This is a genomic window from Pseudoalteromonas sp. G5_S1_14_S5, assembly GCF_054968605.1.
Genome location: NZ_JBQKUM010000032.1, coordinates 1 through 54,440, shown reverse-complemented (window position 1 = coordinate 54,440; position 54,440 = coordinate 1). Strand labels below are relative to the sequence as shown.

52 protein-coding genes and 1 pseudogene are annotated in these 54,440 nt (G+C 43.5%); 28 read left to right on the top strand and 25 right to left on the bottom strand.

Features of this window, described 5'->3' with window-relative positions; translation table 11 throughout:
• Positions 1-186 precede the first annotated feature (186 nt).
• From ACTRWI_RS11515 to ACTRWI_RS11505, 3 genes are all read right to left on the bottom strand, one after another.
• Entirely contained in the window at positions 187-1,911 is a 1,725-nt protein-coding gene (locus tag ACTRWI_RS11515; protein WP_499131487.1) for an ATP-binding protein, read from the bottom strand.
• Positions 1,911-3,095: an FIST signal transduction protein gene (locus ACTRWI_RS11510; protein WP_499131485.1), complete on the bottom strand. Its 1,185-nt coding sequence runs from the start codon at positions 3,093-3,095 to the stop codon at positions 1,911-1,913. The genes ACTRWI_RS11515 and ACTRWI_RS11510 overlap by 1 nt, the downstream gene beginning before the upstream one ends.
• Before the next feature lie 111 nt (positions 3,096-3,206).
• A complete protein-coding gene (locus ACTRWI_RS11505) occupies positions 3,207-3,572 on the bottom strand; it encodes a hypothetical protein (protein ID WP_499131484.1) in 366 nt (121 codons plus the stop codon).
• Positions 3,573-3,830: 258 nt separating this feature from the next.
• On the opposite strand from ACTRWI_RS11505, the gene ccoN reads away from it, so the two are divergent.
• From ccoN to uspE, 10 genes are all read left to right on the top strand, one after another.
• A complete protein-coding gene (gene ccoN, locus ACTRWI_RS11500; protein ID WP_499131481.1) occupies positions 3,831-5,258 on the top strand; it encodes a cytochrome-c oxidase, cbb3-type subunit I in 1,428 nt (475 codons plus the stop codon).
• A gap of 11 nt (positions 5,259-5,269) precedes the next feature.
• Entirely contained in the window at positions 5,270-5,890 is a 621-nt protein-coding gene (gene ccoO, locus ACTRWI_RS11495; RefSeq protein WP_499131479.1) for a cytochrome-c oxidase, cbb3-type subunit II, read from the top strand.
• 9 nt (positions 5,891-5,899) lie between these two features.
• Positions 5,900-6,076 (top strand): cbb3-type cytochrome oxidase subunit 3, encoded by a 177-nt coding sequence (locus ACTRWI_RS11490; RefSeq protein WP_499131478.1) that lies wholly within the window; start codon positions 5,900-5,902, stop codon positions 6,074-6,076.
• On the top strand, positions 6,076-7,050 hold the full coding sequence (gene ccoP / locus ACTRWI_RS11485; protein WP_499131476.1) for a cytochrome-c oxidase, cbb3-type subunit III: 975 nt from the start codon (positions 6,076-6,078) through the stop codon (positions 7,048-7,050). Before ACTRWI_RS11490 ends, ccoP begins: the two co-directional genes overlap by 1 nt.
• An 85-nt stretch (positions 7,051-7,135) precedes the next feature.
• The gene (locus ACTRWI_RS11480) at positions 7,136-7,615 is read left to right on the top strand and encodes a FixH family protein (protein ID WP_499131474.1); all 480 of its coding nucleotides are present in this window, start codon (positions 7,136-7,138) and stop codon (positions 7,613-7,615) included.
• 5 nt (positions 7,616-7,620) lie between these two features.
• Entirely contained in the window at positions 7,621-9,993 is a 2,373-nt protein-coding gene (locus tag ACTRWI_RS11475; protein WP_499131471.1) for a heavy metal translocating P-type ATPase, read from the top strand.
• Positions 9,993-10,229: a cbb3-type cytochrome oxidase assembly protein CcoS gene (gene ccoS, locus ACTRWI_RS11470; RefSeq protein WP_499131469.1), complete on the top strand. Its 237-nt coding sequence runs from the start codon at positions 9,993-9,995 to the stop codon at positions 10,227-10,229. Before ACTRWI_RS11475 ends, ccoS begins: the two co-directional genes overlap by 1 nt.
• Positions 10,219-10,893: a sulfite exporter TauE/SafE family protein gene (locus tag ACTRWI_RS11465; protein ID WP_499131465.1), complete on the top strand. Its 675-nt coding sequence runs from the start codon at positions 10,219-10,221 to the stop codon at positions 10,891-10,893. Before ccoS ends, ACTRWI_RS11465 begins: the two co-directional genes overlap by 11 nt.
• Positions 10,894-10,979: 86 nt before the next feature.
• Positions 10,980-11,726, top strand: coding sequence for a fumarate/nitrate reduction transcriptional regulator Fnr (gene fnr / locus ACTRWI_RS11460; protein WP_499131463.1), 747 nt, complete (start codon positions 10,980-10,982; stop codon positions 11,724-11,726).
• A 132-nt stretch (positions 11,727-11,858) separates the two neighbouring features.
• Positions 11,859-12,809 (top strand): universal stress protein UspE, encoded by a 951-nt coding sequence (uspE, locus tag ACTRWI_RS11455; protein WP_499131460.1) that lies wholly within the window; start codon positions 11,859-11,861, stop codon positions 12,807-12,809.
• Positions 12,810-12,930: 121 nt separating this feature from the next.
• Here uspE and ttcA read toward each other — a convergent pair whose 3' ends face one another.
• The 4 genes from ttcA to ACTRWI_RS11435 all read right to left on the bottom strand — a co-directional run bounded on the left by ttcA (position 12,931) and on the right by ACTRWI_RS11435 (position 16,553).
• The gene (gene ttcA / locus ACTRWI_RS11450) at positions 12,931-13,824 is read right to left on the bottom strand and encodes a tRNA 2-thiocytidine(32) synthetase TtcA (protein ID WP_499131458.1); all 894 of its coding nucleotides are present in this window, start codon (positions 13,822-13,824) and stop codon (positions 12,931-12,933) included.
• 296 nt (positions 13,825-14,120) lie between these two features.
• Positions 14,121-14,771 (bottom strand): DUF2987 domain-containing protein, encoded by a 651-nt coding sequence (locus ACTRWI_RS11445; protein WP_499131457.1) that lies wholly within the window; start codon positions 14,769-14,771, stop codon positions 14,121-14,123.
• A gap of 122 nt (positions 14,772-14,893) precedes the next feature.
• Positions 14,894-15,745, bottom strand: coding sequence for a glucosaminidase domain-containing protein (locus ACTRWI_RS11440; protein ID WP_499131455.1), 852 nt, complete (start codon positions 15,743-15,745; stop codon positions 14,894-14,896).
• Positions 15,738-16,553 (bottom strand): DUF2189 domain-containing protein, encoded by an 816-nt coding sequence (locus ACTRWI_RS11435; protein ID WP_499131454.1) that lies wholly within the window; start codon positions 16,551-16,553, stop codon positions 15,738-15,740. Before ACTRWI_RS11435 ends, ACTRWI_RS11440 begins: the two co-directional genes overlap by 8 nt.
• A gap of 329 nt (positions 16,554-16,882) precedes the next feature.
• Here ACTRWI_RS11435 and potA point away from each other — a divergent pair, with 329 nt between their 5' ends.
• From potA to ACTRWI_RS11405, 6 genes and pseudogenes are all read left to right on the top strand, one after another.
• Positions 16,883-17,998, top strand: a complete 1,116-nt coding sequence (potA, locus tag ACTRWI_RS11430; RefSeq protein ID WP_499131452.1) for a spermidine/putrescine ABC transporter ATP-binding protein PotA — start codon at positions 16,883-16,885, stop codon at positions 17,996-17,998.
• Entirely contained in the window at positions 17,982-18,839 is an 858-nt protein-coding gene (gene potB, locus ACTRWI_RS11425; protein ID WP_499131450.1) for a spermidine/putrescine ABC transporter permease PotB, read from the top strand. Before potA ends, potB begins: the two co-directional genes overlap by 17 nt.
• Complete coding sequence (gene potC / locus ACTRWI_RS11420) at positions 18,839-19,609, top strand: spermidine/putrescine ABC transporter permease PotC (RefSeq protein WP_004742279.1); 771 nt, start codon at positions 18,839-18,841, stop codon at positions 19,607-19,609. The genes potB and potC overlap by 1 nt, the downstream gene beginning before the upstream one ends.
• A 154-nt stretch (positions 19,610-19,763) precedes the next feature.
• Positions 19,764-20,282: pseudogene (locus ACTRWI_RS11415) on the top strand (extracellular solute-binding protein); the annotation flags it as partial.
• Positions 20,283-20,287: 5 nt separating this feature from the next.
• Complete coding sequence (locus ACTRWI_RS11410; protein WP_499131447.1) at positions 20,288-20,434, top strand: hypothetical protein; 147 nt, start codon at positions 20,288-20,290, stop codon at positions 20,432-20,434.
• Positions 20,435-20,614: 180 nt separating this feature from the next.
• Positions 20,615-21,652: an extracellular solute-binding protein gene (locus ACTRWI_RS11405; protein WP_499131446.1), complete on the top strand. Its 1,038-nt coding sequence runs from the start codon at positions 20,615-20,617 to the stop codon at positions 21,650-21,652.
• Between the two features lie 325 nt (positions 21,653-21,977).
• Here the strand turns inward: ACTRWI_RS11405 and cobB are convergent, their stop codons facing one another.
• The 10 genes from cobB to ACTRWI_RS11355 form a co-directional block, all read right to left on the bottom strand.
• Positions 21,978-22,694 carry a Sir2 family NAD+-dependent deacetylase gene (gene cobB / locus ACTRWI_RS11400; RefSeq protein ID WP_499131444.1) on the bottom strand — a complete coding sequence of 239 codons (717 nt, stop codon included), beginning with the start codon at positions 22,692-22,694 and terminating at the stop codon, positions 21,978-21,980.
• A 228-nt stretch (positions 22,695-22,922) separates the two neighbouring features.
• A complete protein-coding gene (locus tag ACTRWI_RS11395; RefSeq protein WP_499131442.1) occupies positions 22,923-23,339 on the bottom strand; it encodes a hypothetical protein in 417 nt (138 codons plus the stop codon).
• Complete coding sequence (locus ACTRWI_RS11390; RefSeq protein WP_499131441.1) at positions 23,323-24,396, bottom strand: formate dehydrogenase subunit gamma; 1,074 nt, start codon at positions 24,394-24,396, stop codon at positions 23,323-23,325. The genes ACTRWI_RS11395 and ACTRWI_RS11390 overlap by 17 nt, the downstream gene beginning before the upstream one ends.
• Positions 24,397-24,409: 13 nt before the next feature.
• A complete protein-coding gene (fdh3B, locus tag ACTRWI_RS11385; RefSeq protein ID WP_004742271.1) occupies positions 24,410-25,018 on the bottom strand; it encodes a formate dehydrogenase FDH3 subunit beta in 609 nt (202 codons plus the stop codon).
• An 11-nt stretch (positions 25,019-25,029) separates the two neighbouring features.
• Positions 25,030-27,885, bottom strand: coding sequence for a formate dehydrogenase subunit alpha (locus ACTRWI_RS11380; RefSeq protein ID WP_499131437.1), 2,856 nt, complete (start codon positions 27,883-27,885; stop codon positions 25,030-25,032).
• Positions 27,886-27,895: 10 nt separating this feature from the next.
• Entirely contained in the window at positions 27,896-28,096 is a 201-nt protein-coding gene (locus tag ACTRWI_RS11375) for a twin-arginine translocation signal domain-containing protein (RefSeq protein WP_499131435.1), read from the bottom strand.
• Between the two features lie 78 nt (positions 28,097-28,174).
• Positions 28,175-28,813 carry a TorD/DmsD family molecular chaperone gene (locus tag ACTRWI_RS11370; protein ID WP_499131432.1) on the bottom strand — a complete coding sequence of 213 codons (639 nt, stop codon included), beginning with the start codon at positions 28,811-28,813 and terminating at the stop codon, positions 28,175-28,177.
• A 9-nt stretch (positions 28,814-28,822) separates the two neighbouring features.
• The gene (locus ACTRWI_RS11365; RefSeq protein ID WP_499131430.1) at positions 28,823-30,490 is read right to left on the bottom strand and encodes a 4Fe-4S dicluster domain-containing protein; all 1,668 of its coding nucleotides are present in this window, start codon (positions 30,488-30,490) and stop codon (positions 28,823-28,825) included.
• Positions 30,491-30,791: 301 nt separating this feature from the next.
• Positions 30,792-31,439 (bottom strand): DUF3306 domain-containing protein, encoded by a 648-nt coding sequence (locus tag ACTRWI_RS11360; RefSeq protein ID WP_499131428.1) that lies wholly within the window; start codon positions 31,437-31,439, stop codon positions 30,792-30,794.
• Positions 31,429-31,890 carry a DUF3305 domain-containing protein gene (locus tag ACTRWI_RS11355; RefSeq protein WP_499131424.1) on the bottom strand — a complete coding sequence of 154 codons (462 nt, stop codon included), beginning with the start codon at positions 31,888-31,890 and terminating at the stop codon, positions 31,429-31,431. The genes ACTRWI_RS11360 and ACTRWI_RS11355 overlap by 11 nt, the downstream gene beginning before the upstream one ends.
• Positions 31,891-32,303: 413 nt before the next feature.
• Between ACTRWI_RS11355 and ACTRWI_RS11350 the strand changes: the two genes are divergently transcribed.
• On the top strand, positions 32,304-33,134 hold the full coding sequence (locus ACTRWI_RS11350) for a formate dehydrogenase accessory sulfurtransferase FdhD (protein WP_499131422.1): 831 nt from the start codon (positions 32,304-32,306) through the stop codon (positions 33,132-33,134).
• 240 nt (positions 33,135-33,374) lie between these two features.
• Positions 33,375-33,605: a hypothetical protein gene (locus ACTRWI_RS11345; protein WP_499131420.1), complete on the top strand. Its 231-nt coding sequence runs from the start codon at positions 33,375-33,377 to the stop codon at positions 33,603-33,605.
• 123 nt (positions 33,606-33,728) lie between these two features.
• On the opposite strand, the gene ACTRWI_RS11340 is transcribed toward ACTRWI_RS11345, so the two are convergent.
• The 4 genes from ACTRWI_RS11340 to ACTRWI_RS11325 all read right to left on the bottom strand — a co-directional run bounded on the left by ACTRWI_RS11340 (position 33,729) and on the right by ACTRWI_RS11325 (position 41,099).
• Complete coding sequence (locus ACTRWI_RS11340; protein WP_499131418.1) at positions 33,729-35,312, bottom strand: ABC-F family ATPase; 1,584 nt, start codon at positions 35,310-35,312, stop codon at positions 33,729-33,731.
• 431 nt (positions 35,313-35,743) lie between these two features.
• Positions 35,744-37,363 carry a methyl-accepting chemotaxis protein gene (locus tag ACTRWI_RS11335; RefSeq protein ID WP_499131415.1) on the bottom strand — a complete coding sequence of 540 codons (1,620 nt, stop codon included), beginning with the start codon at positions 37,361-37,363 and terminating at the stop codon, positions 35,744-35,746.
• 255 nt (positions 37,364-37,618) lie between these two features.
• Positions 37,619-39,646 carry a sensor histidine kinase gene (locus tag ACTRWI_RS11330; RefSeq protein WP_499131414.1) on the bottom strand — a complete coding sequence of 676 codons (2,028 nt, stop codon included), beginning with the start codon at positions 39,644-39,646 and terminating at the stop codon, positions 37,619-37,621.
• Positions 39,636-41,099 carry a sigma-54-dependent transcriptional regulator gene (locus tag ACTRWI_RS11325; protein ID WP_499131413.1) on the bottom strand — a complete coding sequence of 488 codons (1,464 nt, stop codon included), beginning with the start codon at positions 41,097-41,099 and terminating at the stop codon, positions 39,636-39,638. The genes ACTRWI_RS11330 and ACTRWI_RS11325 overlap by 11 nt, the downstream gene beginning before the upstream one ends.
• 303 nt (positions 41,100-41,402) lie before the next feature.
• Here ACTRWI_RS11325 and ACTRWI_RS11320 point away from each other — a divergent pair, with 303 nt between their 5' ends.
• The 6 genes from ACTRWI_RS11320 (at position 41,403) to ACTRWI_RS11295 (ending at position 46,715) form a co-directional block, all read left to right on the top strand.
• Entirely contained in the window at positions 41,403-42,209 is an 807-nt protein-coding gene (locus tag ACTRWI_RS11320; RefSeq protein WP_499131411.1) for an ABC transporter substrate-binding protein, read from the top strand.
• A gap of 213 nt (positions 42,210-42,422) precedes the next feature.
• Positions 42,423-43,121 carry an ABC transporter permease gene (locus ACTRWI_RS11315; RefSeq protein WP_499131410.1) on the top strand — a complete coding sequence of 233 codons (699 nt, stop codon included), beginning with the start codon at positions 42,423-42,425 and terminating at the stop codon, positions 43,119-43,121.
• A 10-nt stretch (positions 43,122-43,131) separates the two neighbouring features.
• A complete protein-coding gene (locus ACTRWI_RS11310) occupies positions 43,132-43,851 on the top strand; it encodes an energy-coupling factor ABC transporter ATP-binding protein (protein WP_499131409.1) in 720 nt (239 codons plus the stop codon).
• A complete protein-coding gene (gene mobA, locus ACTRWI_RS11305) occupies positions 43,829-44,413 on the top strand; it encodes a molybdenum cofactor guanylyltransferase MobA (RefSeq protein ID WP_499131407.1) in 585 nt (194 codons plus the stop codon). Before ACTRWI_RS11310 ends, mobA begins: the two co-directional genes overlap by 23 nt.
• Positions 44,413-46,230 carry a bifunctional molybdopterin-guanine dinucleotide biosynthesis adaptor protein MobB/molybdopterin molybdotransferase MoeA gene (locus tag ACTRWI_RS11300; protein WP_499131406.1) on the top strand — a complete coding sequence of 606 codons (1,818 nt, stop codon included), beginning with the start codon at positions 44,413-44,415 and terminating at the stop codon, positions 46,228-46,230. The genes mobA and ACTRWI_RS11300 overlap by 1 nt, the downstream gene beginning before the upstream one ends.
• A gap of 218 nt (positions 46,231-46,448) precedes the next feature.
• The gene (locus ACTRWI_RS11295; RefSeq protein WP_004742251.1) at positions 46,449-46,715 is read left to right on the top strand and encodes a DUF2960 family protein; all 267 of its coding nucleotides are present in this window, start codon (positions 46,449-46,451) and stop codon (positions 46,713-46,715) included.
• A gap of 132 nt (positions 46,716-46,847) precedes the next feature.
• Here the strand turns inward: ACTRWI_RS11295 and nagK are convergent, their stop codons facing one another.
• Both nagK and ACTRWI_RS11285 read right to left on the bottom strand, forming a co-directional pair.
• Positions 46,848-47,756 carry an N-acetylglucosamine kinase gene (gene nagK / locus ACTRWI_RS11290; RefSeq protein ID WP_499131405.1) on the bottom strand — a complete coding sequence of 303 codons (909 nt, stop codon included), beginning with the start codon at positions 47,754-47,756 and terminating at the stop codon, positions 46,848-46,850.
• Between the two features lie 163 nt (positions 47,757-47,919).
• Positions 47,920-48,660, bottom strand: a complete 741-nt coding sequence (locus ACTRWI_RS11285; RefSeq protein WP_499131403.1) for a tRNA-uridine aminocarboxypropyltransferase — start codon at positions 48,658-48,660, stop codon at positions 47,920-47,922.
• Positions 48,661-48,738: 78 nt separating this feature from the next.
• Here ACTRWI_RS11285 and ACTRWI_RS11280 point away from each other — a divergent pair, with 78 nt between their 5' ends.
• Complete coding sequence (locus ACTRWI_RS11280; RefSeq protein WP_499131402.1) at positions 48,739-49,548, top strand: sterol desaturase family protein; 810 nt, start codon at positions 48,739-48,741, stop codon at positions 49,546-49,548.
• Between the two features lie 112 nt (positions 49,549-49,660).
• On the opposite strand, the gene ACTRWI_RS11275 is transcribed toward ACTRWI_RS11280, so the two are convergent.
• Complete coding sequence (locus ACTRWI_RS11275; RefSeq protein WP_499131401.1) at positions 49,661-51,706, bottom strand: methyl-accepting chemotaxis protein; 2,046 nt, start codon at positions 51,704-51,706, stop codon at positions 49,661-49,663.
• A 104-nt stretch (positions 51,707-51,810) separates the two neighbouring features.
• Between ACTRWI_RS11275 and ACTRWI_RS11270 the strand changes: the two genes are divergently transcribed.
• Complete coding sequence (locus ACTRWI_RS11270; RefSeq protein WP_499131400.1) at positions 51,811-52,296, top strand: C40 family peptidase; 486 nt, start codon at positions 51,811-51,813, stop codon at positions 52,294-52,296.
• A 116-nt stretch (positions 52,297-52,412) separates the two neighbouring features.
• On the opposite strand, the gene ACTRWI_RS11265 is transcribed toward ACTRWI_RS11270, so the two are convergent.
• The gene (locus ACTRWI_RS11265; protein WP_008217871.1) at positions 52,413-52,757 is read right to left on the bottom strand and encodes a DUF3802 family protein; all 345 of its coding nucleotides are present in this window, start codon (positions 52,755-52,757) and stop codon (positions 52,413-52,415) included.
• A gap of 507 nt (positions 52,758-53,264) precedes the next feature.
• On the opposite strand from ACTRWI_RS11265, the gene ACTRWI_RS11260 reads away from it, so the two are divergent.
• Together ACTRWI_RS11260 and ACTRWI_RS11255 are read left to right on the top strand one after the other, a co-directional pair.
• Positions 53,265-54,131 (top strand): fructosamine kinase family protein, encoded by an 867-nt coding sequence (locus ACTRWI_RS11260; protein WP_499131397.1) that lies wholly within the window; start codon positions 53,265-53,267, stop codon positions 54,129-54,131.
• Between the two features lie 58 nt (positions 54,132-54,189).
• Entirely contained in the window at positions 54,190-54,393 is a 204-nt protein-coding gene (locus tag ACTRWI_RS11255; protein WP_008217868.1) for a CPXCG motif-containing cysteine-rich protein, read from the top strand.
• The last annotated feature ends 47 nt before the right edge of the window (positions 54,394-54,440 follow it).

Below are 54,440 nucleotides of genomic sequence, written 5' to 3'. Positions count from 1 at the left end.
TACATATCCCACTGCGTATTATGTATATTATGTTAAATATGGCCTGGTAATCACAAGGAAGGGCTCAATATCTGATGCCCTGCCTTCGTTTCTAGTTATCTTGTATCGTGTATTTAACCATAATGGTTATTTACCATAAAATACCTAATAAACATATTTCCTAATCTTCGATTAAGAATACGTTTATTAGATCTCAAGCATTAGTCTATCTATAGCTTCTGTTATTTCTTTTGTTCTTACTGGTTTGGTTACGAAATCATTCATACCAACATCTAAACATGAACATTTATCTTCAACTGATGTGTGTGCGGTCAGAGCCACGATTGGCGTTTGGATGTTTGCCTTTCTCATGTGTTTGGTTGTGGTTAAACCATCCATGATCGGCATTGAAACGTCCATCAGGATTATGTCTATGGAATCTTTGTTGTCTTGTATAAAGCCTATCGCTTCTTCACCGTTACTTGCGATAAAAACTTCGTGGCCTTGCCTTGTTAGAATTAACTTAATCACCATCTGGTTCGTTGGATTGTCTTCCACGACCAGTACCGAGTATCGACTTCTGAGCTTTCTTGAACAATCATCATCTTCCTGTTGGTTGCAGCTGTTCGTTACCCTGGTGAGTACAGGTAATTGAACCTCGAACTTAGAACCTTTCCCCGGCTTACTTTCTACTGATATTCGTCCACGCATTAACTCAACTAAGCGCTTGGTGATCGCTAAACCTAACCCCGTGCCGCCAAACCTTCGCGTTATTGTGCTATCTGCTTGCACAAATGGGCTGAACAACGACGATAGCTGCTGTGAGCTAATTCCAATTCCGGTGTCTTGAACGGTTATAAAGAACGAACTCTGCCGGTATTTGATGGAAACATGGACGTGTCCGTGCTGCGTAAACTTAATGGCATTTCCGATCAGGTTAAACAATATCTGCGCTAAACGACTTGGGTCTATATAGTGAAGTTCACCATCTGGGAAATCGCTAGACACTGTGAGCTTTAGACCTTTGTCGTCTGCAGCCTTTGTTTGTTCTGATAAAACAAAAGTTACAGTGTCTCTTACGTTGCTCCATTTTGGCGCTAGTGAGAAACAACCAGATTCAATTTTGGAAAAGTCCAATACATCGCTGATGATCGCTAACAGAAGCTCAGACGATGTGCTCATATTTAGCAATATAGACTGTTGTTCTTCTGTTAGCTGGGTCGACTTTAATGTGTCGATCAGCCCAATGATGGCGTTAAGTGGCGTTCTTAATTCGTGGCTCATCATCGCGAGAAATTCTGACTTAGCTTTGTTCGCTCTTTCCGCGTCTTTCCTTGATGTGACAAGCTCGGCGGTTCGTTCTCTAACAGTCGCTTCAAGCTTCTCCTTGTTTTCTATGTCGAAAACAGCACGCTCAATCAGTGGACGGAATCGGTTAAGAGTTACCTTAGTTTCAATGCTAAAATGTTTGGTATTCGAATGAATGAAAATGATGACTGACTGTGTTAGTCCGCTGTCGATACCAGTAATCAACACTGAGTTGATTTGGTCGAGAACAATGGGATGCAAAGTGTTAAATTCATCCAGAGATTTGGGTTCAAAAAGAATGGCACACTCACCATTTATGACTCGAGATAGCTTGCCATGATCGTTCCAGATCATATCTTCAAAGACTTTATTGTTGGTCAGTAGAGTTTTGAAATTACCTTCATTCCCTACTCTAGAGACCACGATAAAGTCGTCGAACTTAATGTACTTTTTCAACACAAACTCGAGACTAGAAAATATCTCAGAGATGCTATTTGCCTTACTGATTGCAGAGATAGTCGATAGAATTACCCTATTCTCTTCAGCCAGCTTTTTCTCACGGGCTTTTAATTTTTGTAGTTCAATACGTGCTTCTTGCAGCGCTTCTTGACCTTCAGAACCCATTACTTTTTTAACCTATAAAACGTTGCTGACGACACCATTAAATTACCGTGTGCATTCTCTCCACCTGAAAGCCTCCCTTGCTCACCAAATGTGAATGGACATATGTAAGGAAGTCCTTTAAGAGCTTGATTTATTTGGTCGCAAACCTCATCCATGTCTTGCTTTAGATTGAGCATTGGCCCTGCGCAAAAGATGTTAATCGCACCTAATTTTTCTTCCAGATCCATATCATTGTAGTAAGACGAATGAATTATATTAGCGGCACGGCTTATCAACTGCTGTTTGCAGCCTTGCATCAAATAAATGGTGTCGCCTTCATTGATATCCGTAAAGAGTTCGCTACCGTTACACTCTGTTTCTCGAATAGAGTGAGAGAGTTTGAAATACGGATAGTTGTAAGATGTACCGACTTTCCGGCCTAGTGGATAGACAGAAGATTTTTCAAAGATATAGCCGTCGTCACTGCCACCTAAATGGAAATTAGTCCATTCATTGTAAACCGTGGCAGCTGGTCTGTGGTCTATCTCAAGCAAGATTCTATTTCTTACTTTGGTTACAGTTCCAGAGTATCGTGTGGGTGTGTGTCCTGCACTGAATGACGAATAGATAGACTGAGAGGAGAAAAAGACGGTTAATGAAACGCCATTAATTGAGAGTGACTCTTCAGTAAATATGCTCCAGTTTCCAGACACCTGATTGTCGGCTGCGCTACCACCGATGATAGGTACTTCAGTGCCGAATTTACTGTCGATGGCTGCCATCACCTTCTCCTCGTTGCCGGGAGTAGAATGAAGCAAGATCAGGTCTGGAATTTCACCTTCACGGTTGGCGTTTTTTAGCGCTAAATCTATTGCGTCGAAGGTACTTTGCTCGATGGATTGACTGAAGTGCTTGATGCCGGTTCCGTAAGCATTGATACCAGAATCATAGATGATGAGCACACCTATTACAGGCCCTGAATGGAATCCAGTTTCAGTCATGATTCCATGGCATGTCGTGCATCCATGAATTGGAATATTAGGGAGAGCATCTACGAAGTATCTCTGCACAGCGAGCGTGGAGTACTCTTCTGTGCAGTAGCAGATGAGACAAGCGATGTCCTCGGGGTTTTCTACCCCAAGAAGCAGTTCATCTACGGCGATTTTATCATCTAGAGAATAAGAGACTTTTGATAGAAATTTCATAGAGTTCTGGAAACTTTATTAATGTTGTCTTTATAACACTTTAATGCACATGGTTTCACTGGTTTAGTCAATATTTCTATCAAAGAGCGAGGTGTTGCTCAGTTTTGAGTTTTATTCTTTAGAGAGATTTACTGTATACGTCATGACCTGTTGTGGAAATGTAACCGTTATTGAGGAAGTCTCATCATTGGTTTGTAAAAGCCAAAATGACGCCCCTTTCGATTCCAAAACTCCGTTACCATTATAGCTAATGATGAATTTACCAGTTTTAGATGTTTCAATCGAATACCCCTGACTATCGCCCGAAATCGAAACATTATTATTATCAATACCAAATTCACAAGGTTTTGAAACTATACAAGTTATTGTCTCGTTATTATCGTATGTCACTGTTCTCCAAGTAAATGCAGCTAATAAAACAACCAACATGACGATAATTTGAACAAGCCTGCCTTTTGTTAGCTTTTGTGCCGCCATTATAATCTTTACTCCTTGTTACAAAGTTCAAAGTTTTTAAATAAAAATCCAATTCCAGACCAAGCGTAAGGTTACTACTCTGTCATTGATTTGTTAATTCAAGTATAGTGTCGCGTTGAAAATGCCACTTTTTTTTAAAATCAGCAAGTGGAAATAAGGTCTTGAATAGGCTGTATTTCCTTTTCTAATTTGGGTGGCATTACGACGTGAGTCGTGTTGGAAGTAAAGTGTAGTAAATAAGAAATTGGAAGCATGCAAATGAGCCAAGAAAAGCAGCTTGAACAAAACTACAACTATACGGTCGTCCGTCAGTTTACCCTAGTTACAATTTTGTGGGGTATTGTCGGTATGGGCGTTGGTGTTTTGATTGCCGCTCAATTAGTTTGGCCACAGCTAAACTTTGATACGCCGTGGTTGACGTACAGTCGTTTACGTCCCCTGCATACTAATGCGGTTATTTTTGCGTTCGGTACAAGTGCGCTGTTTGCAACATCATATTATGTTGTGCAACGTACCTGTCAGACGCGTCTCTTTGGTGGCCCTCTCGTAGCCTTCACCTTTTGGGGTTGGCAAGCGATTATCCTGTCGGCTGCAATTACTCTACCGTTAGGTTTAACCTCTGGTAAAGAGTATGCAGAACTAGAATGGCCAATCGATATTGCTATTACTTTTGTGTGGGTAGCTTATGCAATCGTGTTCTTCGGAACTATGATTAAACGAAAAACATCACACATTTACGTAGCGAACTGGTTCTTCGGAGCCTTCATCATCACGGTTGCCGTGTTGCACATCGTTAACAGTCTAGCTGTTCCTGTATCTGCGTTTAAGTCGTACTCGATTTACTCAGGTGCAATTGATGCAATGGTGCAATGGTGGTACGGACACAATGCGGTAGGCTTCCTATTGACAGCTGGTTTCCTAGGTATGATGTACTACTTCGTTCCTAAACAAGCTGGTCGCCCTGTTTATTCTTATCGTTTGTCGATCGTTCACTTCTGGGCACTTGTGTCTCTGTATATCTGGGCTGGTCCTCACCACCTACACTACACCGCACTTCCAGACTGGACTCAGTCTCTAGGTATGGTTATGTCTTTGGTTCTGTTTGCTCCTTCTTGGGGTGGCATGATCAACGGTATCATGACTCTATCTGGTGCGTGGCATAAGCTTCGCTACGACCCTATCCTACGTTTCCTAATCGTTTCTCTATCATTTTACGGCATGTCGACTTTCGAAGGCCCAATGATGGCAATCAAAACGGTTAACGCGCTATCTCACTACACGGACTGGACTATCGGTCACGTTCACTCTGGTGCGTTAGGTTGGGTTGCAATGGTTTCTATCGGTTCGGTTTACCACTTAGTTCCTAAGCTATTTGGTCAAGAGCGTATGTACTCTGTATCTCTAATCAATGTTCACTTCTGGTTAGCAACGATTGGTACGGTTTTCTATATTGTTGCAATGTGGATCTCTGGTGTGATGCAAGGTCTGATGTGGCGTGCAGTTAACTCTGACGGTACATTAACTTACAGCTTCGTTGAATCTGTAGAAGCGTCTTACCCGTTCTACTTTGTACGTTTCCTAGGCGGTTTAATCTTCCTATCTGGTATGTTGTTACTGGCATACAACACGTACAAAACTGTTTCTGCACCTAAAGATAGCCTTAAAGCTATCCCTCAACCGGCTTAAGGAGATTTAGAATGAGCTCAAATTCAAATAATCGCCATGAGTTGGTAGAGAAAAACGTCGGCCTATTAGCGATCTTAATCGTTATTGCTATCAGTTTTGGTGCTTTAGTAGAAATCACTCCTCTTATCTTCCAAAAGCAGACAACGGAACCTGTAGAAAACCTACGCGTTTATTCTGCTCTGGAAATGGAAGGTCGTGATATCTACATTCGTGAAGGTTGTAACGTGTGTCACAGCCAAATGATTCGTCCTTTCCGCTCTGAGACTGAACGTTACGGCCACTACTCTGTAGCTGGCGAAAGTGTTTGGGAACACCCATTCCTATGGGGCTCAAAGCGTACAGGCCCTGATCTAGCTCGCGTAGGTGAACGTTACTCTGATGAATGGCACCGTGTCCACCTAATGGACCCTCGCGAACTTGTTCCTGAATCAAACATGCCTGGTTTCCCATGGCTTGCTGAAAATGTACTTGATGGCAAATTGACTCAACAGAAGCTAGAACTCTTCCGTAACCAATTTGGTGTTCCTTACACAGATAAACAAATTGCTAACGCTAAACAAGATGTTGAAGGAAAAACAGAGATGGATGCAATCATCGCTTATCTTCAATCGCTTGGCCACGCAATGAAATAAGGAATGATTATGGACATTATTACATTTCAAAGTATTTGGACTGTGATCGTTTTTGCTTGCTTTATCGGGATCGTTTGGTGGGCATATGGCAAGAATCGAAAATCACGTTTCGACGAAGACGCGAACCTAGTGTTTGCTGACGACGAGCCAGCAACAAGTTCTAAAAATGAAGGAGTGACAAGGTAATGAGTACATTCTGGAGTATTTGGGTTAGTGTTATTACTATTGGTACCCTAATTGGTTGTGCTGCCTTGCTTCGTTGGTGTTTTAGAGATAAAACTGGCGTAGAAGAAGGTCAAGATATGGGCCATGAATACGATGGTATTCGTGAGCTTAACAACCCACTACCAAAATGGTGGACATATCTTTTCATTAGTACGATTGCTTTCTCAGCGATTTATCTTGCTCTATACCCTGGCCTAGGTAATTTTAAAGGTCTTCTTGGGTGGACTAGCTCGGATCAAACTGTACGTAGCGTTGAAGAGTCTCGCTCTGCTATTGCTGCTGCGCAAGCAAACAAACAGTTAGATGCGTACGCGAAAGAGCTTGATGATGCAGACACCTACTTTGGTGCGGCATTCAGAAAGCTGGCTCACGACGAAAATGGTTTACGTTCAATCCCTGACATTGCATCAGATGCTGATGCTATCAAAGTGGGTCAACGTTTGTTCCTGCAAAACTGTTCTCAGTGTCACGGCTCTGATGCGCGTGGCCAGAAAGGTTTTCCAAATCTAACTGATGATGCATGGTTATATGGTGGTGAGCCTGAGGCTATCGTCACAACAATTATGCATGGTCGTGTTGGTCAAATGCCAGCTTGGAAGGACGCACTCGGCGAGCAAGGTGTAAAAGAAGTTGTAAGTTATACTCTTAGCCTATCTGGTCGTAGTGTAAATGCGAGAGAAGCTGCTGCTGGTAAAGCTCGCTTCGTAGTGTGTGCAGCATGTCACGGCACTGATGGTAAGGGTAACCCTGCTGTTGGCGCTCCTGACTTAACTGACCGAGATTGGTTATTTGGCGATTCTCGTGCAGACGTAACTGAAACAGTTATGTACGGTCGTTCTGGCGTAATGCCTGCTTGGAAAGACATTCTAGGTGAAGACAAAGTACAGCTCGTTGCATCTTACGTTTGGAGCCTAAGCAACACAGATAATAAGTAACATTTCAATAACAGCCTCTTTCTAAGAGGCTGTCTTTCCTTTATTTTATTACCTCTTCTTTTTATTCTTTTTTGAGATTTTTTTTATGGTAAAGCCTTGGTATAAACAGTTTTGGCCGTGGTTCTTAATCGCGTTGCCAGCTACAGTAGTTATTTGGACCATTATGACGGTTATTGTGTTTACACAGAACTCTGTAGACTTAGTGACTGAGGATTACTATAAAAAAGGAAAAGGCATTAATGTCGACATTTCAAAAGTAAATATCGCCAAAGAGCTGGGCCTATCAGCTTCACTTAATGAGAAAGGTAACTCTGTTATCATCACATTAGACAAAGGTAAACTTGAACACTTCCCTGCCATCAGCGCAATGTTCGTTCACAGAACGCTCCCAGACCGCGATTTCACTCAGCTACTAACTGCTGATGCGAGAGGTAACTACACACTGGCTCTGGACCAACACTTAGAAGGCCCGTGGTTCATTGAGCTGACTCCACATGACGAAGAATGGTTAGTTCAAGGTCGCATGAACTTCCCGATTGATACTCCTACTCAACTAACGAACTAAAACTTATGTGTGAATCCTGTTATCACTGCGGTGAGGATGTACCAGCGGAAACGGATTTTGAAGTCGAGATCTTAGGATCGCCTCGTAAGATGTGTTGTCCGGGTTGCGAGACGGTAGCTCAGACAATCGTTGATAGCGGTTTGGTTTCTTACTACCAATACCGCACCGCCCCTGCTGAGAAAGCGGATCTGGTGCCAGAGCAGCTTCTGGCACTCAGTCATTATGATAATGAAGATGTTCAATTGGAGTTTGTAAGAAACTCTGAGAACGTCTCTGAGGTGACATTGTCGCTTGAAGGTGTCTCATGTGCGGCTTGTGCATGGCTCATTGAGAAACAAGTCTCTTCAAAACAAGGGGTAGGTAGTATTCGTGTGAATACGACCACCAACCGCGCCCTACTTAGCTGGGATAACACGCAAATTAAACTGAGTGAATTATTGTCAGCAATCCATACTCTAGGTTATAAAGCCGCGCCTTTTGAAGCTGATCAACAAGAAGCTGCCTATCACCGATCGATGCAAAACTACCTATACCGCCTCGGTGTTGCTGGCTTGGCAACCATGCAGGTAATGATGCTTGCAGTGGCTTTATATCTTGAAGTTTTTGGCAACCTCGAACCAGAGTTTAAAAACTACTTCCGTTGGGTAAGCCTTATCTTTGCTACACCTGTATTGCTCTATTCTGCTTTGCCGTTCTACATCAATGCATGGCGCAGTATTAAAGGACGAACACTGGGTATGGATGTGCCTGTCTCGATCGCTTTGCTGTTTGCCTACGTGGCAAGTTTAGTCGCAACCGTGACAGAGAAAGGAGAAGTTTTCTTCGAATCTATTTCTATGTTCACTTTCTTCCTACTGCTTGGTCGTTTCTTAGAGATGAGAGCTCGTCGTAAAGCAGCGGCTGCGAGTGGTAACCTGCTTAAGCTCGTCCCTACAATGGCGACAACCCTAGACGGCGAGCAAGTGCCAGTGAAAACTCTAAAAGTAGGCGACAAGATCCGCGTACTTCCGGGCGAACACATCCCTGCGGATGGCAAAGTACTTTCGGGCCGAGTTCATATTGATGAATCTATGTTGACTGGCGAATCTATCCATGTCGTGAAAAACGAAGGCGATACAGTTTACGCTGGTACGTTGAATGGCGATGAGTCATTTGAACTGGAAGTAATGACATCAAAAGCGGACTCTGTGATCTCCAATATTGTTCGTCTGCAAGATGAAGCCCAGTTATCTAAGCCTGGTATTGCACAAATTGCGGATATTGTGGCTCGTTACTTTGTTGCGGCTATCTTGATTATCTCCTTCGGTACTTGGTTTTACTGGCATCAAACACGACCAGAAGACGCATTCTGGATCATGTTGTCTGTACTGGTTGCGACTTGTCCATGTGCTCTTTCACTGGCGACGCCGACAGCAATTACTTGTTCAACGTCCCGTATGGGTAACTTTGGTATTTTGCTGCGTAAAGGCCATGTATTCGAAACCTTGTGCAAAGTTAACCACTTGATCATCGATAAAACGGGTACATTGACTGAGGGGGATATTCGTATCAGCCGTGTGGAAACTTTCTCAGAGCTTGATAAAGAGACGTGTTTAAAAGTGGCTGCGAGCCTAGAACAGCATGCTAACCACCCTATTGCGAAAGCATTCAAGACTCACGTGTCCGATGATGTTGAAGTCAATTCCGTAAACAACGTTATTGGTTCGGGTATTACTGGTGAGTTGAACGGTCAAGAGGTGGCGATCGGTAGTAGTGAGTTTATTCTTGGTGAAACTCAACCGACGCAAAGTAACGGCATCTACTTGTCGATAGCGGGACGTCATATCGCTACCTTTACTTATGAAGACCCGATTCGTAAGGAAAGCATGGAGTTCATCCAAAAGTTCAAAGAAGCGGGTATTAAAACTACTCTGCTGACGGGTGACTCCTTGATTAACGCGAAGCCAGTTGCTGAAGAGATCGGTATTACCGACATCGTTGCGAATGCGAAGCCTGAGGATAAGCTTGCTTACCTTAACTCTCGTGATGAGAAAGACATCACCATGATGGTCGGCGACGGTATTAACGATGCGCCTATTCTTTCGGGGGCTCACCTTTCTGTCGCTATGGGCGGTGGAACAGATGTAGCAAAAGCCTCTGCAGACATGGTTTTATTGGGTGATAAGCTCGATAGGTTACTTAAGTCCCGTACATTGGCGCTAAAAACGCGTAAGATAATCCGCGAAAACCTAGCATGGTCATTGGGATATAACCTACTTATCCTTCCGTTGGCTGTAGCAGGTTTGGTTGCTCCATACATTGCCGTTGTTGGCATGTCTGCAAGCTCTATTATTGTTGTGTCTAACTCGCTAAGGCTTTTAAAAGAGCAAGGTAAATAATGGAAAGTTTATATATCCTGATTCCCATTGCGATTGTGCTGGTGTGTATCGCTGTTGGTATATTTCTCTGGGCGGTGAAGAGCGAACAGTTTGAAGACCTGGAGCGTCAAGGTCACAACATTTTGTTTGACGAAGACGAAAAAGCTCATGATCACTCTGACAGCAAGCCTGTGAAGAGTGTCAAAGCTAGTAATGAATCCCCAACCAACCTAGATAAAAAGAACGATGACGCCTGATTGGATCGGAGCCTTTTTTGTCGGACTGATCGGCGCGGGCCACTGCATGGGAATGTGTGGTGGTATTGCGTCGCTCCTTTCAATCGGCAATACCAAACCTTCCCCGGTTACCCCTCTACTTTACAACCTTGGTCGACTACTCAGCTATGCCGTTATTGGTGGTATGATCGGCGGTGCAATCTCTTCAATCGGTCAACTTAGCGATTTCAACGCGCTACTTAATTGGCTTCGTTTGTTCGCTGCCATCTTTATGATCATTTTGGGCCTGTATATGGGTAAGTGGTGGTTTGGCTTGCTGTTCTTTGAGAAGGTCGGTCAGAAGCTGTGGCGTTATATTTCACCAGTCGGTAAGTCTTTCCTCCCACTCAAGCATCCAAGCCACGCTCTGCCGTTTGGTTTCATTTGGGGGTGGCTACCGTGTGGTATGGTCTACTCTATGCTGACCTGGGCGGCTGTGTCAGGCAGTTGGTATAATGGAGCTGGAATTATGCTCGCATTTGGCTTGGGAACGCTTCCCGCAATGCTGACGGTTGGTATGGGCGCTAATTTCCTCAAGAAATTGCAACAAGCTGACATATTTCGTCAACTCGGCGCGATTTTAATCCTGATTTACGGTTTCTACACTGGATATACGGCGCTGCTGCTCATTACTTATACCGTATAACCATTCTTTAAATCTGGTTTTTTTACTACCTAACTGGATAAAGGAATGCTAAAATATTGATGTCTATCAAATAGTGAAAGATTGTTATGATTTCTGAAAAGCCTGTAACGAAACGTGTCCAATCTGGTGGCTGTGCGATCCATTGCCATGATTGTAGTATTAGCCAACTTTGTATTCCGTTCACTTTGAATGAATCTGAACTTGATCAACTTGATCATATCATTGAGAGAAAAAAGCCTATTCAAAAAGGTCAAGAGTTATTTAAAGCTGGTGACGAGCTTAAATCTCTCTACGCTATTCGCTCTGGAACGATCAAGAGCTACACGATTACCGAACAAGGTGACGAGCAGATTACTGCATTCCATCTAGCGGGCGATCTTGTCGGCTTTGATGCGATTACTGGTGACCTACACCCTAGTTTCGCACAAGCGCTAGAAACTTCTATGGTATGTGAAATCCCATACGAGATTCTTGATGACCTGTCAGGGAAAATGCCTAAGCTGCGTCAGCAAATTATGCGCCTAATGAGTAACGAGATTAAAGGCGACCAAGAAATGATTCTGCTTCTTTCCAAGAAGAATGCGGAAGAGCGCCTTGCTGCATTCCTTTATAATCTCTCAACTCGTTTCTCTCAACGTGGTTTCAGCCCACGTGAGTTCCGCTTAACGATGACTCGTGGCGATATTGGTAACTACCTAGGTTTAACGGTTGAAACTATTAGCCGTCTTTTAGGTCGTTTCCAGAAAGCAGACATCCTAAGCGTTAAAGGCAAATATATCACTATCGAAGATCACGATGCGCTGATGGAACTTGCTGGCGTTTCAAAAGAATAGTCTAGATATCAATGATGTAGTTCAATAATGAGCTACATCATGTTTCTCCCTTAAAACCTCTTTTATTTCTCTTAATCTCTCCATAACTACGCTACATTATTTATATGTTCGGTCTGAAAAGTAGGCTTAGTTATGAGTATCTATAACAAAATTTTAGTTGTCGCAGACATTAATCATGATGAGCAACCCGCTCTAGTTCGTGCTATCCAACTTGCTAAGAAAAGCACCTCAACGAGCCATATCACTTTCTTTTTGTCTATCTACGATTTCTCGTATGAAATGACATCTATGCTTTCTGTCGATGAAAGAGATGCAATGCGCAAAGGCGTTATCCATCAGCGTGAAATCTGGATGAATAAAGTTGCACAGCCTTACCTAGATGATTCTATTGAATTTAATGTTCAAGTGGTTTGGCATAACCGCCCTTACGAGGCCATCATTGCCGAAGTTTATAGCGGTGGTCACGATATTTTGATTAAGGGTACACGCAAGCACGATACTTTGGAATCAGTTATCTTCACACCGACTGATTGGCACCTATTGAGAAAATGCCCTAGCCCTGTACTGCTTGTTAAAAACGATTTCTGGCCAGAACACGCGAAGATTTATGCGTCTGTTCACGTAGGCTCAGAGACGGAAACGCACTTAGAACTTAACGATACTATGGTTGATCGACTCCTTGAGATAACGGGTCGTCTGGATGCGGAACCTTTCTTAGTTAACGCTTACCCAATCACTCCGGCAAATATAACGATTGAGCTGCCTGAGTTTGACCCAACCTCTTACACTGATGCGGTTCGCGGTCATCACTTAACTGCGATGAAGGCACTGCGTCAGAAGCACGGTATGTGTGAAGAGCAGACCGTTGTTGAACAAGGCTTACCTGAAGATGTCATTCCACGTGTCGCGTCTGAGAACAAAGCTGCAATGGTAATCTTGGGTACAACCGGTCGTACGGGTCTATCTGCGGTGTTTATTGGTAATACGGCGGAGCATGTTATCGATAAGATTAACTGTGATGTTTTGGCGCTTAAGCCATCTGGTTACGTTAGCCCACTCGATCCTAATCTTTCGAAAGGTTAATGCCCCTAAGCAGACGAACTTAACTGCAAGTCCAACTCATAAAAAACGCCTCAAGCACTACTTGAGGCGTTTTTGTTTGTCTGTCGTCGGTGCATTTATTGCTCTACAACGATTGTTTGTTTTATACGTTCGTTACGTCGATGAACATTGACTCATCGATGTTAGAAGATGAAATTTCAGCTTCTTGGAATTCGTACTCTTCACGCTCACCGCTACGGTCTAATGGAAGGTTTACAAAGTCAAATAGTTCGCGGTCAGCCAGTTGGCTTGGGCTAACGTTTTGAATTGATTTAAAGATTTTTTCAACACGGCCTGGTGTCTTTTTGTCCCAATCAATCAGCATTGCTTTAATGCTTTGACGTTGTAGGTTTTCTTGTGAACCACAAAGGTTACAAGGAATGATTGGGAACCCTTTGTGTTCAGCGTATTTGATAAGGTCTGTTTCACGACAGTAAGTCAGTGGACGAATAACAACGTTACGACCATCATCAGAACGTAGCTTAGGTGGCATAGCCTTAAGACGAGCGCCGTGGAACATGTTAAGGAACATAGTTTCAACGATGTCGTCCATGTGGTGGCCAAGAGCGATCTTAGTCGCGCCAATCTTCTCAGCGAACGAGTACAAAGTACCACGACGCAGACGAGAACATAGACCACACGTTGTTTTACCTTCAGGGATCTTCTCTTTAACTACTGAGTACGTATCTTTATCTACGATGTAATAAGGAATGTTCAGTGTTTCAAAGTATTCAGGAAGAATGTGCTCAGGGAACCCAGGCTGTTTTTGATCTAGGTTTACCGCAACAACATCAAACTTGATTGGTGCTGCTTCACGTAAACGTAGCAAAATATCTAGCATCGCAAACGAATCTTTACCGCCACTGATACATGCCATTACTACATCATTCTCTTCGATCATGTTGTAGTCAATGATGGCATTTCCAACATTTCTTCTCAGACGTTTCTGAAGTTTGTTGAATTCTAGTACTTCTTTTCTATTATCGTTTTGGTTCATTGCGACTCTCACACCGTCGTATTACCGACTGTAGATTGCTAGTGGGACTGTTTTAGGGCGTGGATTATACGGATTTTTATTTGATGTTGAAATAGTAACGGCAGGATAAACAAGTCGACTGGTTGAAAGATTCCACTTTATCTAGTGAGAAGCACTCATCATTAACAAAAAATGAGCTTCACAAGTGCAAACTACGTAGATTACAGGAAAAGAAAAGCAGCCAAACTTGGTTTTAGTTGGCTGCTTTACGATGTGTTGTTTAGATAATGCCGCTTGGTCTATCGACTAAATCAAGGTTATTGAGCCGGAATGTAAGGTAAGACACGAGTTGTCGCTTCTGGCAACGTGATGCTGTCACTTCTGTTAAGTTCTTCTAGTGTGAACTTAGCGCGCCCTTGGGTAATTGGGATCTGTTTATCGTTAGAAAGCGTGATGTTACCTTCAAGCTTGTTTGCGAATTCAAGCGTTAGCCCTTGGATGTCCGGTGTGAACCAGCTTGAGAACATGCCGCTGACGTCTTCTAGCATTGCTTGCATCTGCGGTAACAGGTTTTCCAGATGTGCAACTTTAACCGTTCCTGCTAAAGGTGCTTTAGTCATAACAACCAAAGAGTATGCACACTCTTGCTCTTTTGTTTGCACAAAAATAAGCGGGTTTGCCGAACGAAGGTTTTGGTCAACAGGGAGAAGTAGCTCGTTATCTGGAGAGACTTTCAGCTCTTCATAGTGCTCTTCTTTTTCCATCCATGCTTTGCTGATATGACAGGTTGTTTGGGCTTGCTGATCGACAAAGAAGACGGCAACTTTAACGTCATCATGCCCTTCTTTGGTGTTGTTTTTAAGCTGTGTGTAAAGCTTAGAGTAGGTAAACATGTATTCTTGCGCTGCAGCAGGTAAAGAGACCCCTAGGCTTAGAGAAGCTAATAAAGAGAGTACTGTCTTTTTCATTGTTATAGTCTTGTCGAAGTTGAGCGTTTATAAATAGAAAGAGCAGCTAATGAGCTGCTCTTTACGTGATGTTATTTGGTCAAACTTAGCATTTAAGCTCACCAAATGACTATCAAATCGAGTTATTTTTTCCAGTATACCTCGTTGTGACGGATCATAGCTCGTAAATCAGTCACATAGTCTGAACCTCGCTCAGAATATTTTAGCAAGCCGTTGCTGAGTTCAGTAGCGGTTTGCGTCGTTAGCAGATCGTCACCCTTTCCCGCCAGTTTTGCACGAATCGCTCTTAAGTCTGCGTAAGCACGGTTTCGGTTAAGGTTCATGAAGTAACGATGCACAGATTCTTGGCTCGAAGAGAAAGTCGCAACCTCATGCGAGCTGCCTTCATTACGTTGTAACGGAACTAGGCCACACCCTTTGGTGTAACACCAATGACCAAAATAGTTATTCGCTTTAGTGGCGAAACGTGATGTGCCCCAAGCTGATTCATTGGCCGCCTGAGTTAATACAAGCGCTTCAGGTAACACATTTACACGATTCAACATTTCTGTCAGCCAAGCATCATCTAAGCCTGATGAAGGTACTGGTAGGCTATACAGCTTCCCTAGTTGCTTTGCGTATGACGCGTCTTCAGAATCAACATTGGTCAACCCTGTTTCTGAAAGCTTGGTTAGAAACGCACGTTCTTTTGTGATTCGCTTGTTTTCGATATTGATACTTGGGCGAAGATAAGAAAAGAAAGTGTCTTTCTTTTCATTTACATCTTCAATAGCTGCGAAGTCTGGCTTATTAGAAGGGACGGTCAAGTCACCAAACTTTTGTTCTGAGTCTTGGGCCACTTGACCTGCTCGCCTACGCTCTTCCTCTTGTTGGTAAAGCATTGGGCCAACTAACGAGATTGAGCCAACTAAGGCTAATGCTGTCACTTTTAGGGCAAGTGATTTACTTGCGGTTGATTTAGAGTTGTTATGCATCGAATACCTGTGGGTCTTTATTGTTGCTACCGTTGTGGTCGTCGTCGCTCTTTGGTCTGTCTGACGCAATCAGTTTGAGTTTAATGCCAAACATCTCGCGGTAAAGAATCCCTTTAACGTGGAAGAAGAAAGGTAAAACGAAGATAAGACCGATGCCGTACATCATTGCCGCGACGATGAACATCAGCATTACTAATAGGTAGATAGAAGCAACTGTGAAGATTTTCTTGTTTACAGCACGCAGAGAAAGCAGAAGCGATTGCATTGGTGGTACTTTCTTATCGCAAATCAACAGGATTGAGTGGCTGAAAGCAAGCGAGAAGTAAATCGACAGAAAAGGCAGAATCATACCTGCAATACCTTGAAGCATCAGACTGAACAGAGTCACAAGGATTACTGGAATTGTAAACTGTAGGCCTTTGCCAATGTGGTGAATTTTAGTCTGTAGACCAGCAGCATGGCTCATCGCCATCAAACAGATACCTGCATAGATAGGTGCGCTGATAACTTCATAGCTGAAATTAGCAATAAAGATCGACTCAACGATCTGCGGAGTAAAAGCCTCTGGGTCGATAACGGCGTCTAAGATAACAGCTGGGTCACCTAGCTGTAGCTTTAGTGCAATATAGAAGATAGCCAGTTGCACGAACATCAGAGCAACTATTGCCGGCGAAAACGAAAGAAAGTGACTTACCGTATGTTTCCATGCCTCTTGGAATACAGCCGATGCTTTGAGCTCATAATCGCCAGAAAGTGCACGGTCGATACTACCGCCTAAATTAAAATCTTTTTCGATGTCGTTGTTCATAGTGATACCTAGGTGTGTCAATTAAACTGAGCCACCTAACTTATTGATAAAAATTACCTTCATTATACTCATATGTCGGATACAAACTAAAATATGAAACTGTAACAAGGCTTGCTTTTGCGTCTTAATGGTTAATAATTAGACGTCTGTTGGGGCGTGAACCCAGAAAATAACAGTATGGTAAAGGATGTTTACTTTTACCTGCGAAATTTTTTATCTTCGAATGGTAAAAAATGCTTTGATTTCACGTTTTTGGTGATTATGATGCGCGCCTCAAAGGTGTATAGCAACAGGTTCTCAAACAGAACCAAGGTGGAGAAAAACAGACGTTGAACGCTAAAAAATCAGTAGTAAAACCAGTAGTACAGCTAACTGGTATTAGTAAAAGCTTCGATGGTAAGGAAGTCATCGGCAATCTTGATCTAAACGTAAATCATGGTGAGTTTCTCACGATTTTAGGCCCATCAGGTTGTGGTAAAACAACGGTACTAAGAATGATTGCGGGTTTTGAAACGGCAGATAGTGGTCAAATACTATTAGCTGAACAGAACGTAACCCAAGTCCCTGCTGAACAAAGGCATGTTAACACTGTATTCCAAAGCTATGCCCTATTCCCACATATGACCGTTTTCGAAAATGTGGCATTTGGCCTACGCATGCAGAAAGTTCCAAATAGCGAGATTGAACCTCGTGTAATGGAAGCTTTAAAAATGGTGCGCCTAGGACAGATGGCACAACGAAAACCACACCAGCTTTCTGGTGGTCAACAACAACGTATCGCAATCGCTCGTGCTGTCGTTAATAAGCCTAAAGTTCTTTTGTTGGATGAATCTCTGTCTGCTCTGGATTACAAACTTCGTAAACAGATGCAAATCGAGCTGAAACAACTTCAGCGCCAACTTGGTATCACGTTTATTTTTGTAACTCACGACCAAGAAGAAGCACTGTCGATGTCTGACCGTATTATTGTTATGCGTGACGGTGTGATTGAGCAAGACGGAACACCAAGAGAGATTTACGAAGAGCCTAAGAACCTTTTTGTTGCTCGCTTCATTGGTGAAATTAACGTATTCGATGCGACAGCGACATCTCGTTTAGATGAAAAACGCATTTTTGCGACAATTGAAGGTGAAGAGTCAGTTATCTACCACGATAAATGCATCACTTCTGGTCAAAAACTGCAGGTATTACTTCGTCCTGAAGATCTCCGTATTGAAGAGATTAAAGAGTCTGAGCAACTCGGTATTGTTGGCCACATTGTCGAGCGTACCTACAAAGGCATGACCTTAGATTCAGTTGTAGAACTAGAATCTGGCATGCGCGTAATGGTAAGCGAATTCTTCAACGAAGATGACCCTGATGTTGATCACTCACTGGGCCAAAAAGTTGCAGTAACTTGGGTTGAGAGCTGGGAAGTGGTATTAGAAGATGAGCAAGAAGTTTAATTTACAAAACGCGATTGTTGCTTTAATCACAGGTTGGTTAGTGCTGTTCGTGATGATTCCAAACATCATGATCATTGGTACCAGCTTCTTAACTCGTGACGAAGCAAACTTGATCGAGATGACCTTCACTCTCGATAACTACATCCGTTTGGCCGACCCGCTGTATTTTAAAGTGCTGATGCACTCTTTCTATATGGCTATTATCGCGACGCTATTGTGTTTGATCATTGGCTACCCGTTTGCCTACATCGTGGCAAAAATGCCAGAGAAATGGCGCCCTTTCATGCTGTTTTTGGTGATTGTGCCATTCTGGACGAACTCTTTGATTCGTACCTACGGCTTGAAGACTGTACTGGGTACTCAAGGTGTCTTAAACAAAAGCCTACTAGCGCTAGATATCATCGATAAGCCGCTGCGTATTATGTACACAGAAACGGCGGTAATGATCGGTTTGGTGTATATCCTACTGCCGTTCATGATTCTTCCGTTGTATTCAGCGATTGAAAAACTGGATGACACGTACCTAGAGGCAGCAAAAGACTTAGGCGCAAACAAGCTTCAAACCTTGTTGAAAGTTGTATTACCGCTAACGATGCCCGGCATCATCGGTGGTTGTTTATTAGTACTTCTTCCAGCGTTAGGCATGTTCTACATTTCTGACTTGCTAGGCGGTGCTAAGAACTTGCTGATTGGTAACGTGATTAAGAGCCAAGTACTCAACGCCCGAGACTGGCCGTTTGGCGCGGCTACGAGTATTGCGCTGACGGTTGCGATGGCAATTATGCTTTATGCCTACTACCGAGCGGGCAAGCTATTGAATAAGAAGGTGGAGCTAGACTAATGGGTCGCACAGTTAAGTTCAGCTTTATGGCACTGGTATACGCTTTTCTATACCTACCTATTATCGTGTTGATTGCGAACTCATTTAATGCCAACAAGTTTGGTATGAAATGGGGTGGCTTCACCACCAAGTGGTATGACGCACTTATTAACAACGACAGCCTAATGCAGGCTGCGTGGCACTCGATTAACGTAGCGGTGTTCTCAGCAACAGCAGCAACGATTGTCGGCAGCCTGACAGCAGTAGCCCTATTCCGTTACCAATTCAAAGGTAAAGGTGTGGTCAATGGCATGTTGTTCATCGTGATGATGTCACCAGACATCGTAATGGCAATCTCTTTACTGGCTTTGTTCTTGGTAATGGGTGTGCAACTAGGCTTCTTTACCTTACTTGCTGCACACATTACGTTCTGTTTGCCGTTTGTTGTTGTAACGGTTTACAGCCGCTTGAATGGCTTCGATGTGAAAATGCTTGAAGCAGCAAAAGACTTAGGTGCAAGTGAATGGACGATTCTAAAACAGATCATCCTGCCTCTTGCAAAGCCTGCGGTTGCTGCGGGTTGGTTGTTGAGCTTCACACTGTCTTTGGACGATGTGATTATCAGCTCTTTTGTAACCGGTCCAACGTACGAAATCTTGCCACTGAAGATTTACTCTATGGTTAAAGTAGGTATCTCTCCAGAGGTCAACGCCCTAGCAACAGTGATGTTAGTGGTGTCGCTAATACTGGTGATTATTTCTCAGTTGTTAGCGAGAGAGAAAATTAAGTAAGCCTCCTACCCTTTAACGAGGCTGAATTGATAAGAAGTTGAGAAACTCGATGTTCTACAAAAGGTGTTAATCATAAACAGAATGGTAAATTGCCATTCTGTTTTTCTATCTATTGCCTGAGGGCAACGTTTAGTTTAGAGCTAATGTCAATGAAAAAATGGGCTACTCTATTCCACACGTTGTTGCGATCACGGGTCTTGCTGTGAACACAGACATGTACAATCCAGAAGATTTTCAAAGCTGGGCTGACTTATGGAAGCCTGAGCTTGAAGGTCAACTAATGATGATGGATGACACTCGTGAAGTGTTCCAGATTGCTCTACGCAAGTTAGGTTACTCAGGCAACACTACTAACGAGAAAGAGATCGACGAAGCGTACGCTGAGCTACAAAAGCTAATGCCAAATGTTTTAGTATTTAACTCAGACAACCCTGGCGCACCATACATGTCTGGTGAAGTTGGCCTTGGTATGCTTTGGAACGGTTCTGCAGCAGCGGCTCAAAACGAAGGTCTGCCGATTAAACTGGTATTCCCTAAAGAAGGCGGTATTGGTTGGGTTGATAACTTTGCAATCAGCTCTGGCGCAACAAACGTAGAAGCGGCTCACAAGATGATCGACTTCCTACTGCGCCCAGAAATCGCGGAAAAAACTCTCGTGATACTGGCTACCTAACAGCAGTGAAAGCATCGAACGAGAAGTTCAAAGACAGCCCGGCTCTGTTCCCACCTCAAGAAGACCTTGATCGTGTTGAATGGCAAGCTGCGGTTGGCGATAAGACAGTGAAGTACGAAGACTACTTCATGAAGCTTAAAGCGGGTCAATAACTGTTTTTTTTGATTAGTCTCATTCGATAATCAACAAGTTAAAAATCAGAATATCAATGAATAGGCAGCTTAGGCTGCCTATTTTATTTTATCACTGATATAATATAGCGCGATTTTTCGAAATCCATTTACTTTGGGCTCACTACCCAACTTCAAATCAAACAAATGAACGGAACAGTAATGAAAAAAACACTGTATACCGGCGCATTGTGTGCTGCTACTTTACTTTCTTCACCCTCTTTCGCAGCTGACCAAGAACTGTATTTTTACAACTGGTCTGAATATATCCCAAATGAAGTGCTAGAAGACTTCTCAAAAGAGACGGGTATTAAAGTTTATTACTCTACTTACGAGTCTAACGAAAGCATGTACGCTAAGTTAAAAACTCAAGGTACGGGTTATGACATAGTTGTTCCTTCTACTTACTTTGTTTCTAAGATGCGTAAAGAAGGTATGCTTCAAGAGCTTGATAAAACTAAGCTAAGCCACTTTGCTGATTTGGATCCAAACTACTTAGATAAGCCATTTGACCCAAGCAACAACTACTCTATCCCATACATTTGGGGTGCAACGGGCATTGGTATCAACTCAGACATGCTAGACAAATCTTCAGTGAAAAACTGGGGGGACCTGTGGGATACACAGTGGGAAGGTCAGCTGATGATGATGGACGACTCTCGTGAGGTTTTCCATATCGCACTATCTAAACTGGGTTACTCTCCAAACACAACTAACCCTGAAGAGATTAAAGAAGCTTACGAAGAGCTTCGTAAACTAATGCCTAACGTGTTGGTATTTAACTCAGATTTCCCTGCGAACCCTTACCTTGCAGGTGAAGTGTCTCTTGGTATGCTTTGGAATGGCTCTGCTTACATGGCACGCCAAGAGGGTGCAACTATTGATATCATCTGGCCAGAGAAAGGCGCTATCTTCTGGATGGACAGCCTAGCGATTCCTTCAGGTGCAAAGAACATCGAAGCGGCTCATAAAATGATCGACTTCCTTCTTCGTCCAGAGAACGCAGCTAAGATTGCTCTAGAGATCGGTTACCCGACTCCAGTGAAGACTGCTTATCCTATTCTTCCGAAAGAGTTTGCTGAAGACAAGAATATTTTCCCACCACAATCAGTGATGGATAACGGTGTATGGCAAGATGAAGTTGGTGAAGCGAGCGTTATTTATGACGAGTACTTCCAAAAACTAAAAGTAAACAACTAAACTTGTTACTGGTTAGTGATTAAAGCGGCGTAAGCCGCTTTATTTTTATCGATACTTTACATAAGATTATGTTAAAACATATAAAGTTCATTTAATATGCTGCGAACCCCATTTTAATGATTGTGACTCTGATGCTTATGGCGTCATTTTTGATGTTAGCCGTTAGCTCGTTCGTCCATATAGACTCTAATTACGACCTATTCTTGAAACCAACCCCCTCGTGATTAAGATCTATATCCACTAACTTTCTGATCTCTTATTTGCAGTCAGACATGTGTTTGCTTCTTTTTTCAGTGATAGTGTTAATTTAAGCGGTTAGCGAGCCTCACTCAACCGACAATAGCTCATTCACCAGTTTTGGTACTTCAACACTGGCTTTGCCGTAGCGCTTCTCTTCAAATTCACTCTCAACCGCACTTGGTTCAAGGTTTATCTCTATCGTGTGCGCGCCATGCATTTTAGCGTCATGTACAAAACCCGCAGCTGGATATACAACACCAGATGTGCCTATCGAAATAAACAGATCCGCTTCTTCAAGTACTGAATAGATGTCACCCATTCTTAGCGGCATTTCACCAAACCAAACAATGTGTGGACGCATTTGTGCAGGGATTTGGCAACAATGACAAAGCTCACCCGTTTCGATATCGTCTTTGTGCTCCACCACTTGATTAGATTCACTGCAACGCGCTTTCAACAATTCACCGTGCATGTGAATAATGTTGTTGCTACCGCCTCTCTCGTGCAAGTTGTCGATGTTTTGCGTAATTATAGTAACGTTGCCGTCAAATTTGTCTTCAAGCTCTCCTAGTGCCTTGTGAGCGGCATTCGGCAAGATGCTCTCGCTTTGTAAGCCGTGACGACGCTTGTTATAGAAGGCTTGTACAAGGTCTGGATCTTTTGCGAACCCTTCAGGCGTCGCGACATCTTCGATTTTATGGTTTTCCCATAGCCCGTCTTTTGCTCGGAATGTTTGGATACCCGACTCTGCAGAAATGCCGGCACCAGTAAGAATTACGATATTTCGATATGGGAAATGCATATAACGTCCTTTTCAATATGTCACTTTGTAACAGCTTAGCACTGTTCAAATTCCTACAATAGTTTTGGGGATTAGACCATAGTCTTACCCAACTGAATTCATTAACTATTTGTGACATAACTCGCTTGTCGTTTGCCTTCTTTTGTTTGCAAAACGCTCACATTGATTCTTGTAAACGCAAAAAGCCCAGTGAAACAATCACTGGGCTTTGCTTTCAACGCACTAGCGTTACAGGTTTGGTCCTGTAGACGGGGTTTGCGGTAGATTTTGACTTAAACGCTGCATACCTTGATACATACGGATAAACCAAACCACAATCGCTACACCACCGAATAACATACCTACATATGGAATGTAGTAAGCAATATCATCGATGATATGGTTTTGATACCAGTAATCGTTCACACCGATTAACACGCCGTTTGAGGTCGCTACCGTTACGATAAGAACCACAAAGAAGGTTAGGTTCAAGAAGAACGAGCGGATTAAACCATAGTAATGCGTATCAACGACTTTGCCGTCTGCGCCTTTATCCAAACGATAGACCGCGTAGATAATTGCGATCACACCAGAGATAAGGCAAGTAAATGGTGTGAAACAGCTTAGGATATAAGCAACCCAAATACCCTTATGAGGTTTGTTCATTCTTATTCACCCCTTCACTCTTCTCTGTTGCGGCATTAGCGTTTTGTTCAACACCGTTTTTCTCTTGTTCCACAACTTCGTTGTACCAAAGGTCATGGTGCTCTTTCGCCCAGGTTTCATCAACTTCACCCGTTACCATGCCTTCTAGTGCGCCTTCCATGCCGAACAGACCGATATAGATGTGAAACACGAAACCACAGATAAGGATCAGAGCAGCCAACATATGTACTAAGTTTGAAAGCTCCATATCACGGCGAGTTTGACCAAAGATTGGGAAGTCCAATACCAAACCACTGATTGCAGCGACACTACCCATAACGATAAGTAGCCAGAACAGTGCTTTTTCACCAGCATTTGAGAACTCTGCAGATGGGTGAGAACCTTTATGTTTCCCTACCATACCGCCAAGTTTCAAGAACCACTGAATATCCACTTTCTTAAAGATCGATTTACGCCACCATTTGATAAGCACTGCCATCAATAGCACGTAGAAAATCGGACCAATGTAGTTGTGGTACTGCTTTGCCAATAGAATGATAAAGCCCCATAGATCCGTTGGGATGTATGGCTTCAAGAAGTGTTTACCGTAAACCAACATCAAACCACTGAACGCCAGTGTCAGGAAGGTAAACGCCATGCTCCAGTGCAATGCACGATCCAGTCGAGACCAACGTTTGATCTTACGACCTGTTCTTGGCGCACTGAGCATCAATGGACCAATCACTACGTACATCAGAGTGACAAAAGCAATACTGCCAAAGATAGCAACGGCACCTGCTGGTGACATCCACTTCTCTTTCAAGATGTACCATGTTTGACCTGGAGTACTGATGAGTACGCCATGCTCAGGAGACTGAGATGTAGTGTAACCTGATTGTCCATCTCTAACTTGTCGCCAGTAATCCGCACCAGCAAGTTGAACCACTTCTCTTTCAGCTGAGCTTGCCTGAGTTTGTGATGAGTTCGTCTCAGATGCATGACTCATAGGAGAAAGCATTGTTAGTGCTGCCAACATTGGCAGCATAACAAGGAAGAGACGCTTAAATATTGTAAGCATATGTCTCCCCTACTTAGCTCTTAGTTGCGTCGTAAGACAGGTCATTACCGTCTGTCCATCCCGCGCCTTTCGCACCACGTTCAACAACACGTTGACGGAAAACATCAGAAACTTTCTCTGCGTCGCCCGCAAGCAGTGCTTTGGTAGAACATAGTGAAGCACACATTGGAAGCTTACCTTCAGCAATACGGTTCGCACCGTACTTCTGACGCTCTTCTACTGAACCTGGTTCTGTTTCAGGGCCGCCAGCACAGAAGGTACATTTGTCCATTTTGCCACGCTCACCAAATGCTTCCTGTTTAGGGAATTGAGGTGCGCCAAACGGACAAGCAAACAAGCAGTAACCACAACCGATACAAAGATCCTTGTTGTGAAGCACGATGCCGTCTTCTGTATGTTCAAAACAGTCTGCTGGACACACTGCCATACACGGTGCATCAGTACAGTGCATACACGCTACTGAGATTGAGTTTTCACCCGGTTCGCCATCGTTTAATGTCACCACGCGACGACGTTGAATACCCCATTCCAGAGCATCATCATTTTCATTCTTACATGCAGTGACACAACCGTTACATTCGATACAACGCTTGGTGTCACAAAGAAATTTCATTCTAGCCATTTTAAGACTCCTTACGCTTTACGAATATTACAAAGGGTTACTTTCGTTTCCTGCATCAAGGTGACAGGGTCATAACCATAGGTGGTTGCTGTGTTAGCAGCTTCACCAATAACGTAAGGGTCAGTGCCTTCTGGGTACTTAGAACGCAAATCTTCACCTTGGAACTTACCACCGAAGTGGAATGGGATGAACGCCAAACCAGGTTTAACACGACGTGTTACCATCGCTTTCACCTTAATACGGCCCTTCTCTGCACCTTCAACCCAAACATCATCACCGTCTTTGAAGCCGATGTCGTTTGCGTCTTTCGGGTTCACTTCAACGAACATTTCTTGTTGAAGTTCAGCTAGCCATGGGTTTGAACGAGTCTCTTCACCACCACCTTCGTACTCAACCAGACGACCAGAGGTCAGGATAATCGGGTATTCGCCAGATTTGTCTTGCTCTTGAATCGACTTGTAAAGCGTAGGAACACGGAAGATAACTTCTTTGTCATCCCATGTTGGATAATCAGCAACTAGGTCACGACGTGGCGTGTAAAGCGGCTCACGGTGCAGTGGTACACGGTCTGGGAATGTCCAAACAATCGCACGTGCTTTCGCATTTCCAAATGGGATACAACCGTGTTTAATTGCCACACGTTGGATACCACCTGAAACGTCAGTCTTCCAGTTTTTGCCTTCAGCAGACGCTTTCTCTTCTGCAGTTAGATCATCCCACCAACCCAGTTGTTTCAGTAGTTTGTCGCTGAACTCTGGGTAACCGTCTTTGATCTCACAGCCTTTCGAGTAGCTGTCTTCAGCCAGTAGGCTTTGACCTTCAAACTCAACACCGAAACGAGTACGGAAGTTACCACCACCTTCAGCAACCGTCTTAGACGTATCGTAAAGGATGTGTGTACCAGGGTGTTTCATCTCCGGTGTGCCCCAACATGGCCAAGGTAGACCGTAAGTCTCGCCATTTGCTGGACCGCCTTCTGCTTCTAGAGACGTTTTGTCGAACGTATGCCAGTTCTGTTGGTGCTCCTTCAAACGCTCAGGGCTTTGACCTGTGTAGCCAATCGTCCACATACCTTTATTGAATTCTCGTGTAATGTCTTCAATGAGAGGTTGGTTGTTCTCAACACGAATGTTCTTGAACAGCTGATCAGAGAAACCAAGCTTCTTAGAAAGCAAGTACATGATTTCGTGGTCAGGTTTAGATTCGAACAGAGGCTCAACGACTTTGTCACGCCATTGAAGAGAACGGTTTGACGCCGTTACACTGCCGTGGGTTTCAAATTGAGTCGTTGCTGGTAGCAGGTAAACGCCGTCGGTACGATCGTTCATTACCGCTGCAACCGTTGGGTATGGGTCAACAATAACCATCATATCCAGCTTCTGCATCGTCTTCTTCATCTCTGGACCACGAGTCTGAGAGTTTACCGCGTGACCCCAGTAGAACATCGCGCGGATGTTTTCGCGTTGACGAATCTTGTCTTTGTCTTCAAGTACGCCATCAACCCAACGAGATACAGGAATACCTGCACTATTCATTGGTTTTTGACCACCGTATGCGTTGTCGTCGAAACGGCCTTTCACCCAGTCAAAGTCGATATCCCAAACTTTTGACCAGTGACGCCAAGAACCTTCAGACAAGCCGTAGTAGCCCGGAAGAGTGTCAGAAAGTACGCCAAGGTCAGTTGCGCCCTGTACGTTATCGTGACCACGGAAGATGTTTGCACCGCCGCCTGATTTACCTATGTTACCTAGCGCAAGTTCAAGTACACAGTAAGCACGTGTGTTGTTGTTACCAGTCGTGTGCTGAGTACCACCCATACACCAAACGATACAACCCGGACGGTTTTCAGAAAGTAGTTTCGCTGTGTGGTATACGTCTTTTTCACTAACACCAGTTACACGTTCAACTTCTGCTGGGGTCCATTTCGCCACTTCTTCACGGATCTCTTTCATTCCGAATACACGTTGTTTAATGAACTCTTTGTCTTCCCATTGGTTTGCAAAGACGTGCCATAACACACCCCAGATAAACGCAACGTCAGAACCTGGACGAAGAGAAACGTAGTGATCTGATTTCGCAGCAGTACGCGTACGACGAGGATCCGCAACAACGATCTTACAGTTGTTCTTCTCTTTCGCGATCAAGATGTGTTGCATCGCTACTGGGTGAGCTTCTGCAGGGTTTGAACCAATGAACAGCATCGATTTACAGTTGTGCATGTCATTGAACGAGTTTGTCATTGCACCGTAACCCCAAGTGTTTGCAACACCGGCTACTGTGGTTGAGTGACAAATACGCGCTTGGTGGTCAACGTTGTTCGTGCCCCAAAGCGACGCCATCTTACGGAATGCGTAAGCTTGCTCGTTACTGTGTTTCGCACTACCTAGGAAGTAAACTGAATCAGGGCCAGACTCTTTACGAAGTTCTAGCGCTTTGTTACCGATCTCTTCAATCGCTTGTTCCCAAGAAAGCTTTTTCCACTTACCGCCTTCTAATTTCATTGGGTACTTAAGACGACGCTCACCGTGGCCGTGCTCACGAAGTGCTGCACCTTTCGCACAGTGTCCACCAGCGTTAAATGGGTGATCGAATGCAGGCTCTTGACCTGTCCAAACACCGTTTTGAACTTCAGCGTAGATACCACAGCCCACAGAACAGTGAGAACAAATAGTACGTTTCACTTCTGTTTTCGCTTCTGGATCGACTGCTTTAGCCTGTGCTTTCTTCATCATGGCTGGTGCAAATAGACTTGCACCAACGACCGCACCACCAGCAGCTAATGAAGTATTTTTCATGAAGGCACGTCGAGACACACCGAGCTGATTGGTTTCTTTGCTCACACTATCGGAGCGTTTGACAAGTTTCATCCGTTACCTCCTAAAGTGTGTCGTAGTAATCGCGAATGTGTTGCGTTTCACGATAGCCAGTCTTCTTCACATCTTCTTTCGAAATTTCAATGGTTTCTGAAGCGGTTGCCACTTTAGTTGTACCAGCAACAACGGCACCAGCAACGGCTGCAGTCGTCAAGCCTTTGAGTAGATCCCTACGGCTTGTATTTATATCTTTATTATCTTTCATCATTGCTTCCTTACCTTACGGTAGATCTTTTTTTGGAGGTTTAATGCCCCTCTATCGATATAATCGCGTACTGCTCGATTACTCGTAATCAGTGACGTTTTTCACATCAATCTTTAATTTGTGCTTACTGCTTTTTGTATTCACGCTAAAACGCACTTGTTCTAACGTTAAGAATGCTTCACATAGCTGAGCGGCTGATTTGTAGAAGTTCGCGCTTTCTGCCCCTGCAAGCTGACGTATGAAAGAGTTAAACCAAGGGCCAAGGTGCTTATTGAATACCGCTTGTTGCAGTGCTTCTTCCTCAGCCGTTAGCATCGCCATCACTTCACATAGCGCCGCGATGTGATCTTCTGGCTCTTTCACTTGATCATCACGCTCAATGCCTAAAAGCTCTAAATCATGACGAATATCAGCCAATGGCTTCTCCATCATGGCGCCAGTGCGATGCCAAGAACCAAATGGAACGACCTCTCCGCGACCAATGCCGATGAAAAGATCTTGATATTCATCTTCTAGTGCTTCTCGATTTGATTCTGTTGCCGCTTTTTGAATAGCAACCCAAGCTTTCTGCATTGCGCTTTCAGATGCTTCAATGTCTAGCGTTTTTAGAAAGTCGATCACCTCTTCAGAAGGTGCGCAACGAAATAGTGCAGATAGAACCAAGTAGATCTCAGTTCTTAGTGTCTGTTCTTGTGCCTGATCCAAATTCGTTTCCAAGGCTAACTCCTAGTATTTCAATTGTTTCAATGGGTCTTGAGCCATTGAATCGAACATATCCACCACACGGCAGTCTTCACACATAGCAATACGATTAATCGCCGCTTCATCTGAAAAGTGAGAGTGACCGCGTAACTTGTTCTGTAGCATGTCGATCATAGACTGAGGTGCGAATGGTTTGTGGCAACGTACACATTCCGCTGCTTTCTCTTCATGAATCACAACCGCTTTCTGACGTTCTTCTTTCACCCAGTTCATTCGAGGCGTAAGAGTTAGAACATTTTCAGGACATGCCTTTTCACACAGGCCACATTGAATACAGTCTTGTTCTACAAATTTAAGAGATGGAGAAGCTCCGTCGGTATGAAGTGCACGTGTTGGACATACAGCCACACAACTCATACATAACGTACAATCTTTGCTATCACACGAAACGTTTCCGTAAGGAGCGTTTGACGGAAGCTCAACAATATTCTCAACAGGAATACGAGCTGAAGACATCGCATCAAGTGCTGTGAATAGACGTTGACGCTTATTGCCTTGAAGATCGCCAAGTGCAAGGTCAAACGAATCCACACACAGTGTTGGAGGACCTTCACGTAGAGATTCTAAGTACAAAATATCGATGGTTGCTTTCGGAATACCGATTTGGTCTAGTAGTTCTTGAGCAATCCCTACTTCGTTATTCAGAACACGAATGATCGTTTCTGGCATAAAGCGAGATGCCGCAAACAGAACTTGAGTCGCACCATTAACCAATGCTGCAAACCAAGTATCGATACCAATAGATGGCAGCTCTTCGACAACAATAGGAATCACGTTGTCCGGTAGCGCTTTAAGTGCCATCGCGTTGTAGGTTTCATGACGTGAGCTACAGATAAGTACAATTGGATCCAAACCGCCCGCTTGCTCGTAGTTAGCGAGCGTACGTTCAATGAATTTTTGAGTATCATCAGGGTTAGGCAATGCGTAAGAGATAGCTTCTGTCGGACAGCTCGTTGCACAAGTACCTACGCCTTGGCATAGGTAAGGGTTGATCTCAATCTTGTGACCCGTCTTATCAGAGCCTTCACTTGAGAGTGCACCAGCAGGACAAGCATCAACACAACGCTCACAACCTTTCACACCACGAGAACTGTGTGCACATAGGTCTGTGTCCAAACGGAAGAACTTAGGCTTGTCAAACGTGCCCATTAACGTAGGAATTTCTTCTAGCGCTTCAGCCAGTTTTGGATAACCGCGCCCTACCGGGTAATAACCAGGAACAGGCACTTCTTCTGTCATGCAGCTATTCAGACATAAATCCAAAACCACATCAAAACAGTCATGATTGATTGCTACTTTCGCAAGGTTATTGGTTAGGCCTTTGTTTTCGATTAGAACTTCGAACGTACCAAGGAATCCAGAAACCTGAACAGTATTTGCGTAGTAAAGCTCTGACTCAGCATTGGTCGCTTTGGCACCGTCTGTTGAAAGTAGTGTCAGGCTTGTTAACTGAGGCAATTGAGCCGCAGCACTTTCAATGATCGCAGTTGGACCAATAATTAGTGTATTACCACCACTTTCATAACTGACTGTCGGTGGAATTAGGTTTGTTAACTCAACGGTATTCTCAAACGCATACAGCCTCGCTTTTGCGTTATTTGAAGTTGCTTGTTCTAATAATTGTTTAAGCATTGCTCAGTTCCATTTTTGGATATGGATAATCTGTTCAATCTTGATTGTAGGTAGCGTTAGAGCACTTGCTGAGTAATCAGTTAACAACTGATGGCCTCGTTAACTATTCATTCACTCGTCAAGTTTACGCGAGTTATCTACAAAAAAGTCGATAACGGACTAGTATTAGCAAGTGCCGTGCCAATTTAATAATTCAATATTTTCAATGGATTAGGTTGAAACTAAATCGATATTTATAATAAAAAAACCGCTTGGGACATTTTGTCGCAAGCGGTTCATTGAGTGTTTAGTCAAAATGTACCTATTCTTTGTGTGGTATATTTTGTCTCACCTCTTTTGGGTCTTTTTCGATAGCGTCGGTGTCGAAATTATCTGATACTATGTTTTTATACAGTTCTTTTTCTTGTCCCGTAATTTCGTCACTTATAACAAGATCTGATTCCGCTTCTTCAGCGTTATTAATTGAAGCTTCTTCTTGATTTTCAGTAACTTGCTCTTGTTCGCTTGGGGTTTCTTCTTCTACCTTCTCTTTTACCCAATCACGTAAGCTTTCAGCGACACCTTCAGAAAGTGACTTAAGATTACTGTAATCGTCATCGTAATCGTCTAAGCCATCACGCACGTTAAACTCTTCTGAGAGAAAGAATTTACGTAATGCGGCTTTTTTTACGCTTTCTGATGCTTCTGATACCAATAATTGAGCCATAGATAGCTCTTCAGTAGTCTCTGATGCCGACTCTTTAGTGTCAGCAGACTCTTCTAAAGCGTCAGTTGGCTCGATAGAAGTTGGGTCATTTGGTGCGAGTTCTTCAGCTGAGCTGAGTGTTTGAGAAGCTGGCTCAGAAGAAGTAAACGAAGTTTCCTCAACAGGCTGTTCAGCTTCGAGCGCTTTGTCAGTCGATTCATCGAGCTTTCGTTGAGACCAACGGCTAAAAAAGTTAGTTGCCATTAGAACGACCTGCCCCTTTACGCTTCTTGCGTCTTGCTTCTAATAATTCACCATGACGACCGATAAAGGCTTCCATCCACGCTTGTACAGGTAAAGGCATGTTGTAAGACAATACTTGGTTATCTCCGTCCATGTACTGGCCTGCGACTGTTTGTGACGCCGTCAGTAATTGAATAATAGGTTTACCGGAGTCAACATTATCCATAACTAAGAATAGCTTAGGTTGCTGAGAGCTTAGATTGAAGCGGTAGTCGGTACGTTCGTCTTTGTGTAACTGGAGCAAACATACGTCTGGGGTTTCATTTTCAGGTAATAATTCAAAACCGATGAGTTCCCATTGAGTCGTTACCCAAATACCAGTTTTGATCTCTTTCTCTATTCTTTGGACACCTATTGGCCAAGCTGATATTGTTTTTTCGTAGTGTTCTTGGAATTCTTTTATCTCAGACATACTGCACCCAATTGATTTTCTTTATTCTGATCATACGTAGGACATTTTGTACTTCGTATAATCATATACCCTCTACAAAGCAATAAACACGCCAATACAGCTTGAGTCTTACCGTATCTGTGTTGCGTCTGTCGCTAATTTACCTTTATAACGTTAGTCGATTGCGCTGGTTTGAGACAGTTAGTCTCCGTGAACTCTCATATTTTGCGCTATTTTAATCTAATGCTTCATGTTTTAACGAATCCCCGTTATTTTGGAATAAGATTTGCAAACGCTCTTCGCCATGCTGTCGTATGGTTATTCATTGAAGCGTGAACGATAATGACACATACAAACTAACGCATTGAGTAACGAGAGCTATGCTGCTCTTGTTAACGCCTATCTCATAAAATCGCTATCTCATTAAGTAGGACGTGACTGTGGTAAAACCAAACATAATAAAAACCAGTGAAAACCCACTTCAGACCATCGAAGTTGAAGTGTTTGACGAATATGGTGAGAAGCTAACAAAACAAATCGCTTGTGAGCGCCCTTTTACGGTAATGCTGAACTGGAAAGAGATCGTCACTTTGATGACATTGGGCTCTCGCCCGGAAGCGTTAGTCTTAGGTTATTTGAAAAACCAAAGCTTCCTTTCTGATCCAGAAGCCGTTGAATCTATCATTATTGATTGGGAAACCAGCTCTGCAGCGGTCATCACTAAAGAAGACACAAGCCAACTTGAGCAAGCATTGAAGAAGAAGACGGTGACGTCTGGCTGTGGTCAAGGCACCATGTACGGCAATGTGATTAAGCAGTTGGAAGATTACCAAGTGCCTCAAACCAAGATTAAGCAATCTGAGATCTATACTGCTCTGGAAGCCCTGACCCACTATAACGACACCTATAAGAAAGCGGGTGCGGTTCACGGTTGTGCGGTGTGCAAAGATGACCAAGTGTTGTCGTTTGTGGAAGATGTAGGTCGTCACAATGCCGTTGATACCCTTGCGGGTGAGATGTGGCTCAACAAAGAAGATGGCGCAGACAAGATCTTCTACACCACAGGTCGCCTTACCTCTGAAATGGTCATCAAAGTGGCGCAGATGGGTATTCCTGTTCTCCTATCACGTTCTGGCGTGACCCAAATGGGTTTAGATTTAGCGCAGAAGTTCGGTATCACTACTATTGCTCGAGCTAAAGGCTTACGTTTCCAAGTCTTTACAGGTGCAGACAAGATAGATTTCAACGTCAAAGGCGCGCAGTAAGCGTAAAGTTAACCCCTGCTTAGTGAAATCTTATAGGTGCCGTATCAACTGCACCTTTTTTATATCATTAAGTTTCCATTCCAATTCGTCCCCGATACAGGTTCCACGCTTCAGACCATCTAAACCTACATGTATCATGTATTAAATTAGCTTTTCCTAAAGCAAACATTGATTTTAAAGGTCAATAACTCATTGGATTTGTATTCATACATTTAATGAGCTTACTTCCAAGTTGGAGAGATGTTTGACCTTAACAGTCAGATAGCGACTGCGTCTGAAGAACAATCCATGGTATCTGCGGAGATCGACCGAAACATCAGTGACATTGTTCATCTAGCAAGTAACACACATAGCGTGGTATCAGGTTCTGTACGTTATAGTGAACAGGTATCGAGCGTGAGTGTGAAATTAGAGAAGATTGTGGCTCAGTTTAAATGTTGTGGACTATCACCACCTCTGAATAAACTGTAGGTAATAAAAAACGCCCTTATCGTTTTCTACTGATAAGGGCGTTTCAATTCTATAAGGACATTTTTCGTTATATTTAAACTATCGGTTTTTACAAACAGCGGTTGTCCGAAACACTAGTCTAAATTAGCCACGTGCTTTTAGGAATTCAGCGTAAGTACCACGGAAATCGTTGATCTTGCCATCTTTGATTTCAAGGATACGTGTAGCTAGAGAGTCTACGAATACACGGTCGTGAGATACGAAGAACAATGTGCCTTTGTAGTTCTCAAGAGCCAAGTTAAGCGCTTCGATAGATTCCATATCCATGTGGTTAGTCGGTTCATCCATAAGTAGGATATTTGGCTTGTGCATCATGATCTTACCAAGAAGCATACGACCTTGCTCACCACCAGAAATTACCTTAACTGATTTCTTGATGTCGTCTTGACCAAATAGCATACGACCTAGAAAGCCACGAACAACCTGCTCGTCTTCACCTTCTTGGCGCCATTGGCTCATCCAATCGAACAGGTTCATGTCTTCTTCGAAATCATGAGCATGGTCTTGAGCGTAGTAGCCGATGTTTGCGTTTTCAGACCACTTGTACTCACCAGTACGAGCTTCAAGTTCGCCAGCTAGTGTGTTCAGTAGTGTTGTTTTACCCACACCGTTCTCACCAATGATTGCAACGCGCTCACCTACTTCGAAGATGGCATCGAACTTGTTAAATAGGTCTTCTTCAAAGCCTTGAGATAGGTTTTCAACCACAAGTGCGTTACGGAATAGCTCTTTAGACTGTTCAAAACGGATGAATGGGTTTTGACGGCTAGAAGCTTTTACTTCTTCAAGCTGAATCTTATCGATTTGCTTAGCTCGAGACGTTGCTTGCTTCGCTTTAGATGCGTTAGCAGAGAAACGAGAAACGAACGTTTGAAGTTCAGCAATTTGTGCTTTCTTCTTAGCATTGTCAGACAGTAGACGTTCACGCGCTTGAGTTGCTGCCGTCATGTACTCATCGTAGTTACCTGGGAAAAGGCGAAGTTCACCGTAGTCTAGGTCAGCCATGTGTGTACATACAGAGTTTAGGAAGTGACGGTCGTGCGAAATGATGATCATTGTGCAGTTGCGTTGGTTTAGTGTCTCTTCCAACCAGCGGATTGTATCCATGTCCAGGTTGTTCGTTGGTTCGTCTAGAAGCATGATGTGCGGGTCTGCGAATAGAACTTGCGCCAGAAGCACACGAAGTTTCCAACCAGGTGCTACTTCGCTCATTAGACCGAAGTGTTGTGATTCTTCAATACCAACAGCGAGAAGAAGCTCACCCGCTTTCGCTTCAGCCATGTAACCGTCCATTTCAGCAAACTGAACTTCAAGGTCAGCTACTTTCATGCCGTCTTCTTCGCTCATTTCTGGCAAAGAGTAAATGCGGTCACGCTCTTGCTTGATTGCCCATAGCTCTTTGTGACCCATGATAACCGTGTCGATTACCGTGAATTCTTCGTAAGCAAATTGGTCTTGGTTTAGCTTAGCTACGCGCTCGTTTGGATCGTAGCTTACGTTGCCAGAAGTCGACTCTAGTTCACCAGATAGGATCTTCATGAACGTCGATTTACCACAGCCATTCGCGCCGATTAAACCGTAACGGTTACCTTCGCCGAACTTAACTGAAATATTTTCGAAAAGTGGCTTAGCGCCGAATTGTTGGGTGATATTTGCTGTGGAGATCAATGCCTTTACCTTTTTAATGTGAAAAACGCCGCAACGTTACTTGTTCAGGGCTTTAACTGCAAGTATTGATTGCAATTACTCGCTAATAACTGAGCGATAATTCAGCTAAATCATAGTTTGAGGTAACTCACATTTTTTGATTTCTATTTATGTAGTGATAAATAAACCAATCGTGCAACATAAAAAGTACTGTGCTAACGAGTAAAAACCGTCTGATATATTACGCTTCGTGTCATGAAAGAGTTTAAGAAACACAATATCAACCCACCTAAAATCTCAGTGGCTGCCCACTCTTAGGTTCAGGTTGATAGCGAGATTACTCGAAACAAAAATACCTCCGCATTTGAATAAGGTTCGGAGGTGTTTTTATGGTTGTAGCCGATGTAACGTCTATTAGTTCTGTAACGCTATAAGTTTCATTGTGAATTGGACTAAACCTTAAAGTACTTCAACTGTTCCGTGAGATGTTCAGTAGTGTTTGCCATTTTCTGACTGTCTTCAGCCAGCGATTGTGAAGCCTGTAGTACTTCGTTAGCGGCTAAATGAATCCCAGTGACACTCTCACTCATCTCTGTTGCTACTGTGCTCTGCTGCTCAGACGCTGCCGCAATTTGCGAAACCATATCATTGGCGTTGTGTAGCTCATTAACAATGACATCGAGCTGCTGGCGTGTCTCATTAGACGCTACCACACTGTGGTCCACTTTCTCATTGCTGCTTTGCATAGCATTAAACGTGCGTTCAGCTTGCTGTGTTAGTTTTTCAATGGTCGATTGCACTTCGTTGGTAGAGTTCTGCGTGCGACTTGCTAGATTACGAACTTCATAAGCAACGACAGCAAAGCCACGCCCTTGTTCCCCTGCTCGTGCTGCTTCAATTGCAGCGTTGAGTGCCAGTAAATTGGTTTGCTCTGATACATCGCGGATTACACAAACCACTTGGTTTATCTCTGTAACTCCAGATTGAAGATCTCTGACCAAGTTATTTGCAATCGAAATATTCTCAGATACTTGAGATATCGTCGTTGCCGTTACCTGCATGTTTTCATCATTTTGGTTAGCGTGATCGACCACTTTGTTGGTACTCGCAGCGGTGTTTTCTGCATTCATCGCGACATCTGAAATGGTCGCGCTCATCTCTGTCATTGCCGTCGATAACAGTTCAAGTTGTGCATGTTGCGAATTGACACTGGTTGCTGCTTCTTCACTGGCTTGTGCGATATGACTTGCCATATTGCTTGACAGGTCTGCAGATTCGTTAGCGGTACGAAGCGTCGTTTGCAGTTTGTCGAGCATGGTATCGATCTGTTGGCTCATATCGCCCAACTCATCTTTGCGTGTCATGTTCATGCGAACACGAAGGTCACCATCAGCAATCTTATGTATGTTGTCGATAAGCTTGTTAAGTGGCAACAATATATTGTTAGAAATCGCATAACCCATCGCAAACAGTAAGCCTGATAAAACAACCGCGACCATGCCTTCATTCATTGCTAACCCATAGAAAGCCTCTTGAATATCAGCGACCAGTATTCCTGAGCCAATAATCCAATTCCATTCAGGGAAAAGCTCTACATAAGAGATTTTATCTTTGAGTTCACCTTGTGGGCTCATCCACTGATAATCGAGAAAGCCTTTCTCTTGAGGAGAGCGCGAGATCGTCACCATTTCACGCCAATGGTGCTTTCCTGCGCCGTCTTTCAAATTACCTGCGTTAGTGCCGTTTAGCTCTGGCTTTAATGGATGGCTGATAATGTTGAGTTGCTGGTTGAGGATCCAGAAGTAGTTGGTGTTGTCGTAACGAAGCGTTTCAATCGCTTGCAGCGCACGCTCCTTTGCTATTTCATCACCTAGCACACTGCGTTGGCTGTAGTAATAGTTGGCTAAGCTAATGGCTGTTTCAACTTGAGCGCTGAGCTTATCTTGACGCTCTTCCACAGAGCTTGCTCGCTGTTGCATCAGATTAAATGTTGATGCCATTACCAGTAATACAACCGATAGAACAACAATTGAGGCGAGTTTCGATTTGATAGATAGATTACTTAATTTCATAGCTGACTGACTTTAATATATGTTTTGATTATGGATTTTGGACCAAGTTATCAAAATTTCGTACAGCTCAGATGATATGCATCAAGATTGATAAATATACAGCTTGTTACATAACCAAAAAGAGGTATAGGTCAAACCGGTAGATTTTTTGTGGGGGATGATTTTGTAGTGCGGAATTTTCGTGCTTGGGCTGAAAATTCAATCAACAGCCCAAGCACTTAAAGTCGCGATCGTGTAACAGCTAGTGTAATTAACTCAGAGATTTGAAACCAATAATTGAGGTGTCGCTTTTTGTTGAAGATAAATACTAAAGCGGCTTCCTTTACCCACTTCTGACTCTACGCGTATCTCACCACCAATTTGGCTCAAGATACTCTGAGATACGGATAAGCCTAAGCCAGTACCGTCGCGTTTCGTTGTATAGAATGGTGAGAAGATTCGTTTTAACTGCTCTTCTTTGATGCCACTGCCTTCGTCTTCAACGTGCACGATAGCACCATGAGATACGCCATTCTCAACCCAGTCTTCACTCGAAATGGTTAATGTTCCCTGCCCGTCCATCGCATGAATCGCATTCATTTGTAGGTTAACCAGAATCTGCAGCAGTTGGTTTCGGTTTACTTCAACCGATGTTTTAGCGTTTAGGTTCGAAACGTAAACCATGTCGCGCTTTTTCGCTCCGGTTTTCACGAGCGTTATACTTTCATCAACGATAGGGTTGATGTGTTGCCACGTGATCTCATCCTGCACACCACCGTGTCGGCTATATTGCAGTAAGCTTCGGGTAATATTTCGGATCCGGTCGATTTGCTCCATGATGGCATGGACCTCTTCTTCGACACGGCTGACTTCATCACCGAGCTCAAATTTCATCAACTCTACGTTGCCAAGAATCACTGCTGTGGGGTTGTTGATCTCATGAGCAATACCAGCGGTAAGTTCGCCCAGCGCTGCTAGTTTCTCATTGACCACCAGCTTATCTCTCGCTTGATTGAGTAGCTTAATGTGTAACTCAAGTTCTTCGGTTTTCTCCTTCAAACTGGCGGTACGCGAATGAACTTTACACTCAAGTTCTAACGCCGCTTGTTGAATCTCTTGATTACGCTCATGAAGCAAATCCAGCATCTTATCGAACTGTTTAGCGAGTAAGGTAAGCTCGTGTTGATCATCCAAGCCTAAAGTGCCGATGCGTTTATCTTTGCCCAATTGCACGAGTTTCACCACTTTATGAATTCGTTCAATTGGGTCGAAAAGATCCCGAGCACCACGGTGAACGATCAAACCAGAAGTAATCAACAGCAAAACAATGATGATACTGATTTCGCCAAGGTTAGTCAGGTAGGTTTCAATGAGTGGCCAGATTAGATAACCGGTGTAAAGCATGCCAATAACCTTGCCAGACTGGTCATGAATTGGCTGATAAGCGGTGATGTACCATGCATCATAAACATAGGCACGGTCCAACCACTCTTTGTCCTCGTTGAGGACTTTTGAGTGAACCTCATGAGAAACGCGTGTGCCAATCGCTCGACCTTCACTGTTTTCACTACTTAGTGGCACGTTTGTACTCACCCGAAGGTCATCAAGAAATACGGTGACAGTACCGACATGGCGATTAAATCCATCTCTTTGCGGATAGATCAGGTTACTGATTTGATCAACCAACTGTGTGCTGTTGTTCAGTAAGATCCCGCCATCAAGAAAACCGATCATATGGCCTTGCTCATCTCTAATCGACTCTACAGTGCGGCTCACCAAACCACGAGTCTCCACGTCATTACCATTGAGCATCGGGACTTCCGCTTTTTTGGCAAGATCACGATCTAAATAATTCAGTTCTTTACTGTCTAACACACTAAAGAATGACGATTTATTGGTTAAATCTAAGTACTCGAGTTTCTTCGCCATGCTTCCAACACTGCGCCAGCGCAAAAAGTCGAGTCCATAGCGCGACTTATTCTCTGAAACCCAATGAATAAGTTCATTTTGAGAAACGCCACTCGCTAGCTTCATTTGAAAACTGTACGACTCGGCAAACGCACGCACGTTGTAGGCTTGCTGATTTTGAATCAGATGAATACTGTTATCTGCCACGTCCAAACGCTCATCGACATCAATTAAAGCGCCCTGCCAGGTATAGTGAACTGACCAATAAAGAGTGATAGCGACAAGAGCACAAAGCGTCAGAAAAATCGGCGCTGATGTGAGAAACAGTAAGCGGTAGCGCACCATAGTTTTGAAACGGAACGCCCACTTTGCCCACCAATGACGTCTAATCGGCATATTCAGAGCCTTCTGTGTTCCAATCTTTGAATTTACGTTCTAACGTCTTACGTGCAACGCCAAGGTCTCTTGCTGCGGCAGACTTATTGCCATCGTGGAAATTCACGAGCTGTTCGATATGTGCTTTTTCGACTTCTTTTAGTGTCCAAGTGTTCGGATAACCTTCAGCAGCGTCCGTTGTATTTAAGTTTGGCACTTCAGCTCCGTGTGACACCGTCACTGAAATACTTGCAGGCGTAGGGTCGCCATTTATCTCTCGCCAGTAGTGAGCTGGTGGCTTATCTAATAGAATGCAGCGTTCAACCATATTCTTTAGCTCACGAATGTTACCTGGCCATTTGTATTCATTCATAGCCAAGATGTCTTCATGCGCCCAATGAGGTAACGGCATACCCAGCTCACTTGACAATAGACGAGTGAAATAAGGAACAAGTTCGACGAGATCGGATGGTCGTTCACGTAAAGGAGTCACATCAATCTTGAGCACATTAAGTCGGTAAAATAGATCGCGACGGAAATGCCCTTTCTCGACCTCTTCTTGAAGGTTTCGGTTAGTTGCCGCGACAACACGAACGTCTACAGAAATCTCTTTCTCACTGCCAACTGGGCGAATGGTTCGCTGCTCGAGCACTCGCAATAATGCAGATTGCATTGGCAGAGGCATTTCGCCAATTTCATCAAGGAATAAAGTACCCCCGTTAGCAACTCTGAATAAACCTTCACGGTTTTTCTTTGCACCAGTAAAGGCGCCAGAGGTGTGTCCAAATAATTCACTTTCGAGAAGTTCTGGGGCAATAGCACCACAGTTGACTGGTACGAATGGTCCACTACGCTTACTTGCTTCATGAATACCACGGGCAACCAACTCTTTACCGGTACCAGACTCACCTTCTACCAGCACGGACGCTCGTGATGGTGCAAATTGACTAATAAGTAGCTTGAGTTGTTTGGTCTTATCTGAGTTACCAATAATCTCGGTTTTTATGTGGCGGCTGACATCGCGCTTCAACGCGTACTGCATTCTTTGGTCAAGGCGCTTATCCATACAACGAAGTACAGCTTGTATCATCTGTTCTAGGTTAAATGGTTTTAAAATGAAATCTGAAGCACCGAGCTTGAGTGCAGATATGGTCATCTCTAGATCGGCATAGCCCGTCATAAAGATAACATCGGCTTTTCGGTCGCTATCATTGAAGGCTTCTTCCCACTCAATGCCAGAGCGGCCCGGAAGATTGATATCGAGAACGATTAGATCGAAGTGTTCATTGCAACGTAGTGTTTCTGCTTCTTCTACAGAGCCCGCACTCGACACCTTGCCAAAGTACTTACCTAGTGTTTTCTTTAAAATTGCCTGCATACCAATTTCATCATCAACCACCAGGACAGAAAACGCCTGATATTGGGTCAAAGTGTTTGGATTGTGGTTAGAGGCGTTTGAACTAGGTAAAGACATAATGATCAGCCGTTAGGGAAAGTTGGGACAGAGTGTACCAATTAACCTTTTGTTCGACAGGGACAATGTGCGACATTTTGTCCTAGCTCATGTTTTGGCTTACTTTATCTCGTAAAATGACGGAGTTTTGTCCGAAACAACAGCAATTAAGTGAGACTTGATGCATTATTTATTGGCATTAAGATTGCTTGTAGGGAGAGGTTTTTTAATTACTATAGTTGGCATTTTATGTACATGTCCTTCTTTCAGCCCTTTAAAACAGAAGACATGTCATTCATTTCTAACAAAATGGACATAATAATAATGAAAGCAATTCCCCTAACTATTGCAGCTCTATCTATCGTCAGTTACTCGGCTAGCAGCACAGAAGAGACCACACATATCAAGCTTGCGACAACGACAAGCACTTATCACTCTGGCCTTTTGGACTACCTGTTGCTTGAATTCGAAAAAGATTCGGGTATCAAAGTCGATGTTTTAGCGGCGGGTACTGGCAAATCACTTCGCATGGGTGAAAACGGCGATGTGGATTTGGTGATGACACACGCACCAAAAGCCGAAGCTAACTTTGTTGAGAAAGGCTACGGTGTACTGCCTCGTAAACTAATGTACAACGATTTCGTGATCGTCGGCCCTGCAAGTGATCCAGCGAAAGTTGAATCTCAAAAAGCAGTGGCTGATGTATTTAAAGCGATTGCGACTAACAATGTCACGTTCGTATCTCGTGGTGATGATTCAGGTACACATAAGAAAGAGATGGGTATTTGGGCTCAAACTCAGATGGAGCCTAACTTTGGCGGTTACCGCAGTGTTGGCCAAGGCATGGGCCCTACTCTAAACATGGCGTCAGAGATGCAAGGCTACACAATGACTGACCGCGGCACGTGGTTGGCTTACCAAAACAAATTGGATCTTAAAATCCTTTTCCAAGGTGACGAAAACCTATTCAATCCTTACCAAGTGATTCTAGTGAACCCTGAGCGCTACCCAAGCATTCATTATCAAGCAGCAAAAACGTTCAGCGATTGGTTAGTTAATCCTAAAGGTCAAAAATTGATTAATGAATTTAAGCTGCACGGCAAGCAACTGTTTGTTGCAAATGCTGAGTAGCTTGTCGCTTACGCGGACTAATAGATTTTGCTAAATAGGGTAATAGGGTTAAAGATTCACTCTTTGCCAAATAGCACTACGCTTAACGAGTCAGCAAACCAAACAAGTAAATAAATAATAGCTGGCCAATAAGGCTCATTAATATTGCGTCAGCTATGATTAACATCAGTCATTACCGATAAAAACCTATTATCGATTCACACGAGATACTTCATGACTTTATGGCAAACAACGCTAGATGCATTGCATTTACTGGTGAATTTTGACCACGATCTGTGGCAAATCGTCGCGGTGTCCTTCAGTGTATCTTTGTCCGCCATCTCTTTAGTAATTGTTCCCTCTATCATCATGGCTTTCATATTGGCCTACAAGGAATTTCCCGGGAAATGGGTGTTACTTTCTGTAATCAACACATTGCAAGCAATACCAACCGTGGTTATTGGCTTATTTATGTACATGATGCTCTCTCGTTCTGGTCCATTGGGCGATTGGCAACTGCTATTCACTCAAAAAGCTATGATTCTAGGTCAGATGCTGATCTGCTTCCCTATTCTAGTTGCCATGATGCACGGTGCGCTGCAAGCCAGTGATCGCCGAGCTGTAGAAACGGCACGCACTCTGGGAGTTTCAACCATTCGTGTTGCGTGTACTTTGATTTGGGAAACTCGTTTTCCTCTGTTGGCGGCAGTCATTGCTGCATTTTCTCGCATTGTGACTGAAGTCGGTTGTTCAATGATGGTTGGCGGCAACATTATGGGAATGACTAGAAACATCCCTACTGCTATTGCAATGGAAAGTCACAAAGGTGCTTTCGCTCAAGGTGTAGCGTTAGGCATGGTTTTATTGGCACTGGCATTAGCCCTTAACTTTTTCCTTTCGAGTGTGAGAGGAAAAGGCTATTTAAGAACTTAGGAACGCTGTCATGAGTATAAAAATAACAACGCAGCAAATTTCAATGCGCTACAAAGAGCGTGTTTTGTTCCAAATCCCTGATCTATCGATCGGTCCTAACGATGCGATTTATCTCAAGGGCGATAACGGTGTAGGAAAAACCACTCTACTAAAAATTCTGTCTGGATTGATTAAGCCTAGCTCTGGTCGTATTCAGTCACCGATACAAAGCTGGCAACATAACCTGTTTCCTAGACTAAAATTTAAAGACATCATCTATCTTCATCAGACGCCTTACCTATTTGATGGTTCTGTGTACCAAAATGTCGCTTATGGGATTCGCTTTAACAAAGAGAGCCAAAAAGATAAGCGATCTCAAATTATTAACGCGTTGAGGATGGTAGGTTTAGAAACCCTAGCAGATGAACACATTTCTGTGTTGTCTGGTGGTGAACGTCAACGCGTAGCAATGGCACGAGCTTGGATTCTTAAGCCATCAATTTTGCTGATGGACGAGCCAAGTGCTTCTTTAGACAAAGAATCTATTGAAAGATTGGTGATTATGGCCGAAGATCTTCTTCAGAGAGGCGCGAGTTTAGTCATTACCAGTCACCAAACCAACGCGTTAACCGATTTATGCAAGAAGCAATGGTGGATCAAAGACAACACCCTGACTGAGTCACCGCTTCTGCAAGTAATTATAAAGAACAAAGCACAAGAGAATATTTATGCTGCTTCCAACGCAAACTAGTTGGGTTATTTTGGCTGGCGGAAAAGCCAGCCGTATGGGCGGAAAAGATAAAGGACTCGTTGAGCTCAACGGTTCCCCGCTTATTCAATACGTTATAAACAAGCTGTCACAACAAGATGTTAGCATCACCATCAATGCCAACCGTAACCTCGACAGTTACCAAGCATTCGCTCCAGTTGTTTCCGATTCCTTCCCTGATTATCCAGGTCCACTGGGTGGTATTCATGCTGGCCTTAAAAACGCGGCCACAGATTGGGTCGGGTTTGTCCCGTGTGACAGCCCACAAATCAGTGATGATCTCGTTCAACGCTTTTGTGCGGCTGTGAAAGAAGAGAGTGACATTCTTGTGGCTCACGATGGCGAGTTTAAACAACCCGTGTTTACCCTATTCCACAAGCGTGTTCTTCCAAAGCTAGAAGCCTTTTTAGAACGTGGCGATCGCAAGATAATCTTGCTCTACAAAGAGTGCGTCACTGAGTTCGTCGACTTCAGCGATGCACCAAACTGCTTTGTAAACCTCAATACGCCAGAAGAACTCACCCAATTCGGAACGCTTCAATAATGAAAGATTCAAAACAACGCCCTAACCTGCCGTTATTAGGTTTCGCGGCCTACAGCGGCACAGGTAAAACTACTGTACTTGAAGCCCTGTTACCTTTGTTAACCGACGCAGGTTTGAAAGTTGGCGTTCTTAAACATGCTCACCACGATTTTGATGTCGATAAGCCGGGTAAAGACAGTTATCGCTTACGTAAAGCTGGCGCGAACCAAATGTTGATCAGCTCTCGCAACCGCAATGTCATGATGACAGAAACACCGGAAGCAGAAGCGGATTTTGATTACCTATTAACGCGCTTCGATACGAGCACGCTTGATCTGATTTTGGTTGAAGGCTGCAAGAACATCGCTTTCCCTAAAATTGAGCTTCACCGTGATGAAGTGGGTAAACCTTGGCTCTATCCAAACGATAACAACATCATTGCTATCGCTGCAGACAGCAAAGTCGAATCTGACCTACCACAAATGGCGATCAGTGACTTAGAAGCAATTCGTGATTTCATCATTGAATACACTCAGTCATTTGCCCCTGTATCAAAAACAAGTAAAACATCGGCGTGTTCATCATCAAAGGATAATACACCGATTATATGTTGCGATTCTTTTTCCCCTGTAGTTCTTACAGTGACTCAAGGTCAGCAAATGATTGTTGATAGTATCGATGCACTAGAGCTGACGGAATCCGTTGCCCTAGAACAAGGATATGGTCGCGTATTGGCGGAAGATGTTATTTCACCAATCAATGTACCTCAGAACACTAACTCTGCAATGGACGGTTATGCCATTCGTAGTGAAGATTTAGATCTAGATAGCTACTACGTTGTTGCTGAAGTTATGGCAGGACACGGCTACGACAAGACAGTTCAACAAGGAGAAGCGGTTAAGATCATGACAGGTGCACCAATGCCGGAAGGTGTTGATGTGGTTGTTATGCGTGAGCAAGCTGTTCAAGAAGGTAACACAGTTAGTTTCCCAAACGCAAAAATCTCAGTAGGACAAAATGTCCGTATGGCGGGTGAAGATCTTGAAATCGGCCAACCTGTCTTTACTTGTGGCACGCGAATCGAAGCGCCAGAAATGGGCATGATGGCATCACTGGGATTCGGCACCTGCCCTGTTCTACGTAAAGTGAAAGTTGGCGTATTCTCTACAGGTGATGAAGTTCAAGCACCAGGTAGCGAGCAAAAACCAAATTCTATCTACGATTCAAACCGTTTTACTATTATTGGTATGCTTCAAAAACTGGGCTGTGACATCGTTGATTACGGCATCATTGAAGATGACGAACAGAAGATGATGGATGTCCTTCATGCTGCGTCGTTAGAGACTGACATGGTACTAACGTCTGGCGGTGTGTCTGTTGGTGACGCTGACTATATCAAACTCGCGCTAGATAAATTGGGTGATATTAACTTCTGGCGTATCAACATGCGTCCGGGTCGTCCTCTTGCTTACGGTAAAATTGAAGATAAACCATTCTTTGGTTTGCCAGGCAATCCAGTCGCAGTAATGGTGTCGTTCATCAACTTTGTTGAGCCAGCGATTCGCAAGCTGCAAGGTCAAACAAACTGGACGCCAGTAAAAGCGGATGCGGTAGCTACTGAGCAATTACGTTCTCGCCAAGGCCGTACTGAATTTAGTCGTGGTGTGTTCACTATGAACGAATCTGGTGTACTTGAAGTTAAGACGACTGGTAAACAAGGCTCAGGCATTTTGCGCTCAATGAGTGAAGCAAACTGCTTAATTGAAATTTCACCATCGGTTGATACTGTCAAAGTTGGTGAAACAGTGACGATCATTCCACTGCAAGGCCGTGTTTAATTAGTAAGACTGCCTAAGGTGTGTTGATTGCACTAGAGCTCGAACGTTCGAAGCCCCTTCTGCGATGGTTTAGTCGCAAGGGGCTTTTATATTTCTGAGCTAACCTTAATAAGTAACCCATTAACTAAGTTAATCTTAAGATTTCTTACCATTACCTTGAGCGACGTACGGTTTTTATGTAGAGTGCGCCCAAAGTAAAAATTCTATTGGAGCGCATCATGGCTCGTACCATTCTGTACACGTACAAAGACGAAGAAAAAGAGTTACTGTTTTCAAAACAAGAACACCGCACTATCCAAGAAGCGGTTGCGGATGCTGAAGGCATCGACATCACTGAATACCTAAAAACGGAGCAGCAGCTTGAGTTGATTTCAGATACTAAAGCAGTTCGTAACTACCAAGACAATTACTTCCGTAAGCTAGGTTTTTCAAAGCTTACACTGAAGCAAAAAGAAAACCTTGGTGTTGGTAAAAAGAAGAAGTAATTTCCTAGTGAGCTTCGTTCTTAATAACGAGTTACTGGCTTTAATCACCAAACAATAAAAAATGCCGCAACCTCTTTTGAGATTGCGGCATTTTTATTTATTCGGCGTAATGTGTTTAGCTGAAAACCATCACTATTTGATGTTTAGGAATGCAGCACCACGAACGCCGCCTGAATCACCGTGTTTTGCTTTGATGATCTTCGGACACTTAGCAACAGACAGTAAGTATTTAGGCACGCGCTTTGGCATTTCTTCGTAAATAAGCTCGAAGTTTGAAAGACCACCACCCAGTGCAACTACGTGTGGATCTAGGCCAGTAAACAGGTTCGCAAAGCAGATTGCTAAAAGCTCCATGAAGCGGTCAACGTGTTCAGCCGCTTTAGCCTCACCTTCGTTGTAAGCTTGGATGATCTCAATCGCTTTTTTCTTCTCGCCAAAGTAGTGCTCGTAAATCAATTCGAAACCACGACCCGATAGGTAGCTGTCTAGACAACCTTTTTTACCACAACCACAACCTAATAGTGGTGCGTTGTCACCAAGGTGGAACCATGCATCCAAAGGTAGACGTATATGACCAAGCTCACCGGCAACGTGGTTCCGACCAGAGAATACCTTACCTTCGTAAACTAAACCGCCGCCAAAACCTGTACCTAGAATTAGACCAGCAACCGATGGCTCGTCTTTTAGCTCGTCATCCCATGCTTCAGAAAGCGCGAAACAGTTCGCATCGTTTTCGATCTTTACGCTACGACCGATTAGCGCTTCTAAATCTTTACGTAATGGCTTACCTGTTGATGCAGGAACATTAACAACCAGCATAGTGCCGTCGTCTGCGTTTTCCATACCAGGAAGGCCAAGGCCGATTTTGCCCTCGCAAGAGAATTCGCTATCGTATTTCTTTACTAAACCAGCGATGGTATCAAGCAGTAATTGATAGTCATCTGTTGGTGTTGGAACGCGCTCTGTTGCAACTCGCTCAAGTTTCTCATTGAATGCACCAAATTCAATTTTAGTGCCGCCAACATCGAAGCCGTAATACATGAAATCTCTCCAATTTTTCCCTAAGCTCGGGCAAATAAACTCTTTAAACAAAACAACTGGGGTACATTATCCATAACACCCCCCCTACAAACCGTGATAGATAACAAACTTATCTCGTGTTTGAGTCTGTTTGAACAACAAGTCAGCACAAAGCGGTTAAAGGTTAGAGTGACGTCTCATTTTTACTGTGCGCTATGAAAGCATTCAGGCTTGGTTTGGTCGGATCCGACTTGTAACGAGTCTTACTTAGCATGTAGCTTTCGCGAAACACTTCAAACCATAGTTGTAATGTTTTTGCGCCCTGCTCTTCACCAGCCTGTTTTAATACCAAGCTCGCAACCTCTGCAGTTGAGAGGTGTTGCTCATTGTCTGACTTTCGCATCATGTATTGAGAAACCGATTCAGGTTTAATCGACAACACAGGTAAATCTTGCAGGTACTCAGAACGTCTAAAGATACGTCTTGCTTCACGCCAGCTACCATCGATGAAAATCAGAAGTAGCTTTTTGTTTGGATCACGCATTTGCGGCAGGTCTTGAACCACTCGCGATTTGTCATCGGTATAGTCTTCTGGAAACACAATCACAGGCTGATATTTTTCGTCCTTAAGAACATCAAGCATCTCTGTGTTTGCCTCAGTTCGATGCCAAAGGTACACATGGCTGTCTTTCACCGTGTCTACAATCAAACGGCCCGTGTTACTTGGCTTTAAGATTTCGTTATCAGACAAGATCAACATGGTCGCTACGTTCGTATCTATGTCTGGTTGATGCTCACAGATACAACTGTCTTGTTTGATTTTGCAATACTCACATCGCACCACCTTACATCCACGCGCGTTAAACGGCTTTGTAGAAAGTGATAAACGGTGTTGGTATAGATGGTGGAAAGCGTGAATTCTCATGGACAATAACGATAGATAGAACTAGAAAAGTGGCACGATTGTACTTACAGTGGCTTGATAATGATAGAAGGAATTCTTATGCAGGACCCATCACTACTTCGCCTTGTCTGTTTTATCACCGCTTTTGTCTTGTGTGCTCTGTGGGAATACCAAGCTCCTAGAAAAACACTAACGCAAAACAAGTGGTTTCGATGGGGAAATAACTTCTTATTGATGGCGTTTAACAGTGTTTTACTGGCAACATTAATACCTGTTGCGGCATTTCAAGCGGCACTGATTGCGGAACATAATCAATGGGGTCTATTCAATAACATCAGCCTACCCTTTGAAATCACCGTGTTCCTTTGTGTCGTATTATTAGACCTGGCTATTTACACTCAGCACCTCGTCTTCCACCGTATCCCAGCCCTATGGAAACTTCATCGTGTTCATCACGCAGATCTGGATACAGACGTAACTACGGGGACCCGCTTTCATCCAATTGAGATGATCTTGTCGATGTTGATTAAGGTTGCGTTGATTTTCGTATTGGGCGCACCAGTTCTAGCCGTTGTGATATTCGAGGTCGTATTGAATGTGAGTGCAATGTTCAATCACAGCAACGGTCGTTTACCTTTATGGTTCGACAAACAGCTTCGTAAAGTGATTGTCACGCCAGACATGCATCGAGTGCACCATTCAGTCATCGTCAAAGAGACCCACTCTAATTTTGGTTTCTTCCTATCAGTGTGGGATATCTGGTTTAAGACGTATCATGCTCAACCCAAGCTTGGTCACGATAAGGTAAGCATTGGCGTACCCGAGATACGTGATGGAAAAGAGCAAAGACTCGACTTAATGTTACGCCAACCATTCGCTTCCTTCCCTAATTCGGAAGACCAGACCTAACGCGTTAAGATAATAAAAAATGTCGCAAGCTCATAAGAGATTGAGCCATTTTTATCTGCGTACCTTTCTACCCTTCAGCGGCAATTCCCACTTTCGGACGACGTTGACACAATTACTTCAATACGTACTTATGAAGCATAGCTTGCTGATGGCCTGCGATTTCACCAACTTGCTCAGAGCTTTCAATCATAGATTCAAGTTGCAGTTTGGTGTTTTCTCCCTGCTCGGATACGCGCGTGATTGAGTGAGTCACATCAACAGTAGCACGAGCCTGTTGCTCAGTTGCGACCATAATTTGCTCGACGCGGTCTTTAATCTGGTTAACTGCAACTTCAATCTTCTCAAAAGCTTGTTTTACATCGCCGCTCGCTTGTAGTGCATTGGCCATTTCAGTCCTTGACTCGGTAACTGACGTACGAGAACGATCCGCCGCCGCCACCAGCTCATTCATCATGTTTCGGATATTAGTGGTTTGCTGAGATGTACCACTCGCTAATTTCCTTACTTCATCTGCAACTACTGCAAAACCACGGCCCTGTTCTCCCGCTCGCGCTGCTTCTATCGCGGCATTCAATGCCAACAGGTTGGTGTTCTCTGCAATACCACTGATCATGTCGACCATTTCACGAATTTGCTTCACTCTCCCATCAAGATCAGCCATAGACTGTTCGTTCATGTTTAATGAATGCTCTAAAGCTTGTAAGCGCTCTTGGTTTAAGCCAATAACCTGACTACCACTCACTGACTCGTCTTCTGCGACCTGAGCATCATCATTCGATGCGTTTGAAATACGCGAGATTTCGCCAATGGACGCTTCAAGTTGTGTGATTGTGGTGATCATATTCTGTAGTGATTCATTCTGCTCATGCAAACTTAAGTTGGTTTGCTCTGCAGCGTCGTGACTCACTTCTGCGGTCTGATAAAGCGTTTCACAATTTCGAGTAACTAAACGAATAGAATCGGCCGTTGAACCGACAACCGTATTAAGTTTATAGGTGATGACTTGTAGTTCTAGTGGGCCAAGCAACTCGCTCTGCTTCGAGAAGTCATGTTCTGTAAGTGACGTTAACTGACGTGTAATGTTTTTTAAGCCTTTGTTCATCCAGCGACGCAGTACTAGCCATGACGTCATAATGATCATTGCGATCACTAAACCACTAATGAACAACACGCGATCTATATTGGTAATGGTTTGATTTACGACTAGCTCACTCTTATCAATCAGTTGAGACGCTGTCGACGATAGCTGATTGAGCGTGTTAATCACTGTATTTGCTAGTCCAATGACTTGCGCTAAGTTTTGCTCTTGCTGTTTAACTAACTCTAGCTTAAGCAATATTTGCTTGATTACGCCCTCTTCTGTAAAGCCCTCTTTTACCATTTCATAAGGGGCGATTAGGCTCGCGAATTCGATAATGTCCGGGTGCCAATCTGAGAAATCACTGTAGGCCAAGTTAAGACCTGCGATTCGGTTCCTCAATTGACGATATTCATCTTCGGCTTTCTCAAGGTCGTTTTGCATCATCAACATTAAGAAAGTGTTGGCCATCGCAGATGCACTCGACGTAAAGCGGTTGGCCGCGTCACTCGCTTCTGGATTATCTTCCACTAAGAATGAGCTAATACGATTCATTTCAGGACCGATAGATCCTACGCCGTAACGAAACTCACCAATTTTACTGTCAATCAGGTTTTGCTTACTTTGTATTTCAATTTGTGCTGATAAAACCGTGTTGGTCATTTGTTGTAGTTGTGCCATATCGTCGATAAGGCTCTGTTTTTGTTCAAGAGAAATCGCATCAGGAAAAGATTGGGAGATAAAAAGGAGTTCTTTAAGCGTATTGTTACTCTCTGCTGCGAGCTCATCGATCAAATAAAGTGTTTGATTTAATGTGTCTAAATCCGTCGATTGAGTGCTGTAGGTAAGCAGTTTGACTTGTTCTAATACGCTTTGCGTTAATTCTGCGTTATGTAGAGCGAGTGGTAATGCTTGCTCAGACAGAGTATCAAAGTATCCTCCTACTCTATCTACGCCGCGAATACTGACCATAGATAAAAAGCTAACAAGTAGAAGAATCGAAATAAATACGGCACTAACCGTTTGAATGAGCGAGAATGTATAACGTGAGGGTTTTACTGATAAGTTGCTGTGAGTCATGCGAAATCCAGTTTGACTACAAAAAGAGATATCCTTAAGTTAGTCGGTATACTAGAAGCCCTTGATTACGCTGTTATTTCAGTTTCATTTCAGAAGAGTTACATATGAAATTCAGAAAAATGCTTGCAGTGACAATAACTTTCACAACATTAACCGCTTGTAGCTTAGCACCATCCCCTTCTAAAAGCAGCCAAATTGCAAATAAACCTCTATCAAAGTCAGAACAATTGACTACTAATGCTTATATGAGTGTCTATAAGCAGTGGAAAGGCGTACCTTATCATTTCGGTGGAACTTCATTCAGAGGCGTGGATTGTTCTGCTTTTGTCCAAATTGCCGTGCAAAATGCGACGCAGAAAGCATTGCCAAGAACGACAAAAGAACAGAGTAAACAAGGCGTTGAAATCGCTTATGAGCAAGCAAAGAGTGGAGATTTGGTGTTTTTCAAGACGTCTTTCACCGTTAGGCATGTTGGTGTGTATTTGGGAAACAACCAGTTCCTGCATGCGTCTACGTCGAAAGGTGTGATCATATCCAGACTAGATAACCCATATTGGGCTTCTAAATTTTGGCACTTTAGGCGCATATAGTGTATTTGCGAGGCCACCAATCGAATTAAAGGCAACCTCATAAAAGTGCTACGCTTTCAAGTCCCGTCAATAAAGAGTCATTAACCACAAAAAGAGTCACTAATGACAAATAGAGGTTAATCGTATTTTGCTACTGCAGTATCAAATAGGTTCTTCACCAATGCGATGTACTCGTCTAGAAATACTATCTGTTCGTTTGTCGCTTTCTTAGCCCATACGCCTGCAAGCACTTCCCCTAAATCAGCAACCACGGCATCTGCTTCTTTAAGCAACTGAAAACGTACACTTGAATGCAGCTCAGGGTTTTGCTCGAAGATCGCCATAATGTTGCTTGAAATCATGTCAGTCACTATGTCTTCGACACTTTCGTTTCCGGTATCACCATTACCATTAGTAAATACATCTAGGTTGAATGATAGGTGCTCGATCAAAGCTAGGTAGCCATCGGTTTCTACAACCACAATAAATCTCCGTTCTAAGCTCTAGGGCAGATTAATACGTATTAGGCTAATACTATGTATATAAAGTCATTTGTCATCATTTTATTGCCATAACGAGTATTAAAATGATCTTTGTTAGTATTTAAGTGCAAAATTGAATCAATAAATACACAAAGCAGCTCACTCGATAACAAGTACCCGCTATATTCAAACCACGACGTATCAACAGTTCTCTCTAGCATTAGTGCATAAACCTTAACAAGCTATCGATGATTTTCTAGCGGAAGTAACGTTATTTGGTGTCGCACGTGATATTTGTTCCAACTATTTCGCGGCTAGTAATTACTTTTTACTGATTTATCAAAGGTATTTGCACAGTCCGAGTTCACAAAACCGTTAAATGATCGGTACTGTCTTGTACTAGTGCTGAGAACATTGACCAGAACGTATATAAATCACGCAGATTTGTCCTAAACTATTGCTATCAAACGATAGTATTTCACTCCAACAGTTTATTGAGGATTTCCTATGTGGCAGGCCATTTCTCAGCAGCTTTCAGACACACTTCTATTCAATTTCCAGATTACTGAGCGCGTTAAAGTGACTGGTGGCGACATAAATGATTGCTATATGATCAGCGACGGTAATGAACGTTACTTCGTAAAGGTGAATCAGCGAGAGTTTCTACCTAAGTTTGAGATTGAAGCTGAGAACCTTCGTTTATTAAGAGATACTTCCACCGTCTACGTGCCTGAGCTGGTGCTGATTGGTAAAACTAAAGAGTGTTCATTTATCATTCTTAACTATCTGCCCACTAAACCACTTGAGACAGGTAACAACAGTTACGACTTTGGTGTCCAGCTTGCCAAGCTTCATCAATGGGGTGAGCAAAAAAAGTTTGGTTGCGACCAAGACAATTACATCGGCAGTACACTTCAACCAAATCCATGGCATAAAAAATGGGGCCGTTTCTTTTCAGAACAACGCATCGGATTTCAACTCCAGCTGCTAAAGGAGAAAGGTATCGAGTTCGGGGATATTGACGACATCGTTGATATGGTGAACATGAGACTTGCTGGCCACAACCCTCGCCCTTCATTACTTCATGGTGATCTTTGGAATGGCAATGTAGCTAATTCGGCATTTGGTCCAATTTGCTACGACCCTGCTTGTTATTGGGGTGACCACGAGTGTGATTTAGCGCTTACTGAATTGTTTCAAGGCTTCCCACCTGAGTTTTATGAAGGGTACCAAAGTGTCATGCCGCTTGACGTTGGCTATACTGATCGAAAAGACATTTACAACTTGTACCACCTTCTTAATCACTGTAATCAATTTGGCGGTGAATATCTGGCGCAAACAGAAGCGTGTATTAAGAAGATTCAGGCTGTGTAATACTTGTCACAATAGATAAGCAGTCAGCTGGTATAAGTTAGCTTGAGGAGAATTTGTCATGCAGAAATACACAGAGAAACACGTCTCCTGCCCCCATTGCGGGCACGGTATTAATATAACGCTCGACGCTTCTAACGGTAGCCAAGATTTTTACGACGACTGCCCTGCGTGTTGCAATGCCATTCATCTAGACATGCAAGTCGACGAAGTACGAGACAGAATCAATCTATCGATCGATGCCGACGATGAACAGGTGTTCTAATCCACGATTCTCACTGGTAACAAGATAATAAAAGAGCACATAAGGTG

Excerpts from the sequence above, each read along its gene's own strand:
- ACTRWI_RS11515 (WP_499131487.1), bottom strand. The coding sequence starts at position 1,911 with ATGGGTTCTGAAGGTCAAGAAGCGCTGCAAGAAGCACGTATTGAACTA.
- ACTRWI_RS11510 (WP_499131485.1), bottom strand. The coding sequence starts at position 3,095 with ATGAAATTTCTATCAAAAGTCTCTTATTCTCTAGATGATAAAATCGCC.
- ACTRWI_RS11505 (WP_499131484.1), bottom strand. The coding sequence starts at position 3,572 with ATGGCGGCACAAAAGCTAACAAAAGGCAGGCTTGTTCAAATTATCGTC.
- ccoN (WP_499131481.1), top strand. The coding sequence starts at position 3,831 with ATGAGCCAAGAAAAGCAGCTTGAACAAAACTACAACTATACGGTCGTC.
- ccoO (WP_499131479.1), top strand. The coding sequence starts at position 5,270 with ATGAGCTCAAATTCAAATAATCGCCATGAGTTGGTAGAGAAAAACGTC.
- ACTRWI_RS11490 (WP_499131478.1), top strand. The coding sequence starts at position 5,900 with ATGGACATTATTACATTTCAAAGTATTTGGACTGTGATCGTTTTTGCT.
- ccoP (WP_499131476.1), top strand. The coding sequence starts at position 6,076 with ATGAGTACATTCTGGAGTATTTGGGTTAGTGTTATTACTATTGGTACC.
- ACTRWI_RS11480 (WP_499131474.1), top strand. The coding sequence starts at position 7,136 with ATGGTAAAGCCTTGGTATAAACAGTTTTGGCCGTGGTTCTTAATCGCG.
- ACTRWI_RS11475 (WP_499131471.1), top strand. The coding sequence starts at position 7,621 with ATGTGTGAATCCTGTTATCACTGCGGTGAGGATGTACCAGCGGAAACG.
- ccoS (WP_499131469.1), top strand. The coding sequence starts at position 9,993 with ATGGAAAGTTTATATATCCTGATTCCCATTGCGATTGTGCTGGTGTGT.
- ACTRWI_RS11465 (WP_499131465.1), top strand. The coding sequence starts at position 10,219 with ATGACGCCTGATTGGATCGGAGCCTTTTTTGTCGGACTGATCGGCGCG.
- fnr (WP_499131463.1), top strand. The coding sequence starts at position 10,980 with ATGATTTCTGAAAAGCCTGTAACGAAACGTGTCCAATCTGGTGGCTGT.
- uspE (WP_499131460.1), top strand. The coding sequence starts at position 11,859 with ATGAGTATCTATAACAAAATTTTAGTTGTCGCAGACATTAATCATGAT.
- ttcA (WP_499131458.1), bottom strand. The coding sequence starts at position 13,824 with ATGAACCAAAACGATAATAGAAAAGAAGTACTAGAATTCAACAAACTT.
- ACTRWI_RS11445 (WP_499131457.1), bottom strand. The coding sequence starts at position 14,771 with ATGAAAAAGACAGTACTCTCTTTATTAGCTTCTCTAAGCCTAGGGGTC.
- ACTRWI_RS11440 (WP_499131455.1), bottom strand. The coding sequence starts at position 15,745 with ATGCATAACAACTCTAAATCAACCGCAAGTAAATCACTTGCCCTAAAA.
- ACTRWI_RS11435 (WP_499131454.1), bottom strand. The coding sequence starts at position 16,553 with ATGAACAACGACATCGAAAAAGATTTTAATTTAGGCGGTAGTATCGAC.
- potB (WP_499131450.1), top strand. The coding sequence starts at position 17,982 with ATGAGCAAGAAGTTTAATTTACAAAACGCGATTGTTGCTTTAATCACA.
- potC (WP_004742279.1), top strand. The coding sequence starts at position 18,839 with ATGGGTCGCACAGTTAAGTTCAGCTTTATGGCACTGGTATACGCTTTT.
- ACTRWI_RS11405 (WP_499131446.1), top strand. The coding sequence starts at position 20,615 with ATGAAAAAAACACTGTATACCGGCGCATTGTGTGCTGCTACTTTACTT.
- cobB (WP_499131444.1), bottom strand. The coding sequence starts at position 22,694 with ATGCATTTCCCATATCGAAATATCGTAATTCTTACTGGTGCCGGCATT.
- ACTRWI_RS11395 (WP_499131442.1), bottom strand. The coding sequence starts at position 23,339 with ATGAACAAACCTCATAAGGGTATTTGGGTTGCTTATATCCTAAGCTGT.
- ACTRWI_RS11390 (WP_499131441.1), bottom strand. The coding sequence starts at position 24,396 with ATGCTTACAATATTTAAGCGTCTCTTCCTTGTTATGCTGCCAATGTTG.
- fdh3B (WP_004742271.1), bottom strand. The coding sequence starts at position 25,018 with ATGGCTAGAATGAAATTTCTTTGTGACACCAAGCGTTGTATCGAATGT.
- ACTRWI_RS11380 (WP_499131437.1), bottom strand. The coding sequence starts at position 27,885 with ATGAAACTTGTCAAACGCTCCGATAGTGTGAGCAAAGAAACCAATCAG.
- ACTRWI_RS11375 (WP_499131435.1), bottom strand. The coding sequence starts at position 28,096 with ATGAAAGATAATAAAGATATAAATACAAGCCGTAGGGATCTACTCAAA.
- ACTRWI_RS11365 (WP_499131430.1), bottom strand. The coding sequence starts at position 30,490 with ATGCTTAAACAATTATTAGAACAAGCAACTTCAAATAACGCAAAAGCG.
- ACTRWI_RS11360 (WP_499131428.1), bottom strand. The coding sequence starts at position 31,439 with ATGGCAACTAACTTTTTTAGCCGTTGGTCTCAACGAAAGCTCGATGAA.
- ACTRWI_RS11355 (WP_499131424.1), bottom strand. The coding sequence starts at position 31,890 with ATGTCTGAGATAAAAGAATTCCAAGAACACTACGAAAAAACAATATCA.
- ACTRWI_RS11345 (WP_499131420.1), top strand. The coding sequence starts at position 33,375 with ATGTTTGACCTTAACAGTCAGATAGCGACTGCGTCTGAAGAACAATCC.
- ACTRWI_RS11335 (WP_499131415.1), bottom strand. The coding sequence starts at position 37,363 with ATGAAATTAAGTAATCTATCTATCAAATCGAAACTCGCCTCAATTGTT.
- ACTRWI_RS11330 (WP_499131414.1), bottom strand. The coding sequence starts at position 39,646 with ATGCCGATTAGACGTCATTGGTGGGCAAAGTGGGCGTTCCGTTTCAAA.
- ACTRWI_RS11325 (WP_499131413.1), bottom strand. The coding sequence starts at position 41,099 with ATGTCTTTACCTAGTTCAAACGCCTCTAACCACAATCCAAACACTTTG.
- ACTRWI_RS11320 (WP_499131411.1), top strand. The coding sequence starts at position 41,403 with ATGAAAGCAATTCCCCTAACTATTGCAGCTCTATCTATCGTCAGTTAC.
- ACTRWI_RS11315 (WP_499131410.1), top strand. The coding sequence starts at position 42,423 with ATGACTTTATGGCAAACAACGCTAGATGCATTGCATTTACTGGTGAAT.
- ACTRWI_RS11310 (WP_499131409.1), top strand. The coding sequence starts at position 43,132 with ATGAGTATAAAAATAACAACGCAGCAAATTTCAATGCGCTACAAAGAG.
- mobA (WP_499131407.1), top strand. The coding sequence starts at position 43,829 with ATGCTGCTTCCAACGCAAACTAGTTGGGTTATTTTGGCTGGCGGAAAA.
- ACTRWI_RS11300 (WP_499131406.1), top strand. The coding sequence starts at position 44,413 with ATGAAAGATTCAAAACAACGCCCTAACCTGCCGTTATTAGGTTTCGCG.
- ACTRWI_RS11295 (WP_004742251.1), top strand. The coding sequence starts at position 46,449 with ATGGCTCGTACCATTCTGTACACGTACAAAGACGAAGAAAAAGAGTTA.
- nagK (WP_499131405.1), bottom strand. The coding sequence starts at position 47,756 with ATGTATTACGGCTTCGATGTTGGCGGCACTAAAATTGAATTTGGTGCA.
- ACTRWI_RS11285 (WP_499131403.1), bottom strand. The coding sequence starts at position 48,660 with ATGAGAATTCACGCTTTCCACCATCTATACCAACACCGTTTATCACTT.
- ACTRWI_RS11280 (WP_499131402.1), top strand. The coding sequence starts at position 48,739 with ATGCAGGACCCATCACTACTTCGCCTTGTCTGTTTTATCACCGCTTTT.
- ACTRWI_RS11275 (WP_499131401.1), bottom strand. The coding sequence starts at position 51,706 with ATGACTCACAGCAACTTATCAGTAAAACCCTCACGTTATACATTCTCG.
- ACTRWI_RS11270 (WP_499131400.1), top strand. The coding sequence starts at position 51,811 with ATGAAATTCAGAAAAATGCTTGCAGTGACAATAACTTTCACAACATTA.
- ACTRWI_RS11260 (WP_499131397.1), top strand. The coding sequence starts at position 53,265 with ATGTGGCAGGCCATTTCTCAGCAGCTTTCAGACACACTTCTATTCAAT.
- ACTRWI_RS11255 (WP_008217868.1), top strand. The coding sequence starts at position 54,190 with ATGCAGAAATACACAGAGAAACACGTCTCCTGCCCCCATTGCGGGCAC.